Annotated in this window: 43 protein-coding genes and 1 riboswitch; of the genes, 19 read left to right on the forward strand and 24 right to left on the reverse strand. The window is 44.2% G+C overall.

Translation table 11 applies throughout. From position 1 onward, the window contains the following. Positions 1 to 806: 806 nt before the first annotated feature. The 4 genes from CXF82_RS14335 to norR all read right to left on the reverse strand — a co-directional run bounded on the left by CXF82_RS14335 (position 807) and on the right by norR (position 5,134). Complete coding sequence (locus CXF82_RS14335; protein WP_102044424.1) at positions 807 to 2,744, reverse strand: peptidase U32 family protein; 1,938 nt, start codon at positions 2,742 to 2,744, stop codon at positions 807 to 809. 216 nt (positions 2,745 to 2,960) lie between these two features. Further along, positions 2,961 to 3,167, reverse strand: coding sequence for a zinc ribbon domain-containing protein (locus CXF82_RS14340; RefSeq protein WP_101091559.1), 207 nt, complete (start codon positions 3,165 to 3,167; stop codon positions 2,961 to 2,963). A gap of 45 nt (positions 3,168 to 3,212) precedes the next feature. Further along, a complete protein-coding gene (locus CXF82_RS14345; protein ID WP_102044425.1) occupies positions 3,213 to 3,530 on the reverse strand; it encodes a cupin domain-containing protein in 318 nt (105 codons plus the stop codon). Between the two features lie 23 nt (positions 3,531 to 3,553). Next, positions 3,554 to 5,134 (reverse strand): nitric oxide reductase transcriptional regulator NorR, encoded by a 1,581-nt coding sequence (gene norR, locus CXF82_RS14350; RefSeq protein ID WP_102044439.1) that lies wholly within the window; start codon positions 5,132 to 5,134, stop codon positions 3,554 to 3,556. A gap of 277 nt (positions 5,135 to 5,411) precedes the next feature. Between norR and CXF82_RS14355 the strand changes: the two genes are divergently transcribed. The 3 genes from CXF82_RS14355 (at position 5,412) to hmpA (ending at position 8,415) form a co-directional block, all read left to right on the forward strand. Continuing rightward, a complete protein-coding gene (locus CXF82_RS14355) occupies positions 5,412 to 5,777 on the forward strand; it encodes a hypothetical protein (protein ID WP_102044426.1) in 366 nt (121 codons plus the stop codon). A 74-nt stretch (positions 5,778 to 5,851) separates the two neighbouring features. Then, a complete protein-coding gene (locus tag CXF82_RS14360; RefSeq protein WP_102044427.1) occupies positions 5,852 to 7,108 on the forward strand; it encodes an NnrS family protein in 1,257 nt (418 codons plus the stop codon). A 104-nt stretch (positions 7,109 to 7,212) separates the two neighbouring features. Beyond that, a complete protein-coding gene (gene hmpA / locus CXF82_RS14365; RefSeq protein WP_101091563.1) occupies positions 7,213 to 8,415 on the forward strand; it encodes an NO-inducible flavohemoprotein in 1,203 nt (400 codons plus the stop codon). A 130-nt stretch (positions 8,416 to 8,545) separates the two neighbouring features. On the opposite strand, the gene CXF82_RS14370 is transcribed toward hmpA, so the two are convergent. From CXF82_RS14370 to nagB, 3 genes are all read right to left on the reverse strand, one after another. Further along, positions 8,546 to 9,217 carry a nitroreductase family protein gene (locus CXF82_RS14370; RefSeq protein ID WP_101091564.1) on the reverse strand — a complete coding sequence of 224 codons (672 nt, stop codon included), beginning with the start codon at positions 9,215 to 9,217 and terminating at the stop codon, positions 8,546 to 8,548. A gap of 152 nt (positions 9,218 to 9,369) precedes the next feature. Next, a complete protein-coding gene (locus tag CXF82_RS14375) occupies positions 9,370 to 9,906 on the reverse strand; it encodes an SRPBCC family protein (protein ID WP_102044428.1) in 537 nt (178 codons plus the stop codon). Between the two features lie 241 nt (positions 9,907 to 10,147). Then, on the reverse strand, positions 10,148 to 10,939 hold the full coding sequence (nagB, locus tag CXF82_RS14380; protein WP_101091566.1) for a glucosamine-6-phosphate deaminase: 792 nt from the start codon (positions 10,937 to 10,939) through the stop codon (positions 10,148 to 10,150). 467 nt (positions 10,940 to 11,406) lie between these two features. On the opposite strand from nagB, the gene CXF82_RS14385 reads away from it, so the two are divergent. Further along, positions 11,407 to 12,036 (forward strand): pseudouridine synthase, encoded by a 630-nt coding sequence (locus CXF82_RS14385; protein ID WP_102039318.1) that lies wholly within the window; start codon positions 11,407 to 11,409, stop codon positions 12,034 to 12,036. 61 nt (positions 12,037 to 12,097) lie between these two features. On the opposite strand, the gene CXF82_RS14390 is transcribed toward CXF82_RS14385, so the two are convergent. Then, positions 12,098 to 14,662: a putative bifunctional diguanylate cyclase/phosphodiesterase gene (locus CXF82_RS14390; RefSeq protein ID WP_102039317.1), complete on the reverse strand. Its 2,565-nt coding sequence runs from the start codon at positions 14,660 to 14,662 to the stop codon at positions 12,098 to 12,100. A gap of 511 nt (positions 14,663 to 15,173) precedes the next feature. Between CXF82_RS14390 and CXF82_RS14395 the strand changes: the two genes are divergently transcribed. Further along, positions 15,174 to 16,250, forward strand: coding sequence for a hypothetical protein (locus CXF82_RS14395; RefSeq protein WP_102044429.1), 1,077 nt, complete (start codon positions 15,174 to 15,176; stop codon positions 16,248 to 16,250). Between the two features lie 69 nt (positions 16,251 to 16,319). Here the strand turns inward: CXF82_RS14395 and CXF82_RS22345 are convergent, their stop codons facing one another. Then, positions 16,320 to 16,487 carry a hypothetical protein gene (locus tag CXF82_RS22345; RefSeq protein WP_157822919.1) on the reverse strand — a complete coding sequence of 56 codons (168 nt, stop codon included), beginning with the start codon at positions 16,485 to 16,487 and terminating at the stop codon, positions 16,320 to 16,322. Between the two features lie 690 nt (positions 16,488 to 17,177). Between CXF82_RS22345 and CXF82_RS14400 the strand changes: the two genes are divergently transcribed. Next, positions 17,178 to 19,700: a PKD domain-containing protein gene (locus CXF82_RS14400; RefSeq protein ID WP_102044430.1), complete on the forward strand. Its 2,523-nt coding sequence runs from the start codon at positions 17,178 to 17,180 to the stop codon at positions 19,698 to 19,700. 112 nt (positions 19,701 to 19,812) lie between these two features. Here CXF82_RS14400 and lysS read toward each other — a convergent pair whose 3' ends face one another. Both lysS and prfB read right to left on the reverse strand, forming a co-directional pair. Then, complete coding sequence (gene lysS / locus CXF82_RS14405; protein ID WP_102039314.1) at positions 19,813 to 21,315, reverse strand: lysine--tRNA ligase; 1,503 nt, start codon at positions 21,313 to 21,315, stop codon at positions 19,813 to 19,815. Between the two features lie 12 nt (positions 21,316 to 21,327). Next, positions 21,328 to 22,426 (reverse strand): peptide chain release factor 2 gene (gene prfB / locus CXF82_RS14410; protein ID WP_180961075.1). Its coding sequence is split into 2 segments (ribosomal slippage): positions 21,328 to 22,350 and positions 22,352 to 22,426, totalling 1,098 coding nucleotides; the frame shifts between segments, so codons are not numbered across the junction. Between the two features lie 317 nt (positions 22,427 to 22,743). On the opposite strand from prfB, the gene CXF82_RS14415 reads away from it, so the two are divergent. Further along, on the forward strand, positions 22,744 to 23,745 hold the full coding sequence (locus CXF82_RS14415; RefSeq protein WP_102039313.1) for a pentapeptide repeat-containing protein: 1,002 nt from the start codon (positions 22,744 to 22,746) through the stop codon (positions 23,743 to 23,745). Positions 23,746 to 24,506: 761 nt separating this feature from the next. Continuing rightward, complete coding sequence (gene fdhF / locus CXF82_RS14420; RefSeq protein ID WP_102044431.1) at positions 24,507 to 28,781, forward strand: formate dehydrogenase subunit alpha; 4,275 nt, start codon at positions 24,507 to 24,509, stop codon at positions 28,779 to 28,781. 100 nt (positions 28,782 to 28,881) lie between these two features. Here fdhF and chrA read toward each other — a convergent pair whose 3' ends face one another. The 3 genes from chrA to CXF82_RS14435 all read right to left on the reverse strand — a co-directional run bounded on the left by chrA (position 28,882) and on the right by CXF82_RS14435 (position 31,948). After that, entirely contained in the window at positions 28,882 to 30,063 is a 1,182-nt protein-coding gene (chrA, locus tag CXF82_RS14425) for a chromate efflux transporter (protein WP_102044432.1), read from the reverse strand. 108 nt (positions 30,064 to 30,171) lie between these two features. Further along, positions 30,172 to 31,347, reverse strand: coding sequence for a glycerol-3-phosphate dehydrogenase/oxidase (locus CXF82_RS14430; RefSeq protein WP_102044433.1), 1,176 nt, complete (start codon positions 31,345 to 31,347; stop codon positions 30,172 to 30,174). A 148-nt stretch (positions 31,348 to 31,495) separates the two neighbouring features. Further along, on the reverse strand, positions 31,496 to 31,948 hold the full coding sequence (locus CXF82_RS14435; RefSeq protein ID WP_101091577.1) for a transcriptional regulator OhrR: 453 nt from the start codon (positions 31,946 to 31,948) through the stop codon (positions 31,496 to 31,498). 115 nt (positions 31,949 to 32,063) lie between these two features. Between CXF82_RS14435 and CXF82_RS14440 the strand changes: the two genes are divergently transcribed. The 4 genes from CXF82_RS14440 (at position 32,064) to CXF82_RS14455 (ending at position 35,258) form a co-directional block, all read left to right on the forward strand. After that, the gene (locus tag CXF82_RS14440) at positions 32,064 to 32,489 is read left to right on the forward strand and encodes an organic hydroperoxide reductase Ohr (RefSeq protein ID WP_101091578.1); all 426 of its coding nucleotides are present in this window, start codon (positions 32,064 to 32,066) and stop codon (positions 32,487 to 32,489) included. A gap of 252 nt (positions 32,490 to 32,741) precedes the next feature. Beyond that, a complete protein-coding gene (locus CXF82_RS14445) occupies positions 32,742 to 33,188 on the forward strand; it encodes a hypothetical protein (RefSeq protein WP_101091579.1) in 447 nt (148 codons plus the stop codon). Between the two features lie 355 nt (positions 33,189 to 33,543). Continuing rightward, complete coding sequence (locus CXF82_RS14450) at positions 33,544 to 34,965, forward strand: cytochrome C biosynthesis protein (RefSeq protein ID WP_102044434.1); 1,422 nt, start codon at positions 33,544 to 33,546, stop codon at positions 34,963 to 34,965. Positions 34,966 to 35,060: 95 nt separating this feature from the next. After that, a complete protein-coding gene (locus tag CXF82_RS14455) occupies positions 35,061 to 35,258 on the forward strand; it encodes a cytoplasmic protein (protein WP_101091581.1) in 198 nt (65 codons plus the stop codon). A gap of 15 nt (positions 35,259 to 35,273) precedes the next feature. Here the strand turns inward: CXF82_RS14455 and CXF82_RS14460 are convergent, their stop codons facing one another. The 3 genes from CXF82_RS14460 to ahpC all read right to left on the reverse strand — a co-directional run bounded on the left by CXF82_RS14460 (position 35,274) and on the right by ahpC (position 38,885). Next, entirely contained in the window at positions 35,274 to 36,416 is a 1,143-nt protein-coding gene (locus CXF82_RS14460; RefSeq protein WP_257982795.1) for a GGDEF domain-containing protein, read from the reverse strand. A gap of 77 nt (positions 36,417 to 36,493) precedes the next feature. Further along, positions 36,494 to 38,056: an alkyl hydroperoxide reductase subunit F gene (ahpF, locus tag CXF82_RS14465; RefSeq protein WP_102039310.1), complete on the reverse strand. Its 1,563-nt coding sequence runs from the start codon at positions 38,054 to 38,056 to the stop codon at positions 36,494 to 36,496. Between the two features lie 259 nt (positions 38,057 to 38,315). Then, on the reverse strand, positions 38,316 to 38,885 hold the full coding sequence (gene ahpC, locus CXF82_RS14475) for an alkyl hydroperoxide reductase subunit C (protein WP_101091584.1): 570 nt from the start codon (positions 38,883 to 38,885) through the stop codon (positions 38,316 to 38,318). A gap of 358 nt (positions 38,886 to 39,243) precedes the next feature. Here ahpC and CXF82_RS14480 point away from each other — a divergent pair, with 358 nt between their 5' ends. Further along, entirely contained in the window at positions 39,244 to 39,942 is a 699-nt protein-coding gene (locus CXF82_RS14480) for a DUF4937 domain-containing protein (RefSeq protein WP_102039309.1), read from the forward strand. Between the two features lie 58 nt (positions 39,943 to 40,000). On the opposite strand, the gene CXF82_RS14485 is transcribed toward CXF82_RS14480, so the two are convergent. Next, positions 40,001 to 40,744 (reverse strand): spermidine synthase, encoded by a 744-nt coding sequence (locus tag CXF82_RS14485; protein ID WP_102044435.1) that lies wholly within the window; start codon positions 40,742 to 40,744, stop codon positions 40,001 to 40,003. Positions 40,745 to 41,055: 311 nt separating this feature from the next. On the opposite strand from CXF82_RS14485, the gene CXF82_RS14490 reads away from it, so the two are divergent. Further along, positions 41,056 to 41,580: a DUF3332 domain-containing protein gene (locus tag CXF82_RS14490; RefSeq protein WP_101091587.1), complete on the forward strand. Its 525-nt coding sequence runs from the start codon at positions 41,056 to 41,058 to the stop codon at positions 41,578 to 41,580. 87 nt (positions 41,581 to 41,667) lie between these two features. Here the strand turns inward: CXF82_RS14490 and CXF82_RS14495 are convergent, their stop codons facing one another. After that, on the reverse strand, positions 41,668 to 42,405 hold the full coding sequence (locus CXF82_RS14495) for a dienelactone hydrolase family protein (RefSeq protein ID WP_101091588.1): 738 nt from the start codon (positions 42,403 to 42,405) through the stop codon (positions 41,668 to 41,670). Between the two features lie 197 nt (positions 42,406 to 42,602). Continuing rightward, positions 42,603 to 43,592 (reverse strand): 2-hydroxyacid dehydrogenase, encoded by a 990-nt coding sequence (locus tag CXF82_RS14500; protein ID WP_102039307.1) that lies wholly within the window; start codon positions 43,590 to 43,592, stop codon positions 42,603 to 42,605. Between the two features lie 462 nt (positions 43,593 to 44,054). Here CXF82_RS14500 and CXF82_RS14505 point away from each other — a divergent pair, with 462 nt between their 5' ends. From CXF82_RS14505 to asnC, 5 genes are all read left to right on the forward strand, one after another. Beyond that, positions 44,055 to 44,465: a hypothetical protein gene (locus tag CXF82_RS14505; protein ID WP_101091590.1), complete on the forward strand. Its 411-nt coding sequence runs from the start codon at positions 44,055 to 44,057 to the stop codon at positions 44,463 to 44,465. Then, on the forward strand, positions 44,440 to 44,979 hold the full coding sequence (locus tag CXF82_RS14510; protein WP_101091591.1) for a class I SAM-dependent methyltransferase: 540 nt from the start codon (positions 44,440 to 44,442) through the stop codon (positions 44,977 to 44,979). Before CXF82_RS14505 ends, CXF82_RS14510 begins: the two co-directional genes overlap by 26 nt. Before the next feature lie 27 nt (positions 44,980 to 45,006). Then, positions 45,007 to 45,297: a hypothetical protein gene (locus CXF82_RS14515; protein WP_101091592.1), complete on the forward strand. Its 291-nt coding sequence runs from the start codon at positions 45,007 to 45,009 to the stop codon at positions 45,295 to 45,297. Positions 45,298 to 45,468: 171 nt separating this feature from the next. After that, the gene (gene rluA, locus CXF82_RS14520) at positions 45,469 to 46,146 is read left to right on the forward strand and encodes a bifunctional tRNA pseudouridine(32) synthase/23S rRNA pseudouridine(746) synthase RluA (protein WP_101091593.1); all 678 of its coding nucleotides are present in this window, start codon (positions 45,469 to 45,471) and stop codon (positions 46,144 to 46,146) included. 89 nt (positions 46,147 to 46,235) lie between these two features. Next, complete coding sequence (gene asnC / locus CXF82_RS14525) at positions 46,236 to 46,697, forward strand: transcriptional regulator AsnC (RefSeq protein ID WP_101091594.1); 462 nt, start codon at positions 46,236 to 46,238, stop codon at positions 46,695 to 46,697. A gap of 64 nt (positions 46,698 to 46,761) precedes the next feature. Here the strand turns inward: asnC and CXF82_RS14530 are convergent, their stop codons facing one another. From CXF82_RS14530 to CXF82_RS14545, 4 genes are all read right to left on the reverse strand, one after another. Then, a complete protein-coding gene (locus CXF82_RS14530; protein WP_102044436.1) occupies positions 46,762 to 50,550 on the reverse strand; it encodes a S8 family serine peptidase in 3,789 nt (1,262 codons plus the stop codon). Between the two features lie 342 nt (positions 50,551 to 50,892). Continuing rightward, on the reverse strand, positions 50,893 to 52,002 hold the full coding sequence (locus CXF82_RS14535; RefSeq protein WP_102044440.1) for a succinylglutamate desuccinylase/aspartoacylase family protein: 1,110 nt from the start codon (positions 52,000 to 52,002) through the stop codon (positions 50,893 to 50,895). A gap of 32 nt (positions 52,003 to 52,034) precedes the next feature. Next, a complete protein-coding gene (lysC, locus tag CXF82_RS14540; RefSeq protein ID WP_102044437.1) occupies positions 52,035 to 53,399 on the reverse strand; it encodes a lysine-sensitive aspartokinase 3 in 1,365 nt (454 codons plus the stop codon). 182 nt (positions 53,400 to 53,581) lie between these two features. Then, a riboswitch (Lysine riboswitch) is annotated at positions 53,582 to 53,761 on the reverse strand. 78 nt (positions 53,762 to 53,839) lie between these two features. Continuing rightward, positions 53,840 to 54,268, reverse strand: coding sequence for a DUF3293 domain-containing protein (locus CXF82_RS14545; RefSeq protein ID WP_102044438.1), 429 nt, complete (start codon positions 54,266 to 54,268; stop codon positions 53,840 to 53,842). Positions 54,269 to 54,577: the final 309 nt, after the last annotated feature.

Here is a 54,577-nt window from a genome sequence, read left to right on the forward strand (position 1 = left end):
GTGATCTGTTTCCACAACTAAGCCAATAATACTGTATATCCAACCACCCTTTATTACTTAATCCAATGCTGCCTGAGTCTATGCCATTTGAGCTCGTTTCTGACTCGTTATGGGGCGTGCGTTACCTTCAGACAAAGGTGGTTCCAATGACTTGCGGTCGCGTATGTGCTGACGCAACTGAGGCTCGCTGCAACTCTTTATAAAAGATAGGGTCCATGTGAGCTCAACGAAGACATCTGACCTCCAAGGACGGAGGAAATGCCAAATTCTGTAGGGAACAGAATTGGTCCTGTTTCCGAAGGCCTCAGCCGCATCTGCACTGGGTTGGAAAAGCACAAGACCCCAGCTCTTGTGCTCTCAATTAAGAGCACCAAAGTCACCATCCCATAGATCGAATAGAAAACACCGATTCCCCATCGAAGTTGCCGAAGTACGTTGAAGAAATAGCCGTAATGCCCACATGGACGTGGGCATAGCTTTCGCGGGACAGGCCGTTCCTTGGCATCTGACCCATATGGATATGGGAAATGTCTATATGATGTAGGGAACATCGTTGACCATGCCATCACGGCATTCGTAAATCCATATACATCAGATATCCCATCGGAAGCGTTAGGTTATTTCGAATAAGTATGAGGGAGACAACTTCGTCTGGGGCGCTGAGGGATTGTCAAGGGGCGCAAGCGCTTTGCCCCTTGGCTCGGGTGTGGGCGAAGCGCCACGACCTTGCTATTAATAAAAGCTCAGGCGCAGCTAAATAAAACTAATAAAGACCCAAACAATTTTGGGTCAGCAACAACTAACAATTACTCAGAACGTACCTGTCTGTTTTCAGCAACCACTAGCATTTCGCATTTAGGACAATCGAAAACCAGCTTCAATACATCTTTGCCTATCTCTAATATCATAGGGTCGGCTTTAATGCCGGGAACCTCTTTTGGGCATAAGTTGAAATTAAAGCGCAGGCAGTGCTTAGTCACCATTAATGGCACATCTTCAGTGATGCCATTTTTCTCATAGGTATCTTGAATTTCGACCACCCCATGGCGTTGATAAAACGCCTTGGCTTTGTCGTTGGCCACATTGCCTAAATAGCTTAAGTGTTTAACCGGGTAAACCGCTTCTTGATTGTATTTCCAAGCTTTAGGGCGTTGATAATCATTAACACGAGTCTGCTCTAATGCCGCCACAGTATCACGTCGTAAGCCGTTCAAAACTGAAGTAGGGATAAACCAAGTTTGCGCTGTTTCAATATTCATCTTGCGCGCGGTAAAATCGGTGCTACCGAGCTTGCCTAGCTGTTTACGCAGCCCTTTTAAGGCTTTTTCGACATCCGTTGCTGCCGTTTTTTCGAAAACCAATGATTGCACCGCACTGTGACCATAAATATCGGTCATGGTCAGTGACACGCCATCAATGGTATCGGCTAATAGCAAATCGACCTCAATAATACGCTTGGCTGACTCTTTCGCTAATACCGCTTCAAATGCTTGGTTGTGATTACGGTAAATAGTCATACCGACTTTGAGCTCTTTTGGCATTCGCAGCAAAAATAGTTTAAGACCGTCAACACGGTTAACCCGCATGCCTTTTAATTTATCATCGGACTGTTTAGCTTCGGCAAAGTTACTCGGGAAGAAACATAATCCGTCACCATTATTAAAACTAGTATCGGAGGTCACTTCGATAAAGTCTTTCTCTATGCGCTTAACTTTTGCCACTTCTTCGCCAATATATTTAGGCGAACGAAAGTCATTCATGCCCTGGCTACGCTCATGGACAAAGTAATCTGTTTTACCGCGGTTAAAGGTTTTTTCAGGATCGGGGGTAAAACTGTGCTCGCTGCGGCCGTGTGATGAGGCGTTAAACTCCGGGCGTCTAGCAATAATTTTGTCTAACTCTTGACGATAATGTGCTGTCACATTTTTTACGTAGCTTAAATCTTTAAGGCGACCTTCGATCTTAAATGAGCGTACACCAGCATCAATAAGCGCTTCTAAGTTATCGGTCTGGTTGTTGTCTTTAAGTGAAAGCAGGTGTTCATTCTTTGCCAATACGTCGCCTTGGCGGGTCTTTAAATCACCCGGTAGGCGACATAATTGTGAGCATTCTCCGCGGTTCGCACTGCGGTTACTGAAAGAGTGACTGAGGTTACATAAACCACTGTAAGCGACACACAATGCTCCATGAATAAAGAACTCGATTTGCATATTAGTTTTAGCCGCTACATCTCGAATTTGGCTTAAACCAAGTTCACGAGCGAGTACAACTTGTGAAAAACCGACTTGCTCTAAAAAAGCGACTTTCTCTGGATTGCGGTTATCCATCTGCGTACTAGCATGTAGCGCAATCGGAGGCAGGTCGAGCTGAAGGATCCCCATGTCTTGTACAATCAGTGCATCGGCTCCGGCTTCATAAACCTGCCAGATGAGCTTCTGCGCCGCATCGAGTTCACCTTCATTCATCAAGATAGTGTTAATAGCAACAAATACTTGGGCGTGATATTGATGAGCAAAGGTACATAGTCTGGCAATGTCTTCGACACTATTGCCTGCGCTAGCACGGGCACCAAAAGCGGGGCCACCAATATAAACCGCATCGGCACCATGGCGGATAGCTTCAATACCAAAGTCAGCATTTTTTGCCGGCGCTAATAACTCAAGGCGATTAGAGCGGCTCTCTAGCGGCGGCAGTGGTGCGGTATCGGGCTTATCATTCGGTCTGAAGATGCCAACATTGCTCATAAAAATCACTCAAAAAAGAAACACTATTATTTGTGCGGGCATTATAGCAAAAATCTGAGATTTGGCATTAGCTAATGTATGCACGCCCGCCTCGTTAAAAGCGCCAAGCGGTACACTAGCTAATGGGTTTTAGGCGTTAAATGACAGCTTCAATTTAAGCAGTTGATAAAGCTTTTGTTATCGCCAGTTATCCTTGGTTAGCTTGCCCTATTCCCGTTAGGTGAACAGGTCGAATGCATTACCCAGTGCTGAGGATTTACCTTTATAAAACTCGGTGTAGCTGCAGTTACTGCATGTAACGGCGTAGTATCTTTTATTCTGCATATCGAAAATACGCGACCAAAAACCACCCGACACACGGATCTCACCAGTATCGAACTCTTTATGATTACACTTAATACAGGTCCACTTATCATGTTGCATAGCTGCTCTTCTCCATAATGATGATCTGATGTTGGCTGACAGTTGTTAATAATGTACTGCTAGCCAAATAGTTTCGGTTTCCTCACTTGTCCAAGCCACCCGATGTTTCACATGGGCTTTGATGGTTAGATGCTCACCTTGATTTAAGCTGACCATCTCACCATGTTCAAATTCTAGCTTGGCAGCCCCTTGCACCACCATCACCCACTCACTTTTGGCTTGATCGTACCATTGACCTTCCGCGGTAACATGTGCGGCAGAGATAATGCGTTCGATTAAAACGCAGTCCGTTTTCACCAGCGGTTCAAACTGTTCTAGGGTTAGATCGCTAGGCAGGTTATCAAGAATATGCTGTTTATCCATTTAGCCTCCAGTCATTTACGCAATTAAAGCGGGTTAACAACAATACTCTTACTCACTCTGACCCCCAAGCGCTTTGCAAGACGATTTAGATTGGCACGATCCATCTGTAATTGATTAGCTGTTGCCGACCAATTACCTTGTTGCTGGGTTAGCGTCTGCAAAATCAATTGCCGTTGAAAATCATCGGTTTGCTGTTTAAGGTTACCAGTGTCTTGCGCTATCTGCTTCTCTTCCACCGGGCTAGACGCTTCGCCAAGAGCGGTATTAGGCAACACTAGCGCAAGATGGGTGATGCCAATGCGCACAATCGCTGCAGCACTGTCGCTTCTCGCTCTTAGGGCGGCGCGGCTAATAACATGTTCTAGCTCGCGCACATTACCCGGCCAGTCATACTGGTTGAGCATTTTTATCGCACTCGGCTCTAGAGTTAGTTGACTCATACCCAATTTACGCCGGGTTAATTCAATAAAGTAACCACTGAGCAGACTAATATCTTCCTCACGCTGCCTTAACGGCGGCACGATAACGGGGTACACGCTGAGACGATGATAAAGGTCGGCACGAAAACGTCCCTGCTCAACTTCCACTTTGAGCTCTCGGTTAGTGGCCGCCAGAATACGCACATCGACATACTCAACGTCATCTTTACCAACGACTTGGATCTCTTGATTCTGTAAAGCCCGTAATAACTTACTCTGCACTGCAAGTGGTAACTCGCCAATCTCATCGAGGAATATGGTACCGCCACTGGCGAGGCTAAATTTACCGATTCGGTTTCGGTCCGCTCCCGTAAATGCGCCTTTAACATGGCCAAAGAGTTCGCTTTCGATAAGGCTTTCAGGCAATGCAGCACAGTTAACGTATACCAAAGGGCCTTCACTGCGGCTCGATTGCCTGTGCAGCGTTCTCGCCACCAGCTCCTTACCTACACCAGTCTCCCCCTCAATTAAGATTGAGAAATTAGACCCGGCAACCATCTCTATTTCACGCTTGAGTTTAAGCATGATCTCGCTATTACCAATCAGCTCACCACCATCTTTAACTAAAGCCTCATGGGTTAATTCAGCAACAACCTGTTGATTATGTTTAGAATGCTGTTCGAGCTTTTGCAGTAAAATGGCTGTATTCAGGGTGGCTGCAGACATTGCAGCAATGATGTCTAATGTTCGTTTGGGGATCTCATCAAAGACATTGGGAACCATGCTGTCGAGGGTTAACACTCCAATGAGCTTATCGTTAGCAAGCAGTGGCAGCCCCATACAAGCATGCACCGGCAGATCGCCATCATGGGACAGCAGTAAACCATCGTAAGGATCAGCCAATTCACTATCAGCAGCAAATCTCACTGGTGTTTGCGATGCACAAATTTTCTCAAACCTTGGATGAGCAACCGTTTCAAAGCGGCGACCTAAGGTCTCTTTGGTTAGCCCTTGCTGTGCCAGCGGTTTTAAATACTCGCCCTGCACATGCAACAACACCACTGCATCACAAATGACGGCATGACGTACAGTATTGAGCAAACGCTCGTACCTGTCGTTGGTTGTGAGGCTATTAGTGAGATCTAAGGCTAGTTGGACTAAGGCGGCGGAGGATATTTCACTCACAAGAATAGTAAACCCAATAGATTGTAACTGTCGCCACCATATCACGGCTCTCGCCAACACTCAAAACAACCCTAAAGAGTCTTAATGACTACAAAAGTGTGAAGTCAATATGACTACACCAAACGAATCTACAATCTAAATGCGAGTAATAATCACTACTTTCAACATTGGCACGCTTATCGCAATGTCTTTAATTAAGATAGATTCTAATCCGACAAATGGCTTTAGATAAACAGCGAAAAGTCGAAACGGCAACACTTACTTATGGAGCAATGTCATGATAGCCAATCAAACAATGCCCTACACCCATGAAGATTTAGTTGAAGAGTTAACTCATCTTCAAAGCAATAAGCCAATGCTGGTATCGAGCAGTTTTGCAGTTGAAAATCGTACCTTACAACAAATAAGCACGGCATCGAATACGTTTTACTCCCATGCCCTTACCGGTGGGAATGGCACCATGTTCATCGCGGTTATCGGCCTGCTACTGTGCATTTTAGTTGGTTATTCCTATGCTGATAGCTTTTCACTCTGGGCGCAAGTGGCCAGCCACATTGGCTTAATTCTGTTTGCTACAGCGATAAAAATTGGCTACGTCATGCGCTGTGTTGGACTCGATGGTATGGGTCATATGCAGTTGTAATGCGCAAAACTAAAGTGCCAACACTGCAAATTTTAATTAGATAAACCAAGCTTAAACGGAAACCTATTAAACTAATGCAAACGATTAATGAACCTAAGACCAAACAGGTGCTGTCTTCAAGCGGAGAAGTGGAAATGATAGCAATTGAACCCGGATCAAAATTGACAAAACTTGCCAGCCAGCCGTTATGGGATCTGGCCTTTAGACCTTGGTTTTTAGCGGCAGCGCTGTCGTCAGTGGTCAGTATCACTGTTTGGATATTGTTTCTTCACGGACAATTTCTCGGTCTCGCCACTGCGGGACTTAGCCCGGTGATATGGCATATTCATGAAATGCTCTTTGGTTTTGGGGCGACAATTGCCGTAGCCTTTTTGCTTACAGCAGCCCAGACTTGGACTAATCGCCGCAGTATAAATGGCTTGCCATTAATGATGCTGACATTGATATGGCTGGCAGTAAGAGTATTGATATGGTCAGCAGACCCGAACCTGCTTATGCTTGCGGTCGCATTGCAAGCAACTTGGTGGCTAGTCTCTATTGCCTATATCGCGAGCATGGTTATCAAATCCAGTAGCAACCGCAACTACCAATTTATTCCGTTACTTCTCGCTATGATGGCGCTCAATATCGGCTTTTTACTGGCGGATATTAATGGCCATACAGAGTTGGCGTTACACCTTTCGCGTAGTGCTATTTTACTGTTCGGTTTGTTAGTCGGCATTATTGGCGGTCGCGTTATTCCTTTTTTTACCGGTCGAGGCGCTGATAACGCCAACGTTAAAACGACACCTTTACTCGACAAGTTAATCCCTATTGCCACCTTGTTAGGCGTGACGGTATTTTTTACGGGTTACTTTATTCAGCTGCCTTTCACCCCTGCACCACTGCTCATTTTAGCCGGTGTATTGCACTTACTTCGTCTGCTTAATTGGAACAGTATCGCCACGCTTAAAGTGCCACTACTCTGGTCGTTACACGGCTCTTACTTGGCATTGGCACTGGGTCTGATTGCACTTGGCTTAAGCTATCATATCGAGTTATTACGTTTTGCGGATGCACTGCACCTCATCACTGTTGGCACCATTGGTGCGATGATCTTAGCCATGATCGCTCGCGTATCGTTAGGGCATACAGGCCGAGCTCTTAAACCCCATTTTTCAATCAATATTGCTTTCATGCTCATACTGCTCGGCGCACTAGCGCGAGTTATCTTACCCTTGGTGCAGCAACCTATTCTCGCATGGGACATTAGCGCACTTTGTTGGATAGTCGCTTTTAGCCTATTCCTATGGCACTACAGCTCGATACTGTTGAGCGCGAGACAACAATAAAATTGGTTTTACACACGTTAAAAACACTTGTTTAAAATGACACCCTACCTATGTTGCTAAGCCCGCATAGCAACTTATAAAGAACAATTATTAAGGATATTTAGATGTTATCTGAGAAACATATCAGCATAGTAAAAAGTACAGTTCCATTATTAGAATCAGCAGGAACAGCGATTACCGAACACTTTTATAAGCGCATGTTTGCCCATAATCCTGAGCTAAAAAACATCTTCAACATGAGCCATCAGCACTCTGGTGGACAGCCCGCGGCACTTTTTAATGCCGTAGCAGCCTATGCAAAGAATATTGATAACCTTGGCGCATTAAGCGGCGCGGTAGAGCGTATTGCCCACAAGCACACCAGTTTTAATATTCAACCTGAACACTACCCCATTGTCGGCCATCACCTACTTGAAACATTGCGTGAACTGGCGCCAGATGCCTTTACACCGGATGTAGAAGAGGCTTGGGGCGCTGCTTATGGCGTGTTAGCGGGCATCTTCATTGATAGAGAAGCAACGCTTTACCACAGAAGTGCCACTGAAGTGGGTGGTTGGCAAGGTGCTCGAAAATTTGAAGTAATCGAGAAAACGTCTGAATCAGAACTCGTCACCAGCTTTGTGCTCGCCCCAGAGGATGGCGAAGTGGTTATTGATTTTGAATCAGGTCAGTATCTTGGCGTTAGCGTGGCACCGATTAACCACGATTACCAAGAGATGCGTCAATACTCATTATCAGATAAACCAAACGGCAAGCAATACCGTATTTCGGTAAAGCGTGAAGCAATAGGCGTACCTGGCGTGGTCTCTAACTATCTGCATGACCATATCCATGTTGGCGATAGCGTTGATATTTACCCACCCGCTGGTGATTTCCACTATGAAGAGCGAGAGGCTCCTGTGGTACTGATTTCTGCTGGTGTCGGAGTCACTCCAATGCAATCTATGCTGGAGATGTTGGCCTCTAAATCGTTTGCAAAACCAGTGTTTTACCTGCATGCCTGCGAAGGTGTAGAGCAACATTCATTTAACCAACGAGTGGAAGCATTGGGTAAAAGTTTGGATCTACAGCATCACACTTGGTACCGCGATATTACTAAATCAAATGAAGTTGTGGCGGATAGCAACATCCATCAGGGCTTTATGAACTTTGCCACAGTTAGAGATTCATTGCCTATCGATAATGGCGATTACTACTTATGTGGCCCCGTTGCTTTTATGCAGTTTGCCAAGCAACAACTGCTTGAGCTCGGCGTAAAAAGTGATCGTATTCACTATGAAGTCTTCGGTCCTCACGCTTCGCTATAGCGCTGAGCATAGCAAGCCCTGCTCCTCCGATTAACAAAAATGGACGCGATTAAGCGTCCATTTTTTCCTAAACTGACTCTCTCCGCCCCTCCAAACTGCGGCAAAAACAACCGTGAAAGTTCTACAGTCCCTAGATGAAATCGCTGATATCTGCTAATGATTTCTTTTGCAGTGCGTGTTCTGGCACGGTTGCCTCTTCGCTTGGATACCCTGCAACAATCAGCATATAAGGTCGTTCATTTGAACTATCTCGGCCACACACTTTGCTTAAAAATGACATAGGTTTTGGGGTGTGCGTTAAAGTGCCTAAGCCTGCATGATGCAGTGCTTGGATCAAAAAACCGGTAGCGATGCCAACGGATTCATGAACGTAGTAATTGGTCTTCTGCTCGCCCTCTTCTTCAGTACGTTTTTTACTGAAGATAGCGATTAACCAAGGTGCATGTTCAAGGTAAGGTTTATCCGCATTGGTACCTAGCGGTTTAAGTGCATCTAACCACTCCTCCCCTGCTCTGCCCGCATAAAATGCCTGCTCTAACGCTTCGGCCTCATGACGTATTTGCGCCTTAATCTCAGGACTATTTATCGCCACAAAATGCCATGGTTGATGATTAGCACCATTGGGCGCGGTGCCCGCTGCCAATATGCACTTTTCAATAATAGCTTTAGCTATGGGTCTATCAGAGAATTTGCGGATCGAATGACGCCGTTTCACCTCTGCATAATTTTTATCTGCTCGAGCAAGCATCTCTTGTTCTGAATATTCAATAAAATCCGTTAACGGATGATGAGCTTCTGTCATGTTATTTTCCCACTTTAAGTAACACGCCTTACTTTAACCGCACGTAAACATATCCAAATTAGTTAATTAGTTAATTAGCTAGAAGTGACCATCTCCGTATAATGTTAAACCTGCAAATACAGACCCATACTTGGACTCCTTTCCAGCAAGCACTATTCTGCCTCAAGTACCTGCTTAAGCTGTACTAACCCTTGATTCAAATCGTTACCAATCATGGTTTCAAAATCCATAAACAAAAACAGCAAATTCATTGGATAATCTAAATGCCCATCAAAACCCCATTTTACTAAGGTCTGATCTGTGCTGGTTGATTCGGTGGTCATAAAGGCCAAATCGGTCGATTCAAAGGGGGAGTAAAACCGCAATTCAAAATCAATACGCTTGCCTTCATCGATGCGCATAATCTCTTGTTCACCGACACCCACCTCCTCATTATCGCTCTCCCATCGAGACACAAAACCGACAGTTCCATCAGTGCCGAGATACCTCTTTGTCATATTGGGATCCATCTGTGCCCATACACTGAAGTTTTCTTGATTTTTAAGATACTTAACATAATTAAAGACTTCAGCAGTAGTCTTATCGATCGTTATATTCGTGATAACCGAATACTCTTTTTGGACAAATAGCGCGATGATAAACGGCAATGCTATCAGCACTAGAATCACGATTAAAATTTTCTTCAGCATAATTTATTACTCCAATTCCTTTAGATTTAGAGTATACAAATATTTAACATAATAGAAGTTATCACTCATTGTTTTTATACCATCAGCTATAAGCGGCTTTAACAGTCAAAAAGGACAATCAATTTGCCATAGAGGCCAAGCTAAACTTGAAGAGAGTGAAAATAGAGTTGGTGAGATACGCTAGCCATAAAAAAGGACAAGCAATGCTTGTCCTTTTTTATACGTTATTGATTACTGATAGCTACAGGCCTAATCTTGCCATCAGCTTTTGATTTTCCGCTTCAATATGTTTGTAAAAGTCACAATCAGATAAACTTGATGCGGCCGCTTCGTCAATAACCAACACCACATCTTGGTGCATCTGCAGCGCAGAAGCCGGGCACGCGGCTGTTAATGGCCCTTCGACTGTTGCTTTAATCGCTTCAGCTTTGTTTGCGCCTGTTGCCAACAAGACTACTTTCTTGGCATCCATGATCGTACCAATCCCCATGGTTATCGATAGATGTGGTTGGTATTCATCGGCTTCAAAAAATCGAGCATTGTCGTCAATAGTCGCTTTTGTTAGCGTCTTTACCCGCGTTCTCGACATCAAACCAGATGACGGCTCATTAAAGCCGATATGGCCATTACGGCCTATCCCCAATAGCTGGATATCCACCCCACCAGCAGCGCTTATCTGTGCTTCATAGCCATGGCATGCGGTTATAGGATTCGCCGCATCACCAGGAGGAACATGGGTGTTAGTCTGATCAATATCAATATGATCAAATAGTTGCTGCTTCATAAAGTAGCGATAGCTTTGAGGGTGCGTACCCGCAAGACCTAAGTATTCATCAAGGTTAAAGGTGGTGGTATGAGCGAATGATATTTGCCCCGCTTTAGTCGCCTCGATTAACTGCTGATACAAGGATACTGGTGTAGAACCTGTGGCTAATCCCAACACTGAGTCTGATTTTTTGTGCAGTTGTTTAATAAAAATATTTGCGCCATATGCCGCTACCGCAGCACTGTCTTTTAATATTACGATTTGCATAAAATTGATCCAATGAAAGTGAGAAATTAGCAGCGCCAGTCGATCTGCACTCGCCTATATCGAGCATCACACACTCACTCTAGGTTAGCTATCGTACTGCCAGCTAAATATGTAACATAACTATAACCTCTAATGACAACGCTGTCATTAGCTATTGTGGCTTCAATTACTAAATGACCACTGCTCAACAATTGAATATGAACTTCTCTGATTGTAGAAGAGATTATCAATCGATTAAATCCCCATTATATTAGCTATTGAGTCAATTCAGCACCGTTTAAGATTTTCAATTAAAAGCTCATTGTTCAACTCATGGTGACTCGCTCATACGTTAATCCAAAGCAGGAGTGGAATGCTTGAGTCATCCCCGCTGAATCTTGCAGTGTCAATTGGCTTGGGAATAAAAGTTTACGTATAATCACCTTAAGTTCAGATTAACCCAATAAAGCCAACTAAGAGCGATATTAATGCCCTCAAGCACGCTAGACAAAATCGAGTTGAAAGAAGCGTCTGATAGCGCTCAGCACTTTAAAATATTTAAGCCATACGGTTTTTTGAGCCAATTTTTACCTGAAACACGTAAAAGCAAAAAGCTACTGGGTGAGCTATTTATTTTTCCCGAAAAAACCATGGCTATCGGCCGACTTGATCATGACTCAGAAGGCCTACTATTACTGACAACCGACGGTATGATGAGCCACTTGATCCGCAGTAAGAAAGTCGAAAAAGAGTATTATGTTCAGCTTGATGGCGATATATCTGCCAACGCGATATTAGCGCTGCAAAACGGTGTTGAAATTGGGGTAAATGGAGAGAAGTATCAAACGCTACCCTGTAAAGCGTTCAAGTTAGCAGAGGAACCGCAATTGCCTTTACGGGGCCGTAAGATCCGCGATCCAAGACACGGCCCAACGAGTTGGGTCTCGATTACATTATGTGAAGGTAAGAATCGCCAGATTAGAAAAATGACTGCCGCGGTAGGATTCGCCACACTGAGGCTGGTGAGGGTGAGAATTGGTGATATAGACATAGCGACAATGCAAGCTGGCGACGTGATCCCCTTGCTAGATTTTAGCGCCGTACTTAATCATTTATAATTAGCCACTTAAATTAGTCACTTATAAGTGGCTGCTACAACTAATCGCTTATCATCAACCGTTAACACTCATCATTAGGTGAGTCGTTAATACAGCCCTCATTTACGAAAAAGTGATTAAGTTCTGCCGCCAGCTTTGGCTTACTGAATAAATAGCCTTGGGCTTCATCACAACCATAATCCGCTAAGAACTGCGCTTGTTCTACGGTCTCAACCCCTTCAGCAATCACTTTTAAGTTAAGTGAATGGCCCAAGGCAATAACCGCTTTGGCGATGGCGGTGTTATGGACATCATCAGGGATATCTCTCACAAAGCTTTGGTCTATTTTCAGTTTATTGATAGGCAGTTTTTTAAGGTAATTGAGGGACGAGTATCCGGTGCCAAAATCGTCAATCGATAACATAATCCCCATGTTCCCGAGCTTAACCAGATCGCGACCGACTGATTCAGGATCGGTCATCATGCAGCTTTCGGTCACTTCAAGCTCTAATCTATTTGCCGGTAAACCTGTGGCTTTGAGCACTTCAGCAACTTCGTTGACAAAATTACGCCGTTGCAATTGTTGCGCTGCTACGTTGACTGCAATGCGCACAAAATCTTTGCCCTCAGCGAGCCATCTCACACCTTGCTCGCAAGCTTGTTGTAATACCCAGCGGCCAATCTCTTGGATCAAACCAATTTTTTCAGCGACTGGAATAAATATAGCCGGAGATATTCTGCCTAATACAGGATCTTCCCAACGCAATAATGCTTCAAAGCCACTTAGCTGCTGACTGCGACAATCAACTTTCGGTTGATACACCAAGTACAATGCGTCTTGAGACAGCGCATCATGTAGCGCACTTTGCAGTTTAAGGTGCGCTACCGACTCATAAGTTAAAGATTCGGTGTAAAAGGCGTAATTATTGCGACCATCGTGTTTAGCCCTGTGCATAGCAGCATCAGCATTAACCAAGAGCGTACTCGAATCGCGACCGTCTTGGGGATAGATAGCCACCCCCATACTGGCTGTCAACCGCACTGGTGCATTGTCACCCAGTAAAAACGGCCGTTCAAAAACGTGTTGTAGCGTACTGATCCTTAATGAAAGCATATCGCTACTTTCAATATTGGGGAGGATCACCGCGAACTCATCTCCCCCCAGCCGCGCAACAGTTGCTAAGCTACCTAAAGCAAGGCTTAAACGATGACTTAATTCGACCAACACCTCATCACCCATAAGGTGACCAAAGCTATCATTGATCTGCTTAAATAGGTCGACGTCGATGTAAACTACGCCTAACTGATATTCACTTCTATTTGCCAGTCTAATCTCTTGCTCCAACCGAGAGGTTACTGCCATACGATTAGGTAGTTTGGTTAGTGGGTCATGAAAGGCTAAATGGGCCAACTCCGCTTCGTTTTTTTTCTGTGTCGATAAGTCAGCAAAAACAGCAACGAAGTAACGAATTTGATGTTCATCACCGTACACGGCACTGATCGTCAATAATTGTGGAAAAACCGCACCATTTTTACGGCGATTCCATATTTCACCGTGCCATTTTCCAGTGTTTAACAGTGACTGCCATAGATTGTTAAAAAATGCTTTATCGTGACGACCAGAATTAAACATCTTCGGATTTTGACCGATTAACTCACTTTTCTCAAAGCCAGTAATATGAGTAAAAGCACCATGAGCATCGATAATATTGCCATCAACATCGGTGATCAACACCCCTTCCACAGAGTTTTCGAATACGCGAGCGGCAAGTTCTAGCTGATCTTGCGCCGCCTTATGCGACGAGATATTACGCGAGATACCAATGATGCCAGTCAGTTCTCCAGTATCAGCCACAATCGGCACTTTGGTCGTTTCTAACCATGATTCAACATCACCAATATCCAGACCTTGGCACTCTCCAGCCGTAATCTGTACACCTTTGGTAACCGATTCTTTATCGCCATCAACAAACTGTTTTGCTAATTGAGGATTAAATAATTCTTCGTCCGTATGATTAAGGATCTGCGCACGAGACATATCCCAAGCGACCTCGACACTATGGTTAACAATCACATAGCGTCCTTGGGGATTTTTCATCCATACATGTTCTTTCATCGTATCGATAAACTGCTGCAAGCTGACCTTTGTTACTGCTGTTTCAGCATCATCTTCTCGCTGGATACTTTTCCGGTAATGGCGATAAATGCTCAAGAGATCAAGCTCAAAACTATCAGCACATTGTTTTAGTAGTAGCCTTAAATCAGCTTTGTTTAGCGAGTGAGTATTTTGCTTTGCCGGTGTAGTAAGGCATAGGTAACCAAAGAGTGCTTGAGAAGGCCAATGGATTGCCACGCAGCAGCTTAAACCCGATTCAAATAAGCTATCATTGGATGCGGGTTGGGCGGTTTTAGTTGAAGTGTTTGAAAAAGAAGATGTTGATGACGCGTTATTGAGATCTGATGCAGCACAGATTTGACTGAGATGTTCTAAATTATCACGATCAATGCCTACCGCCGTAAAAGGCTCTAGGCAGTCATCTTGATTAACCTTCAATAGGCCAACTCCACAACAAGAAATGCGTGCCAGCATGTCAATGGACTTCCGCCACTGTGCTTGCTGAGTCGTAGAGATATTTATCACTATCATTCAACACTCCATCCAATTAATGCGAACCAACCAACGCACTAAAACTATAACCATATAACCTGCCACAATATCCTGTAAGGGCAAACATTTATAGTCCAAAAATCACTTATTTAACATTAATAGAATATTTCGTCTGAAGGGGCCTAAACCTCAAACAAACGAAAGATTATTAACTCGGCAGTAAGAGTATAATTTACCGTCGCCACATTACTGATAGGTTGCTGATAGTTAAATCTAAATATATCGAATATGCTTTTAATCAACATATTCAACTTTAAGCAACCAATAAGGACGATGCTAGTGCTCAAGCAGCTACAACAAGCTTAACCCGTTAACACTCAAGCTCAATGACGTCTCACATAAAAGTACCGCCAAGTCTGGCAAGCGATAGCTCTCATCCACATCAATATGGATCAATTGAAGTCAGCCTAATAATCGGTCATTATGCGCTCACAATGGACAGCTTTAGGGCATCATCAACTTAAGATGCCGAAAAATGGATCTTCACAATATGAAAAAACTCCTCTTTATCTTTTTAACCCTATGCTCTTTTGTGGCTCATGCTGGCTTTGACAGTAAAGAATCTATCTACGCGAACTTGCTCACCAGCCAGAACTTACAAAACGTGAAATTAGGGGCAAAAGCACTACACCATGATTTACCCGATAATGTTCAACTGTGGGACTTAGCGGCATTTACAATTTGGTCTATGAATCACAATGGTGATAAAGAAGATAAAGAATTTGACGACACTATCTCTTGGTTAGCCAAAGCTATCGGGGAAAGTAAAAATGGTCGATATCAACAATTACTCAACCAGCAACTAAAACTTGCCCAATCAAACAAGATAAAACGCTATTTTAAAAGCGCCATAAAAGCACTTAATAATACTGAGGTGCCGCAATTTATTGCCGCTGAATATACAGCACAAATCGCTCCCAGTAATCCCAAACATATTCGTGCCACTGCAGATAATTTTGAAAGAATTAGAACCGGTGACACCTTAGAAGTCGTATTGTCGCTACTAGGTAATCCTGATGGCGTAGGCCAGTATATTCGCAGCTATAGTCGCCCCTTTATTGGCCGCCAAACGTTTCAGAATTTGCGTCTGTCCTATATCAACTTTGGCTCTATGGAGCTGAGGTATGAGGACACTCACTGGATAGTGGATCTTAAATCTAAACAGACTAATGCCGACATTTCTGCTGTTACCGCAGAGTACCGCGACCTGTTATCTCGCCTTGTCAGCAACGATGTCACTCAAATACGCGCAGCGGCAAGAGAAGCTATTAAGTTACCGTTAACTGATCAGGCTTCGCTCGACCATATCGCGCAATACATTTGGGATAACCAAGGCACCCAAGATGGTCATTTTGCCGATTCTCTCGCTTGGCTGTGCAAGGTACTCAGCAACAGTAAAAATGGCCGCTATAAAGAGGTATTGGATACGCTGGCGCAGAAACCTATTCACAAGAAAATAACCCGTTATGCCGCCAAGACCGCGAAACAATTATCCAGCAGCACGCCAGTTTTCACACCTGCAATAAAAACGCAAACTGCAAACACCGCACAAGACGCTAAGCTTTAAAAAAACATTCAAGACCTAAATATAAAAACCAGCCTTGTGGCTGGTTTTTATGTTTAGATAGCGCTTAAATTACTTAATAAAACAATACTTAACGCCACCGCGATACTCGCAGTAGCAATCGACTGGGTTCGCTGCACAGTAGCGCTGCTCATCTTGCATTGGATTGGCATTCACCGCAGCAACAAGTCCTAGACCTAGAGATAATGTTGTCAGTAATGCGAGTATTTTAGTTTTCATAATCATCCTTAATTAAGACCAACTGCAAACATCTAGCCTAGTCAATTTCATCGCGTCGAATAACGCGGTACAAAATAAGAATAAACGACTACACATCCGCAAAACAATAGCCTGAAAGGCTAATTTAGTTTCGAATATAGCGATCCATATTGTCCCCAGTCAATATTATTCACTGGCATAAGCAAGCCCAGCGGGGTTAATGGTCGACTAACAAGCTCAGCACTGGAGGAATCAAGATAACGACTTAGCAAGTGCAGAGAAGCGTTTAATATTCCCCCACGGATGGAAAATAAACGACAGGGTTGCCGATGGGGCTTAAGGATCATGCACAATGACAATGTAAAGCAAACACATTGGTTCGGAGTGGCTAATGCTATTGCTGATATTTATGCGTAGTCATCTCAAATGAGACGGTTACATGGCTATAAATTATTAACCAGTCTAATGGCCAATAGTAGGTGATATCACTATAGCGATAACGTCATTGAGTCATTATCTCTTTTTTAATAAAAATAAGATCAAGAAGTATTGATTTTTAGTTATAAAAATGTAAATTCGTTACGGTTATTTACACATAGTAACCTCAAGACACTGCATATTTATTGCAAGTGCTTAAAAAGGAATTCAAGCAATACCCAATCTTTATGTAGGCAATAGGTTTACCAATAAAAATTATTATAAAGGTAACGTATGTCTCAAAAAATATTAACTTCCTTGGCTGTATTTCCTCTTACATTAGCCTTAACGGCTTGCGGTGGCGGCGGAGATGAATCCGCACCCACTCCTCAGAACCAATTACCAAAAATAGTCCCTATTACAGGGCTGACAATTAAAGAGGGGTTATCGCTCACTATCAACGCTAATGCTACCGATAGCGATGGCAGTATCGCCAGCTATCAATGGCAACAAACGGCGGGTATTACGGTGCAGATGGCCGATATCGATACTGCCAGTGTAAGCTTAACGATTCCCACTGTAGACGAAGATCAAACGGTGACATTCAAGCTTACGGTCACAGACAATGATGGAGCAACCACCTCAACTTCAGTCAATGTAAAACTGCTCAACAACTTAGCGCCAACGGTGAATATTGCAGCGCTGACTCAAGTTGATGAAGACAAAACTTACACTATTACAGCCACTGTAACGGATGAAGATGGTGATATAGCTGCGACACAGTGGCAGCAAGTATTAGGCAGCGCAGCGGTACTTTCTGGTGAAATGAGCGACACACTCACCATAAAAATGCCTAAGGTTGCGCAGACTGAAGCTGGGCAGCTTAAATTTGTCGCCACCGATGACAGTGGTGAAACCACTGAGTTACTGCTTGATTTCACTCTCAACAATACCCACCACAATATCGAGCTCTCAGGTAATGCCAATAACAATGGCGCTATCGTTAGCGATAGCAGTATTACATTAACCCTTAATGAGCAGAGTTTTGTCACCACAACCGATGCCGATGGTAATTATGTGTTACCTGTTGATATCGATATATTACAGCAACAAGGTTCCTACAAATTAAGCGCCGATGTGGCTCAAAACCCACTAGTACGTACAGGTCTAATTGCCGAGTTACTGCAAAATATCAATCAAGCTGAACCTACATCCAATAAAGCGACAGTGCAAAAAGTAGCTTCCCTGCAACAGGCTGCAGCAATAAACGGCAATGTACAGGCCGATCTCAACAGTTTAACCACCGCAGACTACCTGTATTTAATCACTCTTTTTGGTAATAGCGACTTTATTACTGATGCAAGCGTTGATGCAAAAGTGCTAGCCGCACGTTATAAAAATATCGACACTGAGTTGCTGTTAGAGATAGCAACAGCATTGAGTTATGCCGCGGATCAAAACCAAACAGTACCCACCAGCAATGGCATGGTAGGGCTGCAGGAATACTTAAGCGGTATTTATGCCGATGACGCCGGTAAAGCGCTGTTTGATTCGTTGTTAAGTCATCAAAAGCAACACACTGGCAATAAGACGAATGACTTCTTAGCCAATGGTAAAACCTATTACGCCACCTTAGCCAGCGCACCAGGTACCGTTAGATTAGGGCTTCCATTTAACTTATCCTACACGTTTGCTGAGGACGGGCTTTTCACACAACAGAATCTTGACGAAATCACCACAGCGAGTTGGTCAGTTGATGGGAGTGGCATTGTAGTTGATACCTCATCTTGGTCAACCCAAGTTCAGTCTAATTGGATAGAAGGGATCCAAGATCCAGCCACTTGTACCTATACACCGATAAGTAAACGTTTTGAGATGATAAAAGGCCGCTTTAAAGGTGTGCAACAAGCTGTCGAAATCTTTAAGCGTCATCGAGTGTGCGTAGATAGAGATAATGGCGCTGAGGTTGCCAACGAAATCATCGATGAAGAGATGTATTTCACTGCCTTTAATATCGATGACGTAGAAGCTTGGCAAGAGAAAGATCTACTGGGGCAAGCTATTGTATTTGAACACTACTCTGATAGCGCGTTGGCATTAAATCGTCTGCAAAACACATTACCTGCAATGACCTATCAGTTCGATGATAATGGCAGCGGTTCGGTGTTGGAAGATAACGCTAATTTCACTTGGCTTATCGATGCTGATGGCGTGTTAACAATGAGCTTTAGCGACTACAGCATCCGCTGGTTAAAGCTGTTTGATGATCGCTCTGATCGTAAAGGTGGCGCATCGGTATTTGCCCTGTATGAAAAAGGCGAAATCAATGTACAGTACACTAATATGGCGACGACACTATCAGCATCGAGCTGGCAAGCCAGTGATTTCGTGGGTAACTGGGATCATGGTTTTAGCAGCAGTCAGCCCAAATATGATGTAATGGGTTACGGGATCAAATGGGAGCTGTTAGCCGACGGTAGTGCGAACCTAAAAGCAACCTCTGTAGATGGCAGCATTTTGTACAAAACAACGCCCCTGCATTGGTATATGGAGAACAACCAAGTGGTTCTATACCGTTCACTTGAATGGTTAAATGGCAACCCAACCAGTAGTAATTGCGATCCTCGTAGCGATAGTAACTGCTTCTATCGTCAGTACAGAAGTTGGCAGTTATTAGGTCAACATGGTAATCGCTATTACGTGCTTGAGTCTCTCTATGACAATGGTAATCCTTGGCAAGATGGTCCATTAGCACTAGAAGATATTGCTGTGCATCACCGTACTAATTTTTATCAGCCATTCAAAAAAGGGCAGTAAACTTAAAATAGGCTTCAAACATTGAGCTTTTAAGCCTTTTAAAGCATAAAAAAACCAGCCTGAAGGCTGGTTTTTTGTTTTACTCAAAGAGTAAAAAGTTTGCTACTAACGATTAAGCTTCAGGGCGCATCGCTGGGAACAAGATCACGTCACGAATAGTGTGCGTGTTAGTAAACAGCATAACCAAACGGTCGATACCGATACCTTGACCTGCAGTTGGTGGTAAGCCGTGCTCTAGTGCGCGGATATAATCTGCGTCGTAGAACATTGCTTCGTCATCGCCTGCATCTTTCGCGTCAACTTGCGCTTTAAAGCGGCTGTCTTGGTCTTCTGCATCGTTAAGCTCAGAGAAACCGTTAGCCACTTCACGGCCACCGATAAAGAACTCAAAACGGTCGGTGATGAAATGGTTTTCATCGTTACGACGTGCAAGCGGTGAGATATCAGCAGGGTAGCCAGTAATGAACGTAGGTTGCATTAACTGAGTTTCAGCTGTTTCACCAAAGATCTCTTCAAGTAGCTGACCACAAGTCCAGAACTTCTCGATTTTCATGCCAAGGCTCAGAGCCAATTTACGCATAAACTCAACGTCTTTAACTTCTTCATAAGTCATAGACTGAATCGTTTCGTTGTCTGGGTTGTACTTCTTAATCGCATCCAACATGCTCAAACGAGCATATGGGCCACCGAAATCAACAGTATGCTCACCGTACGGAAGTTGTGGAGAACCACAAAGTTCAGTCGCGATAGAACTTAGCATCTCTTCAGTAAGATCCATTAGATCGTTGAAGTCAGCGTAAGCCATGTAGAATTCCATCATAGTGAATTCTGGGTTATGACGTGGAGACAGACCTTCGTTACGGAAGTTACGGTTAACTTCGAATACACGCTCAAAACCACCAACCACTAGACGCTTAAGGTATAGCTCAGGTGCGATTCGCAAGTACATCGCCATATCTAGTGCATTATGGTGAGTTTCAAACGGACGTGCAGTAGCGCCACCAGGAATGCTGTGCATCATTGGTGTTTCTACTTCCATGAACTCTTTTTTAATCATAAAGTTACGGATAGAAGAAACCACTTTAGAACGCATAATGAAAGCATTACGTGATTCTTCGTTAACGATTAAGTCAACGTAGCGCTGGCGGTAGCGTGTTTCTTGGTCTGACAATCCGTGGAACTTTTCAGGCAGTGGACGCAGTGCTTTAGTTAGCAACTGGTACTGTTCCATGTTCACGTAAAGATCGCCTTTACCTGAAAGGTGTAGCTTACCAGTGACACCTATGATGTCGCCGATGTCTAAACCTTGGAACGTCGCTTTAAGATCTTTTTGAACATCTTTACCTGCATAGGCTTGGATGCGGCCAGAGACATCTTGGATAACCAAGAATGGGCCACGCTTAGCCATAACACGGCCAGCAATTGAACGCTGAATGTCCATGCCTTCAAGCTCTTCTTTGGTATAACTACCATATTCAGCTTGAATATCTGCCGCTTTATGTTTTCGATCGAAGTTGTTCGGGTGACCGTTTGCTGGGCAGTTCGCGCGAATGTGATCTAACTTGGCTCGGCGTTCCGCAATTAACTTGTTCTCATCTTGTGTTTGTTCAGTCATCTTCTTCTCTCGTTAAAGGCCAGATTTAAGGCTAGCTTCAATAAACTTGTCCAGATCGCCATCTAAAACGCTCTGGGTATTTCGGTTTTCAACACCGGTACGTAGATCTTTAATACGTGCATCATCGAGCACGTATGAGCGGATCTGACTGCCCCAACCAATATCTGATTTGGCATCTTCGGCGGCTTGCTTATCAGCGTTTTGTCTGAGCATTTCTAGCTCATACAACTTCGCTTTTAACTGTTTCATCGCAGCATCACGGTTCTTATGCTGCGAACGGTCATTCTGACACTGCACGACAGTGTTAGTGGGCACGTGAGTAATACGAATCGCTGATTCAGTCTTGTTCACGTGCTGACCACCCGCACCCGAGGCGCGGTAGGTATCAATTCTGAGATCCGATGGATTGATATCAATCTCAATCGAGTCATCAAGCTCTGGATAAACAAATACCGAGCAAAAAGAGGTATGACGCTTACCTGATGAATCAAACGGTGACTTACGCACTAGACGGTGTACGCCAGTTTCAGTACGCAGTGAACCAAAGGCATACTCGCCGGTAAACTTAATGGTGGCGCCTTTAATACCGGCAACATCACCATCAGTCACTTCAATCAGTTCAGGTTTATAGTCGTGAGCATCGCCCCAACGCAAGAACATACGCAGCACCATATTGGCCCAATCTTGCGCCTCAGTTCCGCCAGAACCTGACTGAATATCTAAGTAACTGTTTGATATATCGTGTGGACCTGAGAACATGCGGCGGAATTCGAGTTCCTCTAACCGTTTCTCAAGATCATCTAATTCTGTACTGGCATCATTGAAGGTGTCTTCATCGTCCTCTTCAATGGCAAGTTCTAGCAATCCTTGAATATCTTCTAGACCGCTATCCATATCGTCGATAGTTTTAACTATCGCTTCAAGCGACGCACGCTCTTTGCCTAGCGCCTGAGCATTTTCTGGATTATTCCAAACTTCCGCGTTCTCAAGTTCTCTGCTAACTTCTTCTAGACGCTCACTTTTAGCATCGTAGTCAAAGATACCCCCGAAGAAGGTCGGTACGGTCAGCGAGCTCCTTGATTTTGAATTTAACTGGATTTACTTCAAACATGATTTAATCAACTTTTTAATTAATTTTACTGACGACAGATAACAGCAGAAAGAATCCGCGTCTATCGTCTCAATTATCAATAGATACACAGCCGACTATTTTAACCCATGCATGGGTTGAAACCTAGCTGCAAAAGCAATCAAAACCGCAATTTTATTCAACATTTTAAACTTAGGTGACATAAAGCCACTTTCAGCCCTCTATTCTGCCATTTAACAACAACGAGCAAAATAAGAAAACGGTGAATTCATTTGCAAAATCTGCAAATAAACCACTCCATTACTATAATAAAAATACCGTTAAAGATTGAGGCGATTATGCCATTGATCCAGCCATCACATGAACAAGCTCTGACATGTCGCTATCATGAAGACAACGTCCATATTTGCCACGAACCTGCCGGTGATTCGGGGTTATGTTATTGGCATGATCCTAAATTTATTAAGAATAGGCCTGAAGATATTCAACTGCTTGAACTGTATGCAAACCGCGGTGGTCAACTCAGGGGCATCAGTCTCAACCACGCTAAACTCGCCGGAATTGACTTAGTACGTCACCATCAAAAAATCGGCTATGACCTTAGTAACGCCGAACTCTATCGCGCCGATTTAAGCGGCGGGCACCTGTTCAACATAAACTTCAGTAACGCCAGCTTGATGAAAGCAGACCTGCGGGAAGCCAATCTGCATTGCGCTAATCTTAGTGGCTGTAATTTACTCGGCATAAAATGGGTCGGAGCTAAGATAGAAAATATGCAAGCAGGCAACGTCTTACGCCAAGAAAAGCTGGCTAGTGTGGCGGAGCAAAATGGCCATAAAGAGCAAGCATTGGACTACTTTCAACAAGCTGAAGAGATCTATCGCGATCTACGAAAAGCCGCTGAACGTGAAGGCCTGTTCGCCATGTCTGGCAAATACATTCGTAAAGAACTCACCATGCGTCGCCACCAAATGCCTAAGCGTTGCCTTAAACGCTTTCTTTCAAAAGCAATTGACCTATTCTGTGGCTATGGCGAAGCCCCTTTAAGAGTCATTGTCTTCTCGCTTGCACTGATCCTTTTCAGCGCTATCCTTTATTTTTTCACAGGTCTAAACTTTGATGGTGAGATACATCAGTTTAATTTAAATAATAGCTTTTACAGTAACTTAATTGTTTTCCTTAACTGCGTATATTACTCGGTAGTGACCTTTACCACCCTCGGTTATGGCGACTTTACTCCGATTGGCATTTCCCGCGCCATTGCCGCTTTCGAAGCCTTTACCGGCAGCTTTACTATCGCGTTATTCGTAGTGGTATTTGTAAAAAAGATGACCCGCTAAGGAAGACAAGAACAGCCTTCTTGTTCGAGTCTTTATTATAATTGGTGAAGCACCACTGCGTTGAGCAAGCACAGCTTCATTAGCTCAAAAGGCTAATGCGCAGCTAACAAACTTTGGGACAAAAGTGCGTTACCTTCAGGCAAAGGCGGTTCCAATGACCAGCGGTCGGCGTATGCGCAGATACTTCCGTGACACGCTACAAGTCCATCCTTGGAAGCTCGGCCATGACATCCATGTAATGGACGGTCACGGCCGCATCTACACTGGTTTCTAAAAGCGCAAACTCTCGGTATCTAAGTTTTTAAATTTGAAAACCCAACTCTAGAAACCTACCTCTTTACTAACAAATAACACCAATTTTCCCCGTTGGAAATTTTGCTTTTTAAATTTCGCCGGGGCGCTGAGGGATTACCAAGGGGCGCAAGCGCTTTGTCCCTTGGTTCGGGGGTGGGCGAAGCGCCAAGACTTACCTCGGCCGTAAGGCCGCATAAGCAGCCAAGTCAAACACAAACCCTACCTAGCTCACACTTACAAACCTACACCCACAGGTTAGTGCACATTTCCATCAGCCTTTGTGAATTCACTAGCAAATACAGCAGAAAAATAAGCGCCAATTTCTGCGTAAAAAAAGTGCGAGGGTATACTCAAAAGCATCAAGTATCGTCGAGTCCATACTCAGAGCGCGCACTTTGACAATCGAGGCTTAGCGTCTCAATAAAATGTCGAAAGCTGTGAACCTCAATAACTAAAAGGCCCTTGCGATGAAACAAATACGTATTGATGGCATAACCCTTACTGCCAATCAACAAGATACCCTACTCGATGTAGCGCTTAACGCTAATATCGCGATCCCCAATTTGTGTAAAAGCCCTGCAAGCTCACTGGTCACCAACACTAAGCAGCACTGTAATCTCTGCCATGTTGAACTTAAAAATGCAGATGGCAAGCTCAACACCGTTCGCGCCTGTGAAACCAAAGTCGCTGATATTGACTCACAATATATTGACGTTATCACTCAATCAGCCGCACTCAGTAAACAGCGTAAAGCCGCGTTACACACCATATTATCTGACCACTTTGCCGACTGCGAAGCACCATGCCAAACCGCTTGTCCTGCGGGGGTCGATGTACAATCTTACCTGCACCACATAGCACAAGGCGACCACCGCGAAGCGGTTAAAGTGATTAAGCAAACGCTGCCACTTCCTTTGTCGATTGGTCGTGTCTGCCCCGCTTTTTGCGAAACAGAATGTCGACGTGGTCTGGTTGACGAACCCGTGGCTATTCGACAGCTAAAACGTCACGCAGCGGATCTGGACATTGAAGGTGATGCCCCTTACGTGCCCCCTAAAAAGCCGGCCACCGACAAAAAAGTCGCCATTATAGGCAGTGGCCCAGCGGGAATATCAGCAGGTTATTACTTGTCGAATAATGGCCATGATGTCACGGTATTCGAGTCCATGCCGCAAGCTGGAGGTTGGTTAAGATACGGCATTCCAGAGTATCGTTTACCTAAAGCCATTCTGGATAAAGAGATTGATCTGTTATGCAAAAATGGTCTGGATATTCAGACTAATGTTCGCTTGGGTCGAGATATTCATTTAAACGGTTTACTGGCCGATTTTGATGCCGTTTGTCTGGCAATTGGTGCTCAAAAAGCCGTGCCAATGAACTATTCCGGTATCGAACTCGATGGGTGTTATTTAGGCGTTGACTACCTTAAAGATTATTGCACTGAGAAGGCCTATAAAACAGGCCAGAAAGTGGCCGTTATTGGCGGCGGTAATACCGCCATCGATTGCGCTCGCACGGCAAAACGTGATGGCGCAGATGTGACCTTAATCTATCGTCGTACTCGCGATGAGATGCCAGCAGAGCCTTATGAAATTCATGAAGCTGAGCAAGAAGGCATTAAGTTTCATTTCTTAACCAATCCAATTGAAAACCATAGCGATGATGCTGGCCGAGTTAGTCAGGTCACATTCGAAATAATGGCACTCGGTGATGCCGATGCTTCGGGTCGTCGGTCGCCAAAACCCACAGGTGACACCTTTGTTGAAGCCTTTGATACCGTGATCCCTGCGGTTTCGCAAACACCAGACATGAGCTTTTTAAATCATCCAGACAGCAAATTAGCGACCGGTGAAGTGGCGCTGACTCGATGGAATACATTTGAAGGCTGTGAACATACGATGTCTGCTGGGCTTTCCGCAGGACTCGATAAACTGTTTGTCATTGGGGATTCTCGAACAGGACCCGCCACTGCCGTTGCTGCTGTTGCCGATGGCAGAAAAGCTGCCGATGCCATTGAAAAACTGCTGACACAAGGGCTGACTTGTGAGCTTGATAAACAGCTATTTAACTCCAGCAAAGCCGCCAAAACGAGCCAATTAGCCACGCTTGGCACCGATGCGCTTTACCCCGATACAGAGCAGCAATTACGCAGTAAAATGCCAGAGCTTGCAAAGCTACAACGCGCGCTTAATTTCAGCGAAGTAGAACTCGGTTTTGCTCCCGATGAAGCGATGAAAGAGGCGGCTCGTTGTCTTGAGTGTGCTTGTCAGGTCAACACCGACTGTAAACTGCGAGATTACGCCACCGAATACAAGGTCAAGGCAGTAGAGCTCGATAGTCAAAATGCCCAGCATTTTAGTGTCGATACCAGCGCACCCTTTATCACTTTCGATGCCAACCGCTGTATTAGCTGCGGCGCCTGTGTTGAAACCTGTAAAGGAGCCAGTGGTCACAATGCTATCTGTTTTGAAAAAGACCATTACCACGCACTCCCCTTTTCTACGGACACAGCCCAGCGCAATGCTCCGAGAGTGGGCTTTAGCGCCACCATGAATGACAGTGATTGCGTACAATGTGGTAACTGTGTGCAAGTTTGCCCAACGGGTGCTCTGGTCGATTCTCGCGATAAGACGCAGGGATTAACCGCTGAGCTTAAGCAACCATTGGAAACGGTCTCAACTATTTGTACCTATTGTGGTATTGGTTGCCGTGTTGAGATGCATGTCGATAAACAAAAGAATCAAATTCGCCACATCAATGGCGATAAAAACTCCCCCGTCAACGCTGGTATGCTTTGCGTTAAGGGCCGTTTTGGTTTTGACTTTGTCAACAGTGACAAGCGCCTAACAACGCCACTTATTCGTAAAAATGGCGTGCTAACACCAGCCAGCTGGCAAGAAGCGATTACGCATATTGGTAATCAATTTAGCAAAATTAAAGCCGTGTATGGGGCAAAATCAATAGCGGGTTTGTCATCGGCCAAGGCCACCAACGAAGACAATTTTCTATTCCAGAAACTGTTTCGCAGCGTTATTGGTAACAACAATATCGATCACTGTGCTCGACTTTGCCATGCATCAACAGTTACGGCGCTCCGCGAAAGCATAGGCAGCGGTGCCATGACCAATGACATTCCCAGCATTAAAGATTCGGATCTAATATTTATCATTGGATCCGACACTGAAAGTGCTCATCCCATTATTGCTTCACATATTAAGCTGGCAATAAAGGATCATGGTGCACGCTTAATCGTTGCCGACCCTAAAAGAGTCTCAATCGCTGATAAAGCCCAGCTTTATGTTGCGCAAAAGCCAGGCACAGATGTGATGCTGTTGAATGCAATTATGCAGCAGATTATCAAGAATGATTGGCATGATTTAGACTATATTCAACAGCGTGTCGATGGCTTTAGCGACCTTTTTGATGAAGTGATGAGCGATGACTATAGCCCTGAAAATACTGCAATAATCACCGGGGTAAAAGCAGAAGATATCGTTGAAATTGCTCGTTTCATTGGCACCGCTAAAAAAACCGCTATTTATTATGCGATGGGGATTACCCAACATACTTCTGGCCATGACAATGTCACAGCAATCTCTAACTTACAGTTACTTTGCGGCAATATAGGGATGAAAGGCGCTGGTATAAACCCTCTGCGTGGCCAAAGTAATGTACAGGGCGCTTGCGATATGGGCGCGTTGCCTAATTACTTTAGTGGTTATCAAAAACTGGATGACCCGTTAGTCCAAATGCGCTTTAGAAAAGCTTGGGGCAAAGACGATCTGCCATCAGAGATAGGAGTGTCGGCCACCGAGATGATGCAGGGGTTGACCCATGGTTCACTCAAAGCCCTATATGTCATGGGTGAAAACCCAGTACTGAGTGACCCAGACCAAAAACATGTACTTGCAGGTTTAAAGGCCTCAGAGTTCATCGTAGTACAAGATATTTTCTTAACCGAGACTGCCGAGCTTGCTGATGTGGTATTGCCTGCCGCTGCGTTTGCAGAAAAGCTAGGGCACTTTACCAATACCGAACGCCGAGTGCAGCAGCTACTCCCAGCGGTGACTCCTCCTGGAGAGGCCAAGAACGACTGGGAGATAATTCAACTTATTGCCAAACAAATGGGTGAAGACTGGCATTATCAAACAGAAAGACAGATCTGGCATGAGATAACCGAAGTCACGCCGCAGTATCGTGGTATTACTTGGAAAATGATCGACAGTGAAACGGCCAATGGTCGCCAAGGATTGCAGTGGCCTTGCCCAGCTGAAGGTCACCCAGGAACGCCAATACTGCATAACAAGCAGTTTACCCATGGCAAAGGCCAGATGCGCCCAGTGCAATATAGACTCCCGGCTGAAATGCCGTGCGCTGAATACCCACTGATACTGTCTACAGGGCGCTTACTCGAGCAGTTCCATACCGGCACACTCACCCGTAAAACCCCGGGGCTTAATGAGCTTGGCAAGCCCAGAGTGATGATCTCGGTATTTGACGCAGAGCAACTGCAAATACACAACGGCGACAGACTTAAGTTGTCGACCCGGCGTGGTGAGATTGAGATAGATGCGTTTGTGACTAAACGTGCGCAAGCCGGTGTTATCTTCTTGCCATTTCATTTTGCAGAGTCCGCAGCCAATAAACTCACTATTAATGCCTTAGATCCCGTTGCCAAGATCCCAGAATTAAAAGTGTGCGCTGTAAAAGTTGAAAAGGTGATGGTAGTCGAATCAGCCTAGGGGCTGATATCGCCACTGAGCGATTACTGATATCAAAAAGCCGCAGAGAATATCTGCGGCTTTTTAGTAGCACGATGAACGCTTACGTTATCATTTAACGTTAAGTGATGACCGCAGAAATTAAGCCACCAGAAATTGCAAAACCCGCCACCAGAATAAAGATGTTGGGCTTGAATATTTTAAACAGACCAAAACCTAATATCACCAGTGCCATATCCAATGGCGACAGTACAGCACTGCTAAAGATTGGGTTATAGAGGGCCGCTAACAAGAACCCCACCACACACGCATTAACTCCGGCGATAGCCCCCGTTATCTTAGGTCGACTACTAATCGCATGCCAGCTTTTAAGCGCGACTAACATCAACAAAAATCCAGGTAGGAAAATCGCTAAAGTCGCCACGAGTGCACCAACTAACGGTTGCGACACCCAAATTTCAGCACCGAGAAAGGCCGCCAACGCAAACATAGGTCCAGGGACTGCTTGTGCCAAGGCATAACCCGTTAGAAACTGATCGTTATTGATGGTGTCACCAATACTCGATTGCAGTAAAGGCAAGACCACATGCCCGCCACCAAACACCATGCTACCCACTTGATAAAACTGACTGAATAACTCGGTAAGATTGCTAATTCCTGCTTGCGTAGATAGGCCTATTGCCACTAAAGATGCGATCAGCAAACCCGCGAAAAGACTCAACCAAAAGAAATTCAGCTGCACAGGTGCTTGTACTGGAGGATGTGTATCGCTGTCGTCAGTCGCTGAGAGGTAATAGCGGCCAATAATGGCAGCGATTACCAATAGTGAAAATTGAATCAGCATTGCAGGTTGCAGTAAAATCACCACGCAACTAAATACCATCAATAACTTCGCTTGTTTACGTTGGCAAAATTGCTTAAACATAATCAAGATGGCATCAGCCACCACCACCACGGCCAACAACTTAAGGCCATGTATCACGCCTTGATCCATTGAATAGTCCAGCCATTGACTGCTGGTTACCGCTAATAAGAAAAGTAAAATAAACGACGGCAGCGTGAAACCTAAAAAAGCAGCAAGGCCGCCTAATAAGCCGCCTCTATGATAACCAATAGCAAAACCAACCTGGCTCGAACCTGGGCCAGGCATAAACTGGCTTAGCGCCACCAGACTGGCATAGTGCTTATCATCAAGCCATTGCAGCTCCTGCACAAATGTCTGTCTAAAATAGCCTATATGAGCCGCTGGCCCGCCAAACGAGATTAAACCAAGAGAAAAAAATCGAATAAATATCTGTAGCATGGTCAACTTCCAAAGTGAAAACGGCCAAAGAATATGACATAAAGATGACAGTTTAATGAAGCGCCCAGCACAAAGCTAAATTAGTTTTAGCGACAAAGCTTAATGGGCTTAATCCAGTTGCAATTGATTGAAGTCTGCCAATGCATTACGGCTGCCAATATGCGACTCAAGCCATCCAAGCACTTCGACAGCGGTGGTTCGATAAGTCGTCAGTTTGCCACCATAGAGTGTGAGCAGATGCGGATGCGATGAGCTGGTTTGCTGCAAAGTGTCACGGGGGCGATCAAACGCATTTCCTTGCTGCTTTGGCAGCACTCGCACTCCACAGAAGGTTTCCAAAATACGAGATTTCAGACTGTCGACATCCCCCATAGATGGAAAATAATGGCCATAAATACCCAGTAAATAATCCACTTCGGATTCAGTGGGCGTTGGTCGTCCCGTCATTTCATCAAGCACGACTTCGGTGGTGCCAATCAGTGTTTTGCCATTCCATGGCATCACAAAAACAACCCGTTTATCGAAACAAGACTCAAGATATAAGATGCCATCGTTTGCCGCTATATCCAGTAATAAATGGCTACCTTGCACCCATTCGATAGGTACTGGTGACACGACAGGCGTCACACAATTAAGTACATCATTAACCCAAGGCCCAGCGGCATTCACCACCGCAAGCGCTTCGACTTCATGTTGTTGCCCTTGGCATTCATAACGCACAACACAATGTCTTTTCTGGTGCTCTATTTGGATACATTTAGCATGTTCAAGTACATATGCGCCCATACTACGCGCATTTTTCACCACAGATTCGGTGAGTCGTTTATCGTCTGTTTGCGCGTCCCAATACTGGTAAAGCGCTTTAAGCCCGTCAAGTTTAAGCCCCTTTATTTTTGCCCAATGCACTGACGGAATAGACTTAAATTGGCCTAGAGAATCAAAATTGCTCAGCATCGAATATAAGCTTAGCCCCGCTCTTATCGCTATAGAGCTTCTGCGACTATCTTCATAAACAGGAATGTAAAACGGAATAGGATTGACTAAAGAGGGCGCGAGTTTTAACAGTGCCCGACGCTCTGCAAGAGATTGCCTCACTAAAGCTAGCTGGCCAGTCTCTAAATAACGTAAGCCACCATGAATAAGTTTGCTGGAGTTAGCAGAGGTTTGACCGGCAATCACGCCCTTTTCCAATAACGTGACACTGTATCCCGCTGCAGCCGCACACTGAGCAATGCCTGCACCATTAATACCACCACCAACAATAACTAGATCAACTGCTGACATTTCACCTCCTTATGTAAAACCTAACCTACTTGGCATCGAACTTAAGTCGCAACTAACATTCTCGCTTCCTTGAGTATTATCTGAATTGCCGGCAGTCACAACTATTAACCGCATTACCATTCATCTCAAACGGCACAGCTAACCCCCTTTACCCCTTTGAATGGCTAAGTTCGGTGTAGATATCATCACAAAGTGATTTTAACTGGCTCAACTTTTCAACCGAAGTTTTTAACTGGCACATCATCTGCTCTGGCACCTTTTCAGCTGCAAGTTTTAGCGTTCTCGCCGCATCAGTGATATGCAGCACTCGCACTCTTTCGTCGAGTTCACTGCGTCCTCTAAGCACCATACCTTTGACTTCCAAGCGCTTAAGCAGCGGTGTTAGCGTACCTGAGTCTAAGTGCAGCGCGTTGCCCAGTTCCTTCACACTGATGCCATCATTTTCCCATAGCACCATCATGACTAAATATTGTGGATAGGTAAGATCTAACTTTTCCAGTAAAGGTCGGTAAGCCCTCACCATCGCATTTGTTGCACTATACAGCGAAAAACACACTTGATTATCAAGGCATAGCGGATCGCGTGTTTGCTCAATTGACATTTATTTGAATCCTTTAAAACTTAATTGCGCACAATATACTTGCGTTAAACATAAAAATCGATATAAACTTGCTAGCAATTGAATTGTGCACAACCTAAATACTTAAGGATTTACCATGAAAACTATTTATCAAACAACTGCAAACGCAACCGCTGGACGTAACGGTGTCGCTAAAACAGAAGATGGCCTACTTAATGTCAATCTTAGCTACCCAAAAGAGATGGGCGGTGCGGGCAATGCGACTAATCCAGAACAGCTTTTTGCAGCCGGTTATGCGGCATGTTTCTCCAACGCCATATTACACGTTGCACGAGAGCAAAAAATAGTCATCAATGCTGCACCCGTTAGTGCAACCATAGGGATTGGTGCTAATGAGTCTGGCGGATTTGCACTGACTGCTGCACTGACGATTGAACTCGACCTTGAACAAGAGTCGGCGATAGAATTGGTGCGTATCGCTCACCAGGTTTGCCCTTATTCGAATGCTATCCGCAATAATATTGATGTTAAATTAACCGTGAATCAACAAGTATTAAAATAATTCATCTGGCTAGAATACAGTCAATTTGTTGTCATAAAATGGGGCATTCATCAAAGCAGGCGAGTATTGCTGGGCGACCATTTTATGACGCTTTACCTAAACAAGATCCTTACCATACTTTAGTCGTAACTAAAGCGTAAAAGATCATTGCAATCAATGCCGCAATAACATAAATTCCTCTGCATAAAATCAAGGAACATTCTGCTAAAACTGATTTTTAAAGACTTATATTTTACAAAGGAATGCTAAAAAATGAAGTTTATAGTCATAATTGGCTTTATCATCGCCAATTTAACTGCAGTCAATGTGATGGCACAATGCGGCGAAAAAACACATATTGCCGATATCCCCTATGCGAAAAACAGCTCTTACTTCAGCACTGAATATAGCGTTCAACTTGACGACATAATGGCTCACTATCAGTCGCTATCGGGTTATCTGTTGCTAGAGTTTAAATTGAACAAAGTGCAACATAACGAAGACGTCAAAAATTACAATAAATGGCTAGCGAGTAGAAGGATTGATCGGATTAGAACTTACTTGAATAATGCTGCTTATCCAGCGCCGATTATTAGCCGTATTTTAACCGCCAGCAACCAACCCGAGCGTTCTGTTGCCATTATCTGGTGTGACACACAAGTCAATGACACCACCCCTCAGGTAGCAAAGTTCAGTGGAGTCACTCCTAACTCTCAATAAGCCAAAATATTCGATAAAGCTAGCTGAACAGGGGTTAAATCATCATCGAGTCAACAAGCTTGATGATTAGCCCTTCGACGAAAGCAATAGCTACCGCCCGATCTACCAAAACGTGTTATTAACACTAAAACAATCAATCATAAGCCTCTTATTTATTCCAAGCTGAAGTAACTGATTATAAAATAAGTTAAAAGTTTCAAAATATTATTAAAAATCGGTGGTTGTTCCCAAAAGTGATTTATTCGAGAATTCGCCCACATATTTGACACATTAATTTATCAATTAGGCCTCAATTCAGTAAAGTATCTAATACCAATCGATTCAATCACGCTTCTTCTGCCCATTTGGAGTTCCTATGGCCAAATATATTTTACTCTTAGTGACACTGCTATTTTCGAGCTTCGCACTCCCCACCTTTGCTGCCTCGGCAACAGAACAACCCACCGTTTGGCATTACACTAATGATGCAGGAGAGCTAAAAGTTAAGCTGTATTTTTTCTGGTCACAAACCTGTCCACACTGTAAAGAAGCACATCCCTTTATTGATAGTTTGCCTGAACGTTATCCCTGGATTGAACTTGAAGATCATATGATTTCAGATCCAGAGACGATGACGATTTGGCAAGAAATTGCTAAACAAACCGGCACAGAAGCTCGCTCAGTCCCTTACTTTGCCAGTGGAAAAAAAGCCGTCATCGGTTATAGCAGCCAAGCCGTAACCGGAGAATTTTTAGTTGATCGTTTAAAATCATATTACATTTCACTTGGGGGGAAACTCACAGCAGAAACCGCCAGTACACATGCGGCTGACACACCAGCCAGCTCTGGGGCTTTCTTTGAAACCTGCAGTGAATCTGCCAGCGCTGGCACTTGTGATTTAGGGATTGATAGCACTAGCGAAATTAGCACATCAGATGTGCAGCCAGTTGAGTTACCCCTTATCGGAGTCGTTCACCCTGAACAGATGTCATTACCGCTGCTAACGGTGGTACTCGCGGGCGTTGATGCATTTAATCCATGCGCATTCTTCGTATTACTGTTTCTTTTATCTATCATGGTAAATGCAAAGAGTCGCACTCGAATGCTGATTGTGGGTGGGATTTTTGTCTTCTTTTCCGGTTTTATCTATTTCATTTTCATGAGCGCATGGCTCAATATATTCCAACTCCTCGGCGCGGGAAGCGACGGTGGCTGGATTATTCTAGGTGCGGGTATGCTCGCCCTTGTTGCCGGAGCGGTGAATATAAAGGACTACTTCTTTACTAAAGGAGAAGTCACCTTATCGATGTCAGCCGAAAATAGAACTGGCCTTATCAAGCGCATGGGTAAACTCACCAGTGCTAGCAGCATGACCGCAATGATTGCCGGTACCGTAGTGCTGTCTATTCTTGCTAACGCTTATGAATTACTGTGCACAGCTGGCTTTCCAATGATCTATACCAGTGTGCTTTCAATGCACGATCTTCCGGCAATGGAACGCTATATGTACCTTGCGTTTTACAACATTGTTTATGTGATCCCACTGGCCATTATCGTCATCGCTTTTAGTGTCTCTTTAGGAAAGCGTAAGCTCACTGAAAAAGAGGGACAGACCCTAAAATTAATGTCCGGCATTATGATGGTGGGTCTAGGAGGAATGTTGGCAATTGATCCTACGGCTTTACAGAATGTGGTATTGGCGATTGGGCTTATCTTAAGCTCTATTGTTATCACCTTTATCATCACTTTTACCCGCAAAGCGATTGAGAAAAAAAACAAAGCAAGTTCGGCTAAGTAGTACGGGATTCGGCGTTACATACTGTAACAAGGAAACACTTAAGCGATAGTGTGTAGCGCCGATATAACATTAAATCCCTATATCACGAGTCCACTATGAGTATTTCATTATCAACCCCAAACCTTGAGCCGAATATGAGTCATGGCAGCGTAGGTTTAAAAGTTGCACAGATGTCAAAAGAGCAGCAAAAAATTGAGGGCGATATTGCGCTTAAATTGATTGAGTCTGCTTTGCCACAAACGGCACCAGCCCCTGTTGGAAATACAGGGCATATCATTAGCACTAAAGCCTAGTACTAATAAAGAGCGCTAATGCTTAGTGTTCTGCTCATCGCTACAAACCGTATTTCTACCGGCTGATTTAGCGCGATACAACATGCGATCAGCCATTTTAACAAGATTGTCTTTACTCATCCCTTGCTCCCACTGAGCAATACCTTGCGATAATGTGACCCATTCTGAGACATCAGAACAGGGGTGGATTAGTTCGGCTTCTGCTAGCAAGCTTTTGACCTTTTCTGCCACGCGGGTAGCACCAAGCAGATCAGTATTGGGCAAGGCGATAACAAACTCCTCACCACCATAGCGTGCAACGAGATCTCGAGGGCGGCTAACCGCCGCGCTGATAATCTCAGCGACTTTAACTAATTGGTCGTCGCCCGCTTGGTGTCCCAATGTGTCATTTAGGCGTTTAAAGAAATCAATATCGAGTAAAATAATCGATAATGCATGGTTATTGCGTTCAGATGCACGGAGCTCTTGCGCCAATATTTCATCAAAGTGACGACGATTACTGATATTCGTCAGGCCATCAATAAGCGCTAACCGTTTAAATTGTTTTAGTAACTTTTGCTTTTCGAAATCTTGAATGACCGCCTTAACGAACCATCCAGAAATGATCTTTTGCCCTGACATGATAATAGCCAGTACACAGACAAACTTGATAAGTGGAAATACCGGCGCGTCAGGATACTCATTCAATCGATAAAAACAGGAAAACAGCAAGAAGGGTAAAACCGCCAGTAACATCACTTTGCGATTGGGAAGCAGCGCAAATACAAATACCAACGCAAGAATATCGGCGAGCAACTCAATACCCGGCAGTGGCCTACTGGACAGTTGCACTAAGCCATAGAGCAAATAACACCAAGCCACCACTAACAATATCAGGAAGGTATAACTCTGTTGACTCGTCACGTCATTCCAAGCCAATAATTTCATCACAAAAAAAACGACTACTAATACCGTAACGGGCGCTAACTCAGGCAAGATATCTTTGATGTTGTAGAGATCATGAGCGAAAAAATAAATGTTTAGTATGACCACTACCGCTAAAAACAACGTCATATACATCGCCCAAAAAATACCTTGTTGAAGAATATTTTGAGTTTCGATTTTAAGCTGATGTTTATATTGATTGCTATTCAGGGCAATTCTCCACCGATGAGGCACTTATAGCCTCTATGTTAGTTGAATTTCTCAATAAAAAAAGCCAGTAAATACTGGCTTTATACTTATTTTGTCAGCAATTATGCCGCGATAGATTCATCGACATCGTGGCGAATAAGGTAATCAAATGCCCCTAATGACGCTGTTGCCCCACTGCCCATCGCGATAATGATCTGCTTATAAGCGGAGTTTGTCACATCACCCGCTGCAAATACACCTGCAAGAGAGGTTTCTCCTTTAGCATCAACAAGGATTTCACCACGCGCCGTCATGTCGATGGTTTCTTTAAGCCACTCAGAGTTAGGCACTAAGCCGATTTGAACAAATATGCCATCCAGTTCGACATGATGAGTCTCTCCCGTCGCTCTATTGGTGTAGTTCAAGCCGTTCACTTTCTTGCCATTACCAGTCACTTCCGTTGTCATTGCTTGAGTGATTATTTTAATGTTGCCCATTGAGTTTGCTTTACGCTGCAGTACATCGTCGGCGCGCAGTGTGTTATCAAACTCTAATACTGTCACGTGCTCAACAATATTGGCTAAATCAATCGCAGCTTCGATACCAGAATTACCACCACCAATAACCGCCACACGTTTACCTTTAAACAGTGGACCATCACAATGTGGGCAATAAGCAACGCCGCTGCCACGGTACTCTTGCTCGCCAGGCACATTCATTTCACGCCAGCGGGCACCTGTTGCTAATAATATTGTTTTGCTGCGTAGCACCGCACCACTTTCAAGCGTCAGCTCAAATAATTCACCAGACTTGAGGCTTAATGCACGTTGGTTATCCATAATATCAACATCATATTCATGCACGTGAGCTTCAAGATTCGCCACCAGCTTTGGCCCTTCAGTCGCTTTTACTGAGATAAAGTTTTCAATACCGACAGTTTCAGCGACTTGGCCACCAAATTTATCAGCAACAATACCGGTACGTAAGCCTTTACGCGCAGCGTAAATGGCAGCCGATGCTCCAGCGGGCCCACCGCCAACGATTAGGACTTCGAATGGCTCTTTTTCATTAAGTTGCTCAGCTTTTCTACCTGCTGCATTAACATCTAGTTTATTGAGAATTTCAACGGTACTAATGGCACCCATTGAGAACTGATCGCCATTTAAGTACACCGAAGGCACTGCCATAACGTTGCGTTCGTTCACTTCGTCTTGGAATAACGAACCATCTATCATCACGTTAGTTATTTTAGGGTTAATCGCCGCCATCATATTTAGCGCTTGCACCACTTCAGGACAAGTTTGGCAACTCAGCGACACGTAAGTCTCGAAGTGATATTCACCCGGTAACTGACGAATTTGCTCAATCACATCTTGCTCAAGCTTGATTGGGTGACCACCACTGTGTAACAAGGCTAATACTAAGGATGTAAATTCATGCCCCATTGGTAAGCCTGCGAAAGTAATTTGACTGGCGAGTTGCGGATTAATGACTGACATAGAAGGAGTACGTTCGCCGACCTTCTCAACGACTGAGATCAGCGGTGACAAGCTATCAATATCGGCGGCAAGCGATTTAAGTTCCTGCGCCTTAGCACTGTCATCAGCAGACACAACAAGCTCAACTGGGTGTTTGAGGTTCTGCAGGTAGGTATTCAGTTGATTCTTTACATTTGCATCTAACATGATGATTCCTAATTCTGAAAGCGTGACACATCGACGAAATGCTCTGTCGCTTGGGCAGATAGATTTCGACCTAAAAATAAAAGATGATGTTGAAAATAAAAAGATAACGGGTTTGATGTGTAAAAAGGGGTCAGCTCAGGTTTCAGGGGAGCCAAAGCTGACCAACTTACCTAATGTCTACTGATGTTCTAGATAACAAGCTTGAATATCAATACTGATAAACAGGCCGTTATCTAGATTTTCACGTTAATACTGCTAGTTAGATCTTACCAACAAGGTCAATCGACGGTGCTAGTGTTGCTTCACCTGGCTGCCATGCTGCTGGACAAACTTCACCGTCGTGAGTTGCAACATACTGAGCAGCTTGGATTTTACGTACTAGTTCAACTGCACTACGACCAATACCTAGGTCATGTACTTCAGCAACTTTGATTTCACCTTCTGGGTTGATAACGAAAGTGCCACGAAGTGCTAGGCCATCTTCTTCAATCATCACACCAAAATTACGTGTAATTGCGCCAGTTGGGTCACCAATCATTGGGTACTGGATTTTATTGATAGTGTCAGAACTTGAATGCCATGCTTTATGAGTGAAGTGTGTATCAGTCGACACTGAGTAAACTTCAACGCCCATCGCTTGCAGCTTCTCGTAATGGTCAGCCATGTCGCCTAATTCAGTTGGACAAACAAAAGTGAAATCTGCAGGGTAGAAGAAAACAACTGACCACTTGCCTAATAGGTCTTGCTCTGTCACTGAGTGAAAATCACCTTTATGGAAAGCAGTTGCAGAGAATGGCTTAATAGTTGAGTTGATAATTGATTGAGTCATGTAAAGCTCCGGTCTAATAATTTAAAAATAAATGGGATATTTCTATTTAATTCAACAAACTGAGATGAGTGATGATGAGTCTCTGTAAGCCAGTTCGTTTTCGATGTGAGAATAATAGCGGAGTGACGAAAATTAAGATAATGGATAAAACCTATTATCTTAATCTGTTTTACCGAATAGAAGTATAAGCGCCGAGCTCGAATGTAAAGGCAATCGTTCTATGCTATTTTCGATGGCGATCGATGCACCTTATGCACTAGGTGTTTTTATATGGCAATAGCCGCCGATAACGATTGACGGGGCTTTGTCACTCAACCGGGGGATTAACCTCAGCGAGATAAACAAGAAAGGTTTACCAATGATCGTTAAATACATTAACTGCCACGTTAAGCCTGCGTTGAAATCAACCTTTAGTGAAGGGCAGCGTTGCTGGCAACGTACTGCTGAGTCAGATGGTTTTATTGCTCAGATTGGTGGATGGCAAGACGACAGCGCTATTATCTTGGCTTTATGGGAGCGCAAAGAATCCGTTGAACATTTTATGCAGCTATCTCATGACGCTATCGCTGAGGACGCCAATCAACAAGATAGCTATAACAGTCTTGAGGTTGATTACTTGCAGCAGGTTTTAGACATTCCCGGCCATCACAGCGCACTCTTGGCAACTCGCGGGTCCGCTACCCCTTCGCCAACATCACTAACTGCACCCGATCAGGCATTGGCAGCAGAGTTAATGAAGAGTGCGCAGTTTATTGGTATTACCCAGTGCAATGTCACAGCAGACAAGGTTACCGACTTTATCCAGCAGCAAATCAACTTGTGGAATCCGGCAATGGCAGCGGTGACGGGCATGCTTGGCGGCATGCTATTACGTTCAAGCTCAAAGGGTAACCCGTTTGTAGTGATCACTTATTGGTTAACCGAAGCCAGCCACCAACACTATATGCAACACGTATATCTCGACATCCAAGCAATCGCGAATCAAAAGTCGTTAACTGAGCACGTACAGGACCATCAATTGAAAGTCGAACCTCACTGGCGCTTCGCTCACCCTTAAATAGATCTGTAGCTACGTTCGAAAGTGGATAAATCCAGGTCCGTTGGGTATAAACAGCTTACTTCCATAAATCAAAGCGGGTAAGCGAACGGGCCAATGGGAAATCCAATTGGTTCGATAATGCTTGTGCGTGATGTTTTAATGCGCTCGAGCTGATGTCACGTCTGGTTTTCCCTGCAATAACAACCCAGTTAGCACTGCCTGTAAGACAGGCTCTTACCTCAACAAAATGCAGTTCAAGATAAGCCAGTAATTCCCGATTCTTGCTATGTTCCTTCCAACAATTCAACACTAGGTAACCATCGGCTTTTATCAACGCTGCACATTGGGCGATAAATGATTCAGATACCTGTGCCACATCAACACCTTCAGCGCTATAAATATCAGTGAAAATGATATCAACCCGTTTGTGATCGCCAAGCGCTAAAAACTGAGTCGCATCTTGATTAATCACTTTCAGCTTTTTGCTTAACGGTAACTGAAAATAGCGTTTAGCTAAGTCAATCACATCAGCCCTGAGCTCAACAGCGGTCAGCTTAATCCCTGCATCAAAATGGCGTAATGCATGGATAAGTCCCCCACCACCGAGTCCGAGTACAATGGCACTTTTAGGTTGGCTATACAGCAATACTAATAACATGGCTTGCACGTAAGTATGTTGCGGAATATGTGGCGCAGCTTTAAGTAATTTACTTTGCTCGTCGTTTTCACCAAAGGCCAAAATTCTCGACTCTTTATCATCTAAAACAATAAGTGGGCCATACTCATCTTCGGTTTGGTGTAATACTTGGTAATCAGACATGCGCTCTCCATTAATAAGGCCGCTATTATGCGTGAAACTGAACGGCAATAGAATGCCCTGTAATAACCGTTATGTTCCGCTGACAGTGCCACCAGCGCATACGCAATAACAACCACAACATGAGTACCACCAATTAATCACAACTTAACAAGTAATCAAGCGTTGCCCCAATGCCGTTATCACCCCACCAAAATAGATAACACACGCAACAATGATGATAAATGACGAACATTGAAACGTGACAAGGTTCTCATTTCATTTTTAACTAATACATACAATCTGCATCCCGCTTAAATCACTTGAATTTATAAATGAAAAAGAAAATATCCGCGCTTGCATTAACCGCAATACTGACCAGCCAACTTAGTGGTTGCATGGGACAAATGGGCTTAAGTCAGATGGTCACTAAAGGCAACTTAAGTGCCGTTGATAACCGCTACGGTCGTGCAGGTCTATTTGTGTTAATGAGCCCTCTGTACGGTATTGCGGCAACTGCAGATCTATTTATTATTAATAGCGTGGAGTTCTGGACTGGCACCAACCCAGTAACAGGTCGCTCGCCAGCGGTTGTGGATATGCCAGTAGAAGCCATTTTTAAGGTCAATCAACATTTAAATAGCGATTTGACCACAGCGCCCCTACCTGAAATAAAACTCACTAGCGCAGCACTAGAAGCCAAAGATGAAAACACCCTGTTGATGACCTTGTTATATGAAGATGGCAGTCAACAAGTGATGTCCGGGATCAAGCAAAATGAGCATGTCGACTTTTACTTGGATAATGCGTTTATTACCCGAGTGAGCCTAGAAGAGCTAGCCGCTTACCAACAAAGCTAATCTTAGCGATAAGCGCCCCAAAGGCGTCGCAAATAAAAAGGGCGATCAATCATCGCCCTTTTTACGAGTAAAGCTGAACTTAGAAAACTATTTCAACGTCCGCTGAAAAAATGCCACGGCTTTAAGGTACATTTCCAATGCAATCGCAGGATCATATCGCTCCCCTTCATCACGCATAAAGGCATGCTGTGCATTGACCTCTATCCAACTAAAGTTGCGTTCAGTCGCCTCAAGCTTAGCGTAAAGAAGCTTACGCCCTTCACTCGATACATGCGGATCTTGCTTACCAAAAACCATCACTAATTCTGCCGCAATATCTGCAGTACGCGATAGTGAGTCGTTACCTTTTTGGCTGGGTAATGTATTGGAATGAATATCGGTTGGATATAAACAGAAAGCGCCAAGAATATCAGGATTAAGCGCAGCGCGATAAGCTAAGTGCCCGCCAAGACAAACTCCCATACTACCAACCTGGCTGCTGCAAAAACTCAAGCTTCGAGCAAAATCAACTAAGGCTTCTGTGTCACTATCGTGTTGCTCTAACGGCTTAGCAAATTTATCGGCATTGCCTTTATCTTTACCAGCTTCATCGTAGGCCAGCACAGTACCAATCGAGTTTAGTTCATGAAACACTTCTGGTACCAGCACTACAAAGCCATGTCCAGCGAGTATGGCTGCAGCACGCGCTATTGGCGCTGTTTGTTGAAATATTTCAGAGTAGAAGATAATCGTTGCAAACTGACCTTCGCAATCAGGGCGATATAGATAAGTTCGCATAGTGCCTGTAGCAGTCGAAATATCATGGGTTTCTTGAGTGATGATCATCGGCTTTATTCCTTAGATTCAGTCATAGAAGCTAATTTGCTACGTGAAAGCAAACTCTGTTCTATTATGTCTTTCTATTGGGCAATTTCAGCCTCTAGCCTAAAACAACTCACTATTTTTAGCCACAAAAAAGCAGAATCGACTTATGTGCTACTAACACAAAAGAGAATTCTGCTATTTGTTTAACGGACTCGCTATTAAAACAGTTCGTTAGGGCACTTCTCACCCGCTAATAATTGCTTAACATTGGTTAGCGTAGTAGCAGCAATAGCCCCTAGCGCTTCTTCCGTTAAGAAAGCCTGATGCCCTGTAAAGATAACATTGTGGCAAGCCGATAAACGTCTAAACACATCATCTTGAATAATTTCGCTCGATTTATCTTCGAAAAACAACTCTTTTTCGTTCTCGTAGACATCAAGTCCTAATGACCCCAATTGACCCGTTTTAAGGGCTTCCATCGCATCTAGCGCGTTGAGTAGCCCACCACGACTGGTGTTTATCACCATCACTCCGGGCTTCATTTTAGCAAAGCTTTTTTCACTCAATAAGTGATGGTTGTCTTCCATCAATGGGCAATGAAGGCTAATCACATCACAGATAGGGTACATCTCATCAAGCGTGACATACTCAACGCCTAAGTCGATCACTGCCTGGCTCGGGTAGGGGTCATGTGCAATCACCTTACAGCCAAAACCCTGCAGGACTTTAATCGTCGCAAGACCTATTTTACCCGTACCAATCACACCAACGGTGCGACCATGCATATTAAAACCCACCAAGCCCTCTAGTGAGAAGTTGGCATCACGGGTACGTTGGTAAGCTTTATGAATTTTGCGATTCAAAGTCAGCATCAAGGCAACGGTATGCTCGGCGACTGATTCCGGCGAATACGCAGGAACGTTGACCACTTTCATACCTAAACGCTCTGCTGCTTCCAATCCAACATTGTTGAAGCCAGCGCAACGCATCGCAATAATTTTAGTGCCACCTTTTGCCAGCTCCACCAAAACCTCTTCGCAAAGAGAGTCATTAACAAAAGCACAGATCACTTCAAAGCCTGCGGCCAACTTTACCGTTTGCATGCACAAGCGGTAATCAAAATATTCTATATCAGCACCGAATGCACTATTGGTGCGGTCAAAATGCTGCATATCGTAATGCTTAGCGCTAAAAAAACCGATTTTCATTGCAGAACCTTATCCAAAATAAGTAGATAATATGGAGAGTAAGTTTATGTGATATTGGGAACTTTGTCGCGCGAGCCCTTAAATGTGTTTTAAAAGGCAGATAAATAAAAGCGAGCTCCTGACAGCTCGCTTACCCGCTTAATCATGTTTAACCGCAGGCAGAGGACTGCGCCAGTGTTAAACCTTTAGGATTGATGTAGCAATGAATTGTTAGCTATCCGTAGAGATTTAAGCAAGTAGCAGTACGTTATCACTATACATTCGGCAGTATTGCTCGTTAGTTCACATTTATTATGTTCAATGTTATGCCTTAAAACTGATATCCAAGCCATTTAGAAATAGCAATTGCTATAAGATCAGCTTGTGATTGATCGCGATAATCAAGCTGTGATCAATCTCAGCTTATCTTTAGGGCAATTACTGATAAGCTTTGCCTAAATAGAAAGGAGCACGCAATTTATTATGGCTAGAAAAGCACTCTCAGAAAAACAATTTTTGGTCCAACGTTTTTCCAAAACCACATTACGTGCCATCCATATTTTAGGGGTCACGGGTGCGGGCGGTGGCATTTTGATGCACGTCCCCCAAGATCAATGGCTCGTTTACTGGATTATGGCCATGAGCACGGGGGCCGCAATGATGTTGTGGGAAGTCGTTCGTGACTGGCGCTGGCTCATTCAATTAAAAGGTGTACTCACAGTTGTTAAACTAGGACTGCTCTGCCTATTCATCCCTTTTGCCACTTATAAACCTGAACTGCTGATCACGGTTGTGTTATTGTCGGTTATTGTCTCCCACGGGCCCGCAAGCCTCAGACACTTTTCAATCGTACACGGACGCAGAATTGATGGAAAAAAAGAAGTTAAAGGCTAATGCCGCACCGCTAATTAGCCAGTTTACTGAACTAAAAGACTTTGTCGCCGCCAGTAGCCATGTGCTTGACTTAGCCTGTGGCACCGGTCGAAATGGCAACTGGTTTGCGCAGCAAGGTTGCCACGTTACCTATTTAGATCGCGATTTAAACAGGCTTCAGCTGAGTGATAACACTGCAGAAGTCGAGTTATTGCAATGGGATCTAGAAGCTGACGACGCGCACACTCTGCCTGCTAACACTTATGATGTAATCGTGGCCTTTAACTACTTACACCGGCCACTCTTCTCACAGATAATGGATGCTATAAAGCCTGGAGGCCTCATTATCTACGAAACATTTACCACCCAACAAGCCACCATCGGTAGACCACGCAATCCAAATTTCTTATTAAAAACCGGTGAATTGAAAGCTTTATTTGCTAACTGGCGCTGCCTACATTACTCTGAGGGTCTGCTTGGTGAATTAACCAACGCAAGTTATAAAGCGCAGATAATCGCGCAAAAACCTCTGTAAGCACTGCTAAAGGATTGATAGCAATTTATGTTTCCATACCCTGAACACTACCGCGTTGCTGCACCTCCGATTATTACCGGGGCCATGGTTGTATGGGCACTATTAAGTCGCTTAGTATTTGGTGATGCCAGTACCTATAGCCTTTATCCACTATTAGCCCTATTTCCACTGGTCATATTATTGCACCTGATACTTATATGGGATGCCAGAAGTATGGGCCGACTCGATCAATCTTTCTATGCACTCGTGCATTGTTCACTTGCCTTCGTGGTATGGACTTTTTGCATCATGCACGTCAACGGTCATGGGTTCTCTTAAGCCTTCCTCCTTTGGCGTCAATCGGTACTGTTACGTTAACGCCCCTCAAGCACAGCCATGCCCTACATATCTGCGTATTATGACCCCTTTATGATATTTCAGGGTGAATCTGCTTGCATGGAGAACAGCCAAAGAGGTATCTTTGCGGCGCATTTTTAAAAAGGTTCTACCATGACTGATTTCGTATATGCTCCGCCCACATCGCCTTGGCTCGACATTTTGCACCAAGACAAAGATATTATGGTGCTCAACAAGCCTTCAGGCTTATTGTCGGTGCCTGGTCGCGCGGCTGAACATCATGATAGTACCTATAGCCGTGTACTCGCCGAATATCCAGACGCTAAGATAGTGCATCGACTTGATATGGCCACCTCAGGCGTCATTGTGGTAGCGCTGCTGCGCAGCGCTGAATCTGAATTAAAGCGACAGTTTAGAGACAGAGAAACCGCAAAAACTTACTATGCGCGCGTTGCAGGTCATGTAAAAGCCGACACTGGCACTGTTAACCTACCTTTGATTTGCGACTGGCCTAATCGACCTAAGCAAAAGGTTGATCATCAAATTGGCAAGGCATCACAAACTCATTATGAGGTTATCAGCCGTGCCAAGCGCTCAACACTGGTAAAGCTCACCCCCATCACCGGTCGCTCTCATCAGCTACGAGTGCATATGATGGCGCTAGGTCATCCGATTTTGGGTGATAACTTCTACGCGGACCCTTTAGCAAAACGTTTAGCACCACGCTTATTACTGCATGCCCAATCGCTAACCATTACTCATCCATACTCGAAAGAGCCAATGACATTTAGCTGTGAAACACCTTTTATGTCGGCGGAAGCAGAACAGTAAATCCTTAGGGAAATACTGAAAAGACTAGATTATCAATATAAAAATACGTAAATTGTTTTAATTCACTTTAAAAAATATGCGTATTTATTATGGAAACCTCATTTCAAAGAGATTCACTCGACAACCAGATCCTTTCTGCACTGATGAAAGAAGCGCGAACCCCCTTTGCTGAGCTTGCCAAACGCTTTGGTGTGAGTGCTGGCACCATCCATGTTCGCGTCGAAAAAATGAAACAAGCCGGAATTATCACAGGAGCACAAATTACGGTTAACCCTAAAGCACTTGGCTATGATGTCTGTTGTTTTATCGGTATTAATTTGAAAAGTGCGGGTGATTACCCTGCCGCGATTTCAAAGTTAAATGCGCTAGAGGAAGTGGTTGAAGCGTATTACACTACGGGGAATTACAGCGTGTTTGTCAAAGTGATGTGCCAATCTATCGATGCCCTGCAGCATGTACTCATTAATCGCATTCAATCGATTGATGAAATCCAATCTACCGAAACCCTCATTAGCCTACAAAACCCAATCGTTAGAGCTGTAAAGCCTTAGTTTAAAAGTCGAATAATAAAAAAGGCTAACTCACGTTAGCCTTTTATTCAAATACCTTTAAACCTTATGACTTCAATTTACGTCGAATCCATACAACAGGTAGAAGCAATAGTCCTAACCAACCGAAAGAACCACCTTTATCAAGTTCTTCAGCCTGAGTAACCGATACAACTGTTGTCGCAGTGTCTGAATTACCATTTGAGTCTGATACCGTTAGCTCAAACGATAAAGTATCACCTTGGCTACCAACTTGAGGCGCTTCAAACATGAAAGACTCAGCTGCAGTATCAAACAAGACTGTTGCTCCGCCTGTTTGTAACCACTTATAAGTCAATTCATCATCATTACCATCATGTGATGCAGAGCCACTCATATTAACGCTAACACCTTCTACAACCCAGCTAGGTGAATCAGCAATAGCGACAGGAGCCACTTCAGTAACGCCGAACTTAAATAGCTCTTCAACTTCATCACCGTCAAAGCCATTGGTTAGCTTAAGTGCATAAGCCGAACCCGCTTTCGTCGGAATTAAGTCAAATCCAACTGACATGTTTTCGCCAGAAGCTGCCTTTTGAACAACAGTCCAAGAAATTGTATTTCCTTCTTGTTTACCATCGTTTGAAATATTAGCAACTTTATGGCCTGCTGACATTAATGCAGCAAATGTATACTCTTTATCTTCGTCGCTGAAATTAGGTTCAACATCGAAGCTAACACGGCTTGCAACTCCTGCTGGCATTGCATCAGACAGGTTTGCCATATGAGTAACATCATTCTTACGAGTAATGCTATATGGCAATTGAATCGCATTAGCACTAGCACCTGATTCTAAAATCAAGATACCTGCAGAGCTCTTATCAGTATCCCAATCAAATGTTAAGCTAAACTCACCATCTGACTCTTCAACCGACACTGATACATCATCGCTTAGCGATTCATCAGTTGCTAAAACAGAAGTGATACTGACGACAACGTCATCAGAACCGCCTGGTGTAGATGCTTTATAGCCATCAACGACAATGTAGTAATCGCCAGCTGGGAGGTTAGTGAAAGCGACAGATTCATCTGAGTTTGGACCCGCACTGCTGCCAATTTTCGTAAACGTAGCATCTAAAATACGAAGATCAACATCAGGCGCTGTCTCAGAAGAAGTTGAGAAGATAACGTTAGCTAAATCAGGAAGAGTAAGCCCAACATAATCCAATCCATCTTCAGCAACGTTCAATGTAGCAGGTTCGATTAAGTTAGTAGACTTATCATAAACACCCGCTTTAATGTTCGATAGATCATTTGAAACAAAACCAGAATAAGTCATGCTTCCTTCTTTACGACCTGCTGTAATAGCAAGGCTTGTAGGAAGGTTATCACCATGTGATTTAACTGCTACTGGCAATTTCGCTTCAGGCATACCGTCTGCCATAAGCTTGATATTGGCAAAGTTCCAACCAGCACTTGCTGCAGATACGTCAGCCTTTACTGTTAGCTCTTGTGTTTCACCCGCTTTCAACTCGAAAGACGCAGGCATTACTGAAAGCACTAGGCCATCAGTGACACCCATAGTGCTTGCTGTCCAAGTACCATCTTTTGTTGCTTTAACAGTACGTGTCCAACTGCATTCGCCAACACACTTTGCATTTGCCATTGTGACTAAGTTAATTTCTGAAGGCTGACCACCTAGAGCTGGGTCCGCTTTTACATAATCAACATAGCTTTCGTCCATGACAAGGCCTGCTTTGGCTGCAGCTTCTAAGTTTGCATAACCTGCACCCATATCAAAGAAGTCTGACGGTGTTACGCCATCATCTTTTAGTGTGTCTTGATTTGCAGTCATCATCAATGCAGATTGAACTTCAGCAGGCGTCCACTCAGGATGAATACTTGCTAGCAATGTTAACGAACCCGCAATATGTGGGCTAGCCATTGACGTACCGCTTAGAAAACCGTAATCGCTTGGATCTGGGTTTTGCTTAAATGCATCAGACTGGTCATTTGCATAAGCTGCAAAAATACTCACACCCGGTGCGGCAATTGATGGAGCAATCACGTTAGGAACAGATTTGTTTGGACCACGAGAAGTAAAGCTAGCAGCGATACGTGCAAGCTTTTCATCGTGTATCACTTCAGTACCTGTAATAGTACCAGTATGTTCAGCGCCACTTGCCATCCATGCTTTTAGCTCATCGCCTTTATTAGCATCGATATGGATTGCAGGAAGTACATGTGCATCAGCTACAACACTCGCAGCACCACCTTGAAGGTTCGCCAGCACTAATGCGTCAGCGCCACCAGCAAGGACGTTACGCCCTTTATCGACACGAGCAATTGCACCGCGATCACAAACAACAATTGAATTGTCAGCGAAAGTATCGGCAGGGAACGGCTCTAAGCACTGAGCTGGATCGCCATCTGGGTCATTGCTATTTTCAAAATTGCCAGCATAAACAAGAGTACCAGTGAATGCGCCCGTCATAGACTTACCAGTAAGCTCACCGGGTGCAGTTGTATCACCCCCCGAAAACGCACCAATATTTTTATCAGAGTAGTCACGATCATGAGTATAAGCAGCAACCGTCGTTAACCAAGGAGCATCACCTGGTGAACCCACTGTTTCCGGACCAGGACCTGAGTTACCAGCAGAAGTGGCAACATGGATACCTGCTTTACGAGCTGAAAGGAATGCTAGTGCATCGGCATCGTTCCATGGATTACTTGAACCGCCACCAATTGAATAGTTTAGCGCGTCAACACCATTTTCAATTGCGTGCTCCACTGCTAGTACTGTTAGCGACGGTAAACAACCCGCAAAACCAACATCATCATCTTCACCAGGTAAACATACTTGGTAAGAAACGATATTCGCATGCGGTGCAACTCCAGACATTGAAGCAAATACGACACCAGTATTACCACCATCAACGTCAGGGACATTGGTGTCTACAAGTACGTTACCCGCTGTAGTACCCGCGGTATGAGAACCATGGCCATTATGATCTTCACCGTTAGCAGGGACATCAATATCATAGTCTAAATAACCATCAGTCACTGCTGGCCAGCTATGAACACCAATCAGCTTATCATTACAAAGCTCTGCGAAATCACCAGCACAATCGCCAGAGTACACGCCTGGTCCCCATGGGTTTGAGTGATCATATTTATCGCCACCAACATCGGCAAATGAAGGATGGTCGGTGTTGATACCGGTATCAATGATACCAACAATCATTCCTTCGCCTTTACTTTCAGTACCTGTAGCCTCTCCGCTCCAGATTGCTGGTGCCTTGATAATCGCAGGGCCAGAGTCAGTCATTGTCTTACGTAGAATTTCGCGCTGGATGTTAGCAATTCCTGCAACATTAGCTAACTTAGCGGCTTGAGCTTGAGTCATTTCAACGACTAGACCGTTGTACGCTAATGTAGTTCTTTGCTTTACATTTAGCTCACCCAGTGCAGCAGTGGCTTTCTGAATCACGCTGTCTTGACGTGAATTCAGAAATGAACGGTAAGATTTTACATTGGCACTCGTAACATCTAACTTTCTATTTTTGCCTTGTACTTTCTCAACAGATGTCGCTTTATATCCCGCAATACCGCCTTGATAAAGCGCTACTGGATTTTCGATCAAACGCACAAAGTATCGATATGCACCTGAGCCTAAGTTAGCTTCTGGTGTAAAAATAGCGTTATTACGAACAATTTGATTTTCAGCGTATGACTTTGAATCTACGTTCTTAATTTGAACTCTAGCTTCCGCTGATTTTGAGAGAGTAATATTGTAGTCAGACGGCGCACTGATCGCACTCGCTGACATGGTGATTAGCGCAGTAGATACTGCAATTGCGATTTTGGTTTTCACTTGTCAATTCCTTAATACTTAAAAGTATTTTTTGTTATATCCTGCTTTGTTATGGTCCCTACTCTCCAACAAGAGGAAAGTTAACGCCAAATAACTTTCTGTAGCATATTCGACTGAGGGGGGAGCATTATTAACATAATAAAAACAAAGCGGCAAACATTTAATTAACAAGTATTACAAGTGGGAACACAAAGAAACCAAGCTGTAAACATTACATTACTTATAACTAACCTATTAATACTAGTTTCGTATAAATAACGAACTACTAATCGAAGATAATCGCTAGGTTTAGAGTATAAACAAAAAATGGATATCAGATTTATTTTCATAAAAACCTGAGCTTTAATTTAGCTCAAACACATTGGTCATCAGCTTGTATAGCTCAGTCCCTTGATAGACTGAAGCAGAAGCAAAGTGGAGGATGGGCACACAATCTTGTTCGAGGTATAGCGGGGTTAACTCCTCTTCAGTGCCATAACAATCAAGCCTTAATATATTGGCCAGAGGTTGATTAGCTTTTAACGGTTCGCCGGGTTGCGCTAAATACTCAACCATACCGCCTTTCGGTGAGTGATATTTTTTGTAGTCTTTCAGTAAGCAGCCATAACGTGCCATTACCGCAGGAGCCACTTGATCGGCCATCACGCCTCGATGACTCAAATAGGCTAAAATCCCCAGTGCATCTTCTCGGGCGTCATCCATATCGATACGCTCTTGGCTCGCCAGTTCCAATGTAAAAGCCGACACTGCTACATTCAATTCTCGCTCTTGTGTTGCGGCATACTCCACCAACTCCCACCATGGACAGAATGCGGCTTCATCCATCGCGCCACCAAAACTATTAGGCATAATTAAGCTATAAGGGATCGAGAAGAATTTAACCGAACTTTGTGCGTATTCAGGGCAATAAAGATGCTTACAAGACTTAGGCCCGGTATGTAGGTCAATCACTATGTCCGCTTGATGCGCCAACATTTGTAAGCTTATAGCCAGTCTTTTACCCGTTGTCACCCCCCAAGGGTTCGCCAAGTGAGCCTGGCAAGACGCTATAAGCTGTAGCCTAAAGGCTTGGTTGAGCAATTCATCACTTAAATGGCAATGCTCTGAGTACCAATTTGGGATATCTATCTGGTGATCTAAATATTCTCTGTTCCAATTAACACCGGTGATAGGATCAAAACGGCCTAGCGTAAATTCACCACTCTTTTGATTGATACCTAATGGATTTGCCAGCGGCAGTAAGGTGATCTCCCCCCGAACATCCATAGCTTCCAACTGTTTCATCAGCTGGAATATCACTGCGTTGCCTTGCACTTCTGCTCCATGAACATTCGCTTGCAAAAACACTTTTGGCGCAGATGGATCTTTTGCGGCCAGATGATACACAGGCACTCTCAACTCTTGCCCCGTCGCCAGTTCTCCGACGATTAAGCTAGATTGGGTAAATTGCATCATGTACAGTCTATTCCTTGGGTAAACAGTAATTAAGATTCAAACAGGTTTTCATGCAAAGCACGAATAACATCTGCAGCTTCTGCCTCTTCAACCAATACACACAGATTATGAGGGCTCGCACCTTGGCAGATCATTCGAACGTTATGCGGCTCTAATACTTCAAACACCCGGCGACATACCCCCGCCGTTGAAGCGATTCTATTACCAATCACAGCCACTAATGCCAAACCGTCTTCTACCCGCACGCGGCAATGCTGAGAGAGTTCTTGCAGTAAAGGCTCACTTAACAGACCGTTACCACTCGAGTCAGAGCCGGTTTTATCGAGTGTTAACGCCACATTCACTTCAGAGGTGGTGATGAGATCAACACTGATTTTATGCCGTGCCAACGTTGCAAACGTCTCCGCTAAAAAGCCTTGTGCGTGTAGCATTTGCAAGCTGTGCAGATTCAATAATGTTTGATCTCGTCTTACGGCAACTGCGCGATAAACTGGCTCGTCAGACACCTGATGTCGGATCCAGGTACCTCCTTGCTCTGGTGCCCAGCTAGATCCTACAAAGACTTGGATTTTTTGGCGTACTGCGGGCAAAATAGTGGCAGGATGCAGCACTTTGGCACCAAACGTGGCCATCTCTGCCGCTTCATTAAAACTTATCTCAGGTATAGGCTTAGCATTCGGGGCCAGTCTTGGATCCGTAGTATAGATCCCAGCAACATCAGTCCAAATCTCAACCGAGGTAGCACGCAGTGCTTCTGCAAGTAGAGCAGCGGAATAGTCACTGCCGCCCCTGCCTAATGTCGTTGTAGCCCCCTCAGCATCGGCACCAATAAACCCCTGAGTCACGATCACTTGCGATGCTAATAGAGGGGTTAAATACAGCGCTGCAAGCTCAGATATCGCCTCAATTTGTGGTTCGGCACGGCCATAGTGACTGTCCGTACGCATCACTTGCCTTACATCAAATGCTGAGGCCGAAGCGCCTTTTTCTCGTAATACTGCAGCAAAAAAAATCGATGAACACATTTCGCCTTGAGACAACAGCTCATCAACAACAGCCTTATGGCGAGTTAGCACTAGACGTTCAGCTAGATCTGAAATATGACTGAGTACCGCATCAATTTTGGCAGCAACATCACTTGGGTTCCCTAATCTATCGAGAATTTGATATTGAATAGAAGCTATCTGCTTAATTAACTGCTTACGATATTCATCCGTTGTTGTAGCTTGGGTCAGCGCAACGAGTTTATTAGTCACCCCACTAGAAGCACTCACCACCACAACTTTAGTGGCGGTGTTATTGATGATGATATCCGCACAGCGATGCATAGCATCGTAATCTGCAACAGAGGTACCGCCAAACTTAGCAACGGTTAACGTATGAATTACGGACATAAAGATGCCTCCACATGGAGTGAACACAATGTCGATTGGATATCGTTAAAAACTAATATAGATACTGATATAGAAACAGGTATAAAAACTGAGAGAAAAACTAACATGAATAAGCTCCGAACTAACTTCGTTCGAAGAGCCTGGTGCTAAGATATGCACCCCAGAGATGGGAAACAGCGATCGTCACCAGAAGCTCTCCACCATAATATAGGTGACAATCGTCAGGATTCAGCCTGAACGACCAATACATAAGACAGTGCCAAAACGTCTTTAGTATCTCGGCGTTAATCTCCATCATGAATGGTCAATGGGGTTTGGTCCCCTTTCATTCACTACCTAGTTAACGCTCCTCTTCTGTACTCAATTTGTACACAAACCAAGAGAGTAAAAAGTATATAAATAACACGTTCAAGTCAAACGAAATTTATACAACTTAAGAATTACACCCGGTCTGGAAATTCATGAACCACGTTGACCCGCGGCGAGAAAGCGCCGAGCGAAGTTTCCTGCCCTGACAATAAGCATGGGACCAATTGCAACTGATCATCTTCTACGTAATAGATAGCGTTTTGGTTGAACTGACACCCTAATTCGATTGCTGAAACTTTATCGGTCGACACCGCCCAGCTCTTTTCCATGTGTTTACGATCTTGCGATGCCCCCACCATCGCTCGATAGGGTCGACGTAACATGAGGATAGCTTGCTGCAGCTTTCGATCTAGCAGTCGATTTTGGCAAGGAGTAAGCGTCTTACCTCTTGGATTGTGTGCAGTGATGATTGCAAAAGATATTTTAGAGGACAATCCTTGCGTGATCAGGAATTGCGTTTCTTGATAATAGCGCCAAAGGCATTCGACTGACTGGTCCATTGCTAACAAACTCTCCACTTGAGGTGATTTTATTATAGCTAAATCGTTAGGACTCGCTAGGCGCGTGATATAGCTCACAGTAAATAAAAAATTACATTGTATAAATATCAGTCACTTAGGTGTAATATAGTGATCTAAGTCATGCCTTGGCGTAAATTTGTTAACATTTCATTTGTTAACAAATGCCTAAAACGAGTACAATGGGTCTTGTTGATTGACTCTCACTGCATACATGTAATGACACACTTTGTTACATATATCTGAAACAGATAGAAGAGTAATCCACACAGCTGTATCAAATGTGATCTA

Origin of the sequence: Shewanella sp. GutDb-MelDb, from assembly GCF_002836075.1 — a bacterium.
Taxonomy (GTDB): Bacteria; Pseudomonadota; Gammaproteobacteria; order Enterobacterales; family Shewanellaceae; genus Shewanella.

Coding starts and splice junctions, on each gene's coding strand:
- CXF82_RS14335 (WP_102044424.1), bottom strand. CDS start 2,744: ATGAGCAATGTTGGCATCTTCAGACCGAATGATAAGCCCGATACCGCA.
- CXF82_RS14340 (WP_101091559.1), bottom strand. CDS start 3,167: ATGCAACATGATAAGTGGACCTGTATTAAGTGTAATCATAAAGAGTTC.
- CXF82_RS14345 (WP_102044425.1), bottom strand. CDS start 3,530: ATGGATAAACAGCATATTCTTGATAACCTGCCTAGCGATCTAACCCTA.
- CXF82_RS14355 (WP_102044426.1), top strand. CDS start 5,412: ATGATAGCCAATCAAACAATGCCCTACACCCATGAAGATTTAGTTGAA.
- CXF82_RS14360 (WP_102044427.1), top strand. CDS start 5,852: ATGCAAACGATTAATGAACCTAAGACCAAACAGGTGCTGTCTTCAAGC.
- hmpA (WP_101091563.1), top strand. CDS start 7,213: ATGTTATCTGAGAAACATATCAGCATAGTAAAAAGTACAGTTCCATTA.
- CXF82_RS14370 (WP_101091564.1), bottom strand. CDS start 9,217: ATGACAGAAGCTCATCATCCGTTAACGGATTTTATTGAATATTCAGAA.
- CXF82_RS14375 (WP_102044428.1), bottom strand. CDS start 9,906: ATGCTGAAGAAAATTTTAATCGTGATTCTAGTGCTGATAGCATTGCCG.
- nagB (WP_101091566.1), bottom strand. CDS start 10,939: ATGCAAATCGTAATATTAAAAGACAGTGCTGCGGTAGCGGCATATGGC.
- CXF82_RS14385 (WP_102039318.1), top strand. CDS start 11,407: ATGCCCTCAAGCACGCTAGACAAAATCGAGTTGAAAGAAGCGTCTGAT.
- CXF82_RS14390 (WP_102039317.1), bottom strand. CDS start 14,662: ATGATAGTGATAAATATCTCTACGACTCAGCAAGCACAGTGGCGGAAG.
- CXF82_RS14395 (WP_102044429.1), top strand. CDS start 15,174: ATGAAAAAACTCCTCTTTATCTTTTTAACCCTATGCTCTTTTGTGGCT.
- CXF82_RS22345 (WP_157822919.1), bottom strand. CDS start 16,487: ATGAAAACTAAAATACTCGCATTACTGACAACATTATCTCTAGGTCTA.
- CXF82_RS14400 (WP_102044430.1), top strand. CDS start 17,178: ATGTCTCAAAAAATATTAACTTCCTTGGCTGTATTTCCTCTTACATTA.
- lysS (WP_102039314.1), bottom strand. CDS start 21,315: ATGACTGAACAAACACAAGATGAGAACAAGTTAATTGCGGAACGCCGA.
- CXF82_RS14415 (WP_102039313.1), top strand. CDS start 22,744: ATGCCATTGATCCAGCCATCACATGAACAAGCTCTGACATGTCGCTAT.
- fdhF (WP_102044431.1), top strand. CDS start 24,507: ATGAAACAAATACGTATTGATGGCATAACCCTTACTGCCAATCAACAA.
- chrA (WP_102044432.1), bottom strand. CDS start 30,063: ATGCTACAGATATTTATTCGATTTTTTTCTCTTGGTTTAATCTCGTTT.
- CXF82_RS14430 (WP_102044433.1), bottom strand. CDS start 31,347: ATGTCAGCAGTTGATCTAGTTATTGTTGGTGGTGGTATTAATGGTGCA.
- CXF82_RS14435 (WP_101091577.1), bottom strand. CDS start 31,948: ATGTCAATTGAGCAAACACGCGATCCGCTATGCCTTGATAATCAAGTG.
- CXF82_RS14440 (WP_101091578.1), top strand. CDS start 32,064: ATGAAAACTATTTATCAAACAACTGCAAACGCAACCGCTGGACGTAAC.
- CXF82_RS14445 (WP_101091579.1), top strand. CDS start 32,742: ATGAAGTTTATAGTCATAATTGGCTTTATCATCGCCAATTTAACTGCA.
- CXF82_RS14450 (WP_102044434.1), top strand. CDS start 33,544: ATGGCCAAATATATTTTACTCTTAGTGACACTGCTATTTTCGAGCTTC.
- CXF82_RS14455 (WP_101091581.1), top strand. CDS start 35,061: ATGAGTATTTCATTATCAACCCCAAACCTTGAGCCGAATATGAGTCAT.
- ahpF (WP_102039310.1), bottom strand. CDS start 38,056: ATGTTAGATGCAAATGTAAAGAATCAACTGAATACCTACCTGCAGAAC.
- ahpC (WP_101091584.1), bottom strand. CDS start 38,885: ATGACTCAATCAATTATCAACTCAACTATTAAGCCATTCTCTGCAACT.
- CXF82_RS14480 (WP_102039309.1), top strand. CDS start 39,244: ATGATCGTTAAATACATTAACTGCCACGTTAAGCCTGCGTTGAAATCA.
- CXF82_RS14485 (WP_102044435.1), bottom strand. CDS start 40,744: ATGTCTGATTACCAAGTATTACACCAAACCGAAGATGAGTATGGCCCA.
- CXF82_RS14490 (WP_101091587.1), top strand. CDS start 41,056: ATGAAAAAGAAAATATCCGCGCTTGCATTAACCGCAATACTGACCAGC.
- CXF82_RS14495 (WP_101091588.1), bottom strand. CDS start 42,405: ATGATCATCACTCAAGAAACCCATGATATTTCGACTGCTACAGGCACT.
- CXF82_RS14500 (WP_102039307.1), bottom strand. CDS start 43,592: ATGAAAATCGGTTTTTTTAGCGCTAAGCATTACGATATGCAGCATTTT.
- CXF82_RS14505 (WP_101091590.1), top strand. CDS start 44,055: ATGGCTAGAAAAGCACTCTCAGAAAAACAATTTTTGGTCCAACGTTTT.
- CXF82_RS14510 (WP_101091591.1), top strand. CDS start 44,440: ATGGAAAAAAAGAAGTTAAAGGCTAATGCCGCACCGCTAATTAGCCAG.
- CXF82_RS14515 (WP_101091592.1), top strand. CDS start 45,007: ATGTTTCCATACCCTGAACACTACCGCGTTGCTGCACCTCCGATTATT.
- rluA (WP_101091593.1), top strand. CDS start 45,469: ATGACTGATTTCGTATATGCTCCGCCCACATCGCCTTGGCTCGACATT.
- asnC (WP_101091594.1), top strand. CDS start 46,236: ATGGAAACCTCATTTCAAAGAGATTCACTCGACAACCAGATCCTTTCT.
- CXF82_RS14535 (WP_102044440.1), bottom strand. CDS start 52,002: ATGCAATTTACCCAATCTAGCTTAATCGTCGGAGAACTGGCGACGGGG.
- lysC (WP_102044437.1), bottom strand. CDS start 53,399: ATGTCCGTAATTCATACGTTAACCGTTGCTAAGTTTGGCGGTACCTCT.
- CXF82_RS14545 (WP_102044438.1), bottom strand. CDS start 54,268: ATGGACCAGTCAGTCGAATGCCTTTGGCGCTATTATCAAGAAACGCAA.